Origin of the sequence: Polaromonas sp. AET17H-212 (assembly GCF_002379085.1) — a bacterium.
Taxonomy (GTDB): domain Bacteria; phylum Pseudomonadota; class Gammaproteobacteria; order Burkholderiales; family Burkholderiaceae_C; genus Polaromonas.
Genome location: NZ_NBZW01000033.1, coordinates 1 through 45,266, shown reverse-complemented (window position 1 = coordinate 45,266; position 45,266 = coordinate 1). Strand labels below are relative to the sequence as shown.

Annotated in this window: 46 protein-coding genes; 27 read left to right on the top strand and 19 right to left on the bottom strand. The window is 65.5% G+C overall.

What is annotated here, in order from left to right; all coding sequences use genetic code 11:
- Positions 1-141 precede the first annotated feature (141 nt).
- The 4 genes from phnC (at position 142) to B7G53_RS19555 (ending at position 3,402) form a co-directional block, all read left to right on the top strand.
- A complete protein-coding gene (phnC, locus tag B7G53_RS19570) occupies positions 142-1,005 on the top strand; it encodes a phosphonate ABC transporter ATP-binding protein (protein ID WP_096670833.1) in 864 nt (287 codons plus the stop codon).
- A 38-nt stretch (positions 1,006-1,043) separates the two neighbouring features.
- Positions 1,044-2,009, top strand: coding sequence for a phosphonate ABC transporter substrate-binding protein (phnD, locus tag B7G53_RS19565; protein ID WP_096670831.1), 966 nt, complete (start codon positions 1,044-1,046; stop codon positions 2,007-2,009).
- An 86-nt stretch (positions 2,010-2,095) separates the two neighbouring features.
- The gene (gene phnE / locus B7G53_RS19560) at positions 2,096-2,827 is read left to right on the top strand and encodes a phosphonate ABC transporter, permease protein PhnE (protein WP_096670843.1); all 732 of its coding nucleotides are present in this window, start codon (positions 2,096-2,098) and stop codon (positions 2,825-2,827) included.
- A gap of 8 nt (positions 2,828-2,835) precedes the next feature.
- A complete protein-coding gene (locus tag B7G53_RS19555; RefSeq protein ID WP_096670829.1) occupies positions 2,836-3,402 on the top strand; it encodes a phosphonate degradation HD-domain oxygenase in 567 nt (188 codons plus the stop codon).
- On the opposite strand, the gene phnN is transcribed toward B7G53_RS19555, so the two are convergent.
- The 3 genes from phnN to phnF are packed head-to-tail and all read right to left on the bottom strand — an operon-like array spanning position 3,345 to position 5,382.
- Positions 3,345-3,920 (bottom strand): phosphonate metabolism protein/1,5-bisphosphokinase (PRPP-forming) PhnN, encoded by a 576-nt coding sequence (gene phnN, locus B7G53_RS19550; protein WP_096670827.1) that lies wholly within the window; start codon positions 3,918-3,920, stop codon positions 3,345-3,347. The two genes, B7G53_RS19555 and phnN, sit on opposite strands and share 58 nt — an antisense overlap.
- Positions 3,917-4,612 carry a DUF1045 domain-containing protein gene (locus B7G53_RS19545; protein WP_096670825.1) on the bottom strand — a complete coding sequence of 232 codons (696 nt, stop codon included), beginning with the start codon at positions 4,610-4,612 and terminating at the stop codon, positions 3,917-3,919. The genes phnN and B7G53_RS19545 overlap by 4 nt, the downstream gene beginning before the upstream one ends.
- A complete protein-coding gene (gene phnF / locus B7G53_RS19540; RefSeq protein WP_255250095.1) occupies positions 4,609-5,382 on the bottom strand; it encodes a phosphonate metabolism transcriptional regulator PhnF in 774 nt (257 codons plus the stop codon). The genes B7G53_RS19545 and phnF overlap by 4 nt, the downstream gene beginning before the upstream one ends.
- Positions 5,383-5,478: 96 nt before the next feature.
- Between phnF and phnG the strand changes: the two genes are divergently transcribed.
- The 8 genes from phnG (at position 5,479) to B7G53_RS19500 (ending at position 11,705) form a co-directional block, all read left to right on the top strand.
- Positions 5,479-5,943, top strand: coding sequence for a phosphonate C-P lyase system protein PhnG (gene phnG, locus B7G53_RS19535; RefSeq protein WP_096670823.1), 465 nt, complete (start codon positions 5,479-5,481; stop codon positions 5,941-5,943).
- Positions 5,940-6,539, top strand: coding sequence for a phosphonate C-P lyase system protein PhnH (gene phnH / locus B7G53_RS19530; protein ID WP_096670821.1), 600 nt, complete (start codon positions 5,940-5,942; stop codon positions 6,537-6,539). Before phnG ends, phnH begins: the two co-directional genes overlap by 4 nt.
- Before the next feature lies 1 nt (position 6,540).
- Positions 6,541-7,701, top strand: a complete 1,161-nt coding sequence (locus B7G53_RS19525) for a carbon-phosphorus lyase complex subunit PhnI (protein ID WP_096670819.1) — start codon at positions 6,541-6,543, stop codon at positions 7,699-7,701.
- A complete protein-coding gene (locus B7G53_RS19520; RefSeq protein ID WP_096670817.1) occupies positions 7,701-8,603 on the top strand; it encodes an alpha-D-ribose 1-methylphosphonate 5-phosphate C-P-lyase PhnJ in 903 nt (300 codons plus the stop codon). Before B7G53_RS19525 ends, B7G53_RS19520 begins: the two co-directional genes overlap by 1 nt.
- On the top strand, positions 8,600-9,424 hold the full coding sequence (gene phnK / locus B7G53_RS19515; protein ID WP_096670815.1) for a phosphonate C-P lyase system protein PhnK: 825 nt from the start codon (positions 8,600-8,602) through the stop codon (positions 9,422-9,424). The genes B7G53_RS19520 and phnK overlap by 4 nt, the downstream gene beginning before the upstream one ends.
- 32 nt (positions 9,425-9,456) lie before the next feature.
- Positions 9,457-10,155, top strand: a complete 699-nt coding sequence (phnL, locus tag B7G53_RS19510) for a phosphonate C-P lyase system protein PhnL (RefSeq protein ID WP_096670839.1) — start codon at positions 9,457-9,459, stop codon at positions 10,153-10,155.
- Between the two features lie 14 nt (positions 10,156-10,169).
- On the top strand, positions 10,170-11,309 hold the full coding sequence (locus B7G53_RS19505; RefSeq protein WP_096670813.1) for an alpha-D-ribose 1-methylphosphonate 5-triphosphate diphosphatase: 1,140 nt from the start codon (positions 10,170-10,172) through the stop codon (positions 11,307-11,309).
- A 165-nt stretch (positions 11,310-11,474) separates the two neighbouring features.
- On the top strand, positions 11,475-11,705 hold the full coding sequence (locus B7G53_RS19500; RefSeq protein WP_096670811.1) for a hypothetical protein: 231 nt from the start codon (positions 11,475-11,477) through the stop codon (positions 11,703-11,705).
- Between the two features lie 12 nt (positions 11,706-11,717).
- Here B7G53_RS19500 and gorA read toward each other — a convergent pair whose 3' ends face one another.
- Both gorA and B7G53_RS19485 read right to left on the bottom strand, forming a co-directional pair.
- Complete coding sequence (gene gorA / locus B7G53_RS19495; protein ID WP_096670809.1) at positions 11,718-13,100, bottom strand: glutathione-disulfide reductase; 1,383 nt, start codon at positions 13,098-13,100, stop codon at positions 11,718-11,720.
- 311 nt (positions 13,101-13,411) lie between these two features.
- Positions 13,412-14,239 (bottom strand): phosphatase PAP2 family protein, encoded by an 828-nt coding sequence (locus B7G53_RS19485; RefSeq protein WP_096670807.1) that lies wholly within the window; start codon positions 14,237-14,239, stop codon positions 13,412-13,414.
- Positions 14,240-14,514: 275 nt separating this feature from the next.
- Between B7G53_RS19485 and dbpA the strand changes: the two genes are divergently transcribed.
- Entirely contained in the window at positions 14,515-15,954 is a 1,440-nt protein-coding gene (dbpA, locus tag B7G53_RS19480) for an ATP-dependent RNA helicase DbpA (protein WP_096670805.1), read from the top strand.
- 313 nt (positions 15,955-16,267) lie between these two features.
- Positions 16,268-17,146 carry a transglutaminase-like domain-containing protein gene (locus B7G53_RS19475; RefSeq protein ID WP_096670803.1) on the top strand — a complete coding sequence of 293 codons (879 nt, stop codon included), beginning with the start codon at positions 16,268-16,270 and terminating at the stop codon, positions 17,144-17,146.
- Positions 17,147-17,191: 45 nt separating this feature from the next.
- Here B7G53_RS19475 and B7G53_RS19470 read toward each other — a convergent pair whose 3' ends face one another.
- The 6 genes from B7G53_RS19470 to B7G53_RS19445 all read right to left on the bottom strand — a co-directional run bounded on the left by B7G53_RS19470 (position 17,192) and on the right by B7G53_RS19445 (position 23,057).
- Positions 17,192-18,154, bottom strand: a complete 963-nt coding sequence (locus B7G53_RS19470; RefSeq protein ID WP_096670837.1) for a branched-chain amino acid ABC transporter permease — start codon at positions 18,152-18,154, stop codon at positions 17,192-17,194.
- A gap of 42 nt (positions 18,155-18,196) precedes the next feature.
- Positions 18,197-19,081 (bottom strand): branched-chain amino acid ABC transporter permease, encoded by an 885-nt coding sequence (locus B7G53_RS19465; RefSeq protein WP_096670801.1) that lies wholly within the window; start codon positions 19,079-19,081, stop codon positions 18,197-18,199.
- Positions 19,082-19,333: 252 nt separating this feature from the next.
- Positions 19,334-20,527, bottom strand: coding sequence for an ABC transporter substrate-binding protein (locus B7G53_RS19460; RefSeq protein WP_096670799.1), 1,194 nt, complete (start codon positions 20,525-20,527; stop codon positions 19,334-19,336).
- Positions 20,528-20,588: 61 nt separating this feature from the next.
- A complete protein-coding gene (locus tag B7G53_RS19455; RefSeq protein WP_096670796.1) occupies positions 20,589-21,293 on the bottom strand; it encodes an ABC transporter ATP-binding protein in 705 nt (234 codons plus the stop codon).
- The gene (locus B7G53_RS19450; RefSeq protein ID WP_096670794.1) at positions 21,293-22,066 is read right to left on the bottom strand and encodes an ABC transporter ATP-binding protein; all 774 of its coding nucleotides are present in this window, start codon (positions 22,064-22,066) and stop codon (positions 21,293-21,295) included. Before B7G53_RS19450 ends, B7G53_RS19455 begins: the two co-directional genes overlap by 1 nt.
- 226 nt (positions 22,067-22,292) lie before the next feature.
- Entirely contained in the window at positions 22,293-23,057 is a 765-nt protein-coding gene (locus B7G53_RS19445; RefSeq protein WP_096670792.1) for an SDR family oxidoreductase, read from the bottom strand.
- Positions 23,058-23,387: 330 nt separating this feature from the next.
- Here B7G53_RS19445 and B7G53_RS19440 point away from each other — a divergent pair, with 330 nt between their 5' ends.
- A complete protein-coding gene (locus B7G53_RS19440; RefSeq protein WP_096670790.1) occupies positions 23,388-23,624 on the top strand; it encodes a DUF6139 family protein in 237 nt (78 codons plus the stop codon).
- A 40-nt stretch (positions 23,625-23,664) separates the two neighbouring features.
- On the opposite strand, the gene B7G53_RS19435 is transcribed toward B7G53_RS19440, so the two are convergent.
- Positions 23,665-24,915 carry a DEAD/DEAH box helicase gene (locus tag B7G53_RS19435; RefSeq protein ID WP_096670788.1) on the bottom strand — a complete coding sequence of 417 codons (1,251 nt, stop codon included), beginning with the start codon at positions 24,913-24,915 and terminating at the stop codon, positions 23,665-23,667.
- Between the two features lie 175 nt (positions 24,916-25,090).
- Between B7G53_RS19435 and B7G53_RS19430 the strand changes: the two genes are divergently transcribed.
- Both B7G53_RS19430 and B7G53_RS19425 read left to right on the top strand, forming a co-directional pair.
- Positions 25,091-25,423 (top strand): DUF6172 family protein, encoded by a 333-nt coding sequence (locus B7G53_RS19430; protein WP_096670786.1) that lies wholly within the window; start codon positions 25,091-25,093, stop codon positions 25,421-25,423.
- A gap of 8 nt (positions 25,424-25,431) precedes the next feature.
- On the top strand, positions 25,432-25,731 hold the full coding sequence (locus B7G53_RS19425; RefSeq protein WP_255250094.1) for a hypothetical protein: 300 nt from the start codon (positions 25,432-25,434) through the stop codon (positions 25,729-25,731).
- 3 nt (positions 25,732-25,734) lie between these two features.
- Here the strand turns inward: B7G53_RS19425 and B7G53_RS19420 are convergent, their stop codons facing one another.
- The 5 genes from B7G53_RS19420 to fdxA form a co-directional block, all read right to left on the bottom strand.
- Positions 25,735-26,340: a 3'-5' exonuclease gene (locus tag B7G53_RS19420; RefSeq protein ID WP_096670784.1), complete on the bottom strand. Its 606-nt coding sequence runs from the start codon at positions 26,338-26,340 to the stop codon at positions 25,735-25,737.
- 15 nt (positions 26,341-26,355) lie between these two features.
- Positions 26,356-27,552, bottom strand: coding sequence for an amidohydrolase family protein (locus tag B7G53_RS19415; RefSeq protein WP_096670782.1), 1,197 nt, complete (start codon positions 27,550-27,552; stop codon positions 26,356-26,358).
- A 56-nt stretch (positions 27,553-27,608) separates the two neighbouring features.
- Entirely contained in the window at positions 27,609-28,298 is a 690-nt protein-coding gene (locus tag B7G53_RS19410) for a TetR/AcrR family transcriptional regulator (RefSeq protein WP_096670780.1), read from the bottom strand.
- 119 nt (positions 28,299-28,417) lie between these two features.
- Positions 28,418-29,191, bottom strand: a complete 774-nt coding sequence (locus tag B7G53_RS19405; RefSeq protein ID WP_096670778.1) for a ferredoxin--NADP reductase — start codon at positions 29,189-29,191, stop codon at positions 28,418-28,420.
- 39 nt (positions 29,192-29,230) lie between these two features.
- The gene (gene fdxA, locus B7G53_RS19400) at positions 29,231-29,560 is read right to left on the bottom strand and encodes a ferredoxin FdxA (protein WP_096670776.1); all 330 of its coding nucleotides are present in this window, start codon (positions 29,558-29,560) and stop codon (positions 29,231-29,233) included.
- A gap of 262 nt (positions 29,561-29,822) precedes the next feature.
- On the opposite strand from fdxA, the gene B7G53_RS19395 reads away from it, so the two are divergent.
- From B7G53_RS19395 to B7G53_RS19350, 10 genes are all read left to right on the top strand, one after another.
- The gene (locus tag B7G53_RS19395) at positions 29,823-31,445 is read left to right on the top strand and encodes a 6-hydroxynicotinate reductase (protein WP_096670774.1); all 1,623 of its coding nucleotides are present in this window, start codon (positions 29,823-29,825) and stop codon (positions 31,443-31,445) included.
- Positions 31,446-31,457: 12 nt separating this feature from the next.
- Positions 31,458-32,375 (top strand): UPF0280 family protein, encoded by a 918-nt coding sequence (locus B7G53_RS19390; RefSeq protein ID WP_096670772.1) that lies wholly within the window; start codon positions 31,458-31,460, stop codon positions 32,373-32,375.
- Positions 32,376-32,397: 22 nt separating this feature from the next.
- Positions 32,398-33,039: an amino acid synthesis family protein gene (locus B7G53_RS19385; protein WP_096670770.1), complete on the top strand. Its 642-nt coding sequence runs from the start codon at positions 32,398-32,400 to the stop codon at positions 33,037-33,039.
- 41 nt (positions 33,040-33,080) lie between these two features.
- Positions 33,081-33,665: an amino acid synthesis family protein gene (locus B7G53_RS19380; RefSeq protein ID WP_096670768.1), complete on the top strand. Its 585-nt coding sequence runs from the start codon at positions 33,081-33,083 to the stop codon at positions 33,663-33,665.
- Positions 33,666-33,720: 55 nt separating this feature from the next.
- A complete protein-coding gene (locus B7G53_RS19375) occupies positions 33,721-34,920 on the top strand; it encodes an ABC transporter substrate-binding protein (protein WP_441339003.1) in 1,200 nt (399 codons plus the stop codon).
- Between the two features lie 151 nt (positions 34,921-35,071).
- Positions 35,072-36,970 (top strand): ABC transporter permease, encoded by a 1,899-nt coding sequence (locus tag B7G53_RS19370; protein WP_096670764.1) that lies wholly within the window; start codon positions 35,072-35,074, stop codon positions 36,968-36,970.
- On the top strand, positions 36,967-37,749 hold the full coding sequence (locus B7G53_RS19365; protein WP_096670762.1) for an ABC transporter ATP-binding protein: 783 nt from the start codon (positions 36,967-36,969) through the stop codon (positions 37,747-37,749). Before B7G53_RS19370 ends, B7G53_RS19365 begins: the two co-directional genes overlap by 4 nt.
- Positions 37,746-38,483 carry an ABC transporter ATP-binding protein gene (locus tag B7G53_RS19360; RefSeq protein WP_096670760.1) on the top strand — a complete coding sequence of 246 codons (738 nt, stop codon included), beginning with the start codon at positions 37,746-37,748 and terminating at the stop codon, positions 38,481-38,483. Before B7G53_RS19365 ends, B7G53_RS19360 begins: the two co-directional genes overlap by 4 nt.
- A 25-nt stretch (positions 38,484-38,508) precedes the next feature.
- Positions 38,509-39,006, top strand: a complete 498-nt coding sequence (locus B7G53_RS19355; protein WP_096670758.1) for a (2Fe-2S)-binding protein — start codon at positions 38,509-38,511, stop codon at positions 39,004-39,006.
- Positions 39,003-42,770, top strand: a complete 3,768-nt coding sequence (locus B7G53_RS19350; protein WP_096670756.1) for a molybdopterin cofactor-binding domain-containing protein — start codon at positions 39,003-39,005, stop codon at positions 42,768-42,770. The genes B7G53_RS19355 and B7G53_RS19350 overlap by 4 nt, the downstream gene beginning before the upstream one ends.
- Before the next feature lie 72 nt (positions 42,771-42,842).
- Here the strand turns inward: B7G53_RS19350 and B7G53_RS19345 are convergent, their stop codons facing one another.
- Both B7G53_RS19345 and B7G53_RS19340 read right to left on the bottom strand, forming a co-directional pair.
- A complete protein-coding gene (locus B7G53_RS19345) occupies positions 42,843-44,054 on the bottom strand; it encodes a CaiB/BaiF CoA transferase family protein (protein ID WP_096670754.1) in 1,212 nt (403 codons plus the stop codon).
- A gap of 4 nt (positions 44,055-44,058) precedes the next feature.
- The gene (locus tag B7G53_RS19340; RefSeq protein WP_096670752.1) at positions 44,059-45,249 is read right to left on the bottom strand and encodes an acyl-CoA dehydrogenase; all 1,191 of its coding nucleotides are present in this window, start codon (positions 45,247-45,249) and stop codon (positions 44,059-44,061) included.
- Between the last annotated feature and the right edge of the window lie 17 nt (positions 45,250-45,266).

The following is a 45,266-nucleotide window of genomic DNA, read 5'->3' as shown; positions in this document are numbered from 1 at the left end:
GGTGGGGCATGGGCTTATTGTGCTACGCCTGCGTCGGGGCGGGTGGGCTCGGCTCCCCCGAACGGGCCGCAGCCTGGCACTGACATCAAAACGACACATTGCGGCCCTAGATTCAACCCGGTTCAACACCCCGGAGAGACCATGGAAGCTGCCATTCGAATCAATACGCTGAGCAAAACCTTTGGCAACGGCCGCAAAGCCCTGCAGCAGGTTGACCTGAGCATTGCGCCCGGCGAAATGGTCGCGCTGATCGGGGCTTCCGGTTCCGGCAAGTCCACCTTGCTGCGGCACATGGCGGGGTTGATGGCCGGCGATACGTCGGCGCAGGGCTCCATCGTGATCCACGGCAGGACCGTGCAGCGCAACGGGAAAATCGCGTCCAATATCCGGTCGGTGCGTTCGGGCATCGGCTTTGTTTTTCAGCAGTTCAATCTGGTGGGCCGGCTGCCGGTGATTGTCAACGTGCTGGCCGGCACCCTGCACAAGGTGCCGATGTGGCGCAGCCTGATCCGCTGGTTCACGCCCGAGGAAAAGGCCAGAGGGATCGAGGCGCTGCGCCGGGTGGGCATCGCCGAATGTTGTGAGCAGCGCGCATCAACGCTGTCGGGCGGCCAGCAGCAGCGCGCCGCGATCGCGCGGGCCATGGTGCAGGGTGCCAAAGTGGTGCTGGCCGACGAGCCGATTGCCTCGCTGGACCCCGAGTCCTCGCGCAAGGTGATGGACATCCTGGCCCGCGTGAACCGCGAAGACCAATGCACCGTGGTGGTGTCGCTGCACCAGGTCAACGTGGCCATGAAGTATTGCCCCCGCACCATCGCCCTGCACCAGGGCAAGGTGGTGTACGACGGTCCTTCGGTCGGACTGACGCCCGCCGTGCTGCGCGATCTCTATGGCGCCGAGGCCGACGACATCCTGTCCCTGGGCGACGCCATTTCCAGCCTCGAAGACAAGGTCAAACCCGCCCCCCACCTCGCCTGGCCAACCCCCATGGCGCAGGCCGCCTGAGCCTCCACTGTTTCTTTCAACATTTCAAGGACATCACCATGATCAAAAAACTACTGACCGGACTGGCTGCCGCGGCGCTGGTCACCCTGGCGCCCGCGCATGCGCAGGATTTGAAGGAAATCAATTTCGGCATCATTTCGACCGAGTCGTCGCAGAACCTGAAGTCGGACTGGCAGCCGCTGCTGGAAGACATGGCGAAAAAAACCGGCTACAAGGTCAACGCCTTCTTTGCGCCGGACTATGCCGGCATCATTGAAGGCATGCGCTTTGGCAAAGTGCATGTGGCGTGGTTCGGCAACAAGTCGGCCATGGAAGCGGTGGACCGCGCCGGCGGCGAAATTTTTGCCCAGATGGTCAACGCCGACGGGACCCAGGGCTACTACTCGCACCTGATCGTTCACAAGGACAGCCCGCTCAAATCGCTGGACGACGTGCTCAAGAATGCCAGGAACCTGTCGTTCGGCAATGGGGATCCCAATTCGACCTCCGGCTTCCTGGTGCCCAGCTACTACGTTTTTGCGCAGAACAAGATCGATGCCAAAACCGCTTTCAAGGTCTCCCGGGGTGCCAACCATGAGAGCAACGCGCTGGCCGTGGCCAACAAACAGGTCGATGTGGCCACCAACAACAGCGAGAACCTGGACAAGATCAAGGATCGCCTGCCCGAGAAGTTCAAGGACATCCGTATTGTCTGGACCTCGCCGCTGATCCCGCTGGATCCCCTGGTCATGCGCAAGGACCTGCCTGATGCGTCCAAGCAGAAGCTCAAGGACTTTTTCTATGGTTACGGCAAAGGGGGCCAGCAGGAAAAGGATGTCCTGATGAAAATTTCCAAGCTCTCGGCTTTCAAGCCCTCCAGCAATGCCCAGTTGATCCCCATCCGCCAGCTGGAGCTTTTCAAGGAGCGCAACAAGTTCGAGGCCGACGCAACTTTTCCCGCTGCCGACAAGCAGGCCAGGGTCGCCGAGATTGACCGCAAGCTCGCCGAGCTGAGCCGCAACTGAGGTCGCCCGTGACCACCCCTGTCCATCTTTCAGTACAGGCGCCTCCTGCGCCGCTGCAAGTGCCGCGCGCCAGCCTGCTGGGCCTGATGGCCTGGGGCGTCTTGCTGGCCTTGCTGGCCCTGTCCTGGAAGGGCGCGGACATGCGCCCCCTGGACCTGTTGCGCGATTCCGGCAACATGGCCGAGTACGCGGCCAGCTTCTTCCCGCCCAACTTCAGCCAGTGGTCCTACTATCTGGAAGAGATGGTGGTGACGGTGCAGATCGCGCTGTGGGGCACGGCCCTGGCCGTGGTTTGTGCCGTGCCACTGGCCCTGCTGTCCTCGGCCAATATTGCGCCGGTCTGGGTTCGCCAGCCGATTCGCCGCTTGATGGACGCGGCACGCGCGATCAACGAGATGGTGTTTGCGATGCTGTTCATCGTGGCCGTGGGCCTGGGTCCGTTTGCCGGCGTGCTGGCGCTGTGGATTCACACCACCGGCATTCTGGCCAAGCTGTTTTCGGAAGCGGTGGAGTCGATCGATCCGCAGCCCGTCGAGGGCATACGCGCCACGGGTGCCAACGCGCTGGAGGAAATTATCTACGGCGTGATTCCGCAGGTGTTGCCGCTCTGGATTTCCTACACGCTGTACCGCTTCGAGTCCAACGTGCGTTCCGCTTCGGTGGTGGGCATGGTGGGTGCCGGCGGCATCGGTGTCGTGTTGTGGGAGATCATCCGCGGCTTTCAATATGCCGAGACCTGCGCCGTGATGATCATCATTGTCGTCACCGTCAGTGTGATCGACCTGATCTCGGCGCGTATCCGCAAGGCGCTTGTCTAGGAAACATCATGGCCTTGACCCTGGAAGAGATTACCGAATTGTTCGAAACGCGGGGGGCCGCGCAGTACGGCGGCGAGGCGATCAACCAGCTCCAGCATGCGTTGCAGTGTGCCCATCTGGCCGAGCGTTCGGGCGCATCCCCTGAACTGGTGGCGGCCGCGCTGCTGCACGACCTCGGCCATTTGCTCGTCCAGCGGGAACCGGCGAGGGAAGCGGGCGTTGACGACCTGCACCAGTACCTGGCGCTGCCGTTTTTGCGCGGTGTCTTCCCGGACGCGGTGCTCGAACCCATTCGCATGCATGTGGACGCCAAGCGCTATCTCTGCCAGGTGGACAGCCATTACCAGGCCAGCCTGTCACCGGCGTCGCAGCGCAGCCTGGTGCTGCAGGGCGGCCCATTTTCCGTGGAGGAAGCCGCCGCCTTCATGGCGCAGGCTTTCGCCGCCGATGCGGTGGCGCTGCGGCGCTGGGACGACCACGCCAAGGACCCTGCGGCGATACCGCCCGATTGGGCCCACTACCTTCTGATTCTGGCGCAGGCCGCAGCTGCTGTCCCGGCGGAGCCGGTCAGGTAGTCCGTCAGACGCTGGCCGGCGTCGGCCAGTTCACCATCGTTGACGATCACACAATCGGCTGGCAGGCCGGTGAAAGCGGCGTTGCGCGCCAGTCGCTCGGCAACGGCCCTGTCGCTATCGCGCCCCCGTTGCGCCAGGCGGATGGCCAGGCGTTCCGGATCGGTGCTGATCCTCACCACCCGCAGACCCGGTGAAGGCGGCAGGCTGTTGACATGTGCGCGTGAGCCGTTGACAACCACCAGGCATCCGGCCCGGACAGCGTCGGCGTACTGGCTGGCGATGCCGTAGCAGAATCCATGCGCCTGCCAGTGCCAGCACAGGCCGCCTGCCTGCAGCAATTCGGCAAAGACCGGCGCCGTGACCGGGTCGTGGTCGGAACCCGGTTGCACGGGGCGCGTCACCATGCGGCGCGCAAACACGATGTCGGACCGCCCGACCAGCGCCTGTCGCGCAGCGTCGATCACGCTGTCCTTGCCGGAACCGGAAGGTCCGCAGACAAACACCCAGAGGCCGCTCATGCCCCCAGCCTGACATCCATGACGCGCTGAAACGGCGCGCCCGGGCTGCGTTCGACAAACAGGCAGAGCCGGTCCAGGACCAGGGGGGCCTGGACGTTGAGACGCTCCACGTCTGCAGCGACCGCCTGGCAGACCTGCTGGGCGAGAGTCCCGTTGACAGGGCCGGTCAATGTCAGATGCAGGCGAAACCTGTCCATCACATAGGGGTAGCCATAGAGGTCCAGCAACTCGGTTTCGCGGGCATCCAGCGGGGCGGCGCGGCGGCGGGCCAGCTCTGCCGCCTCGGCCGGGGCGCGCAAGTCGTCGAGCCCGGCCACGCAGGCCGCCGCCAGCGCCTGCAGGCCGTCGGGCTCGGCCGCCGGAACCAGGGCCACGAAGTTGCCCAGCGCGGCGCCGCGCAGCGGCCCCAGCGCCACCGGGGCCAGGGTCTGCGCCAGCCGGCCCAGGCGTGCCACCAGATCGGATTCGTCGTGCGCGGCCGACAGCCTGAAGGGCGCTTTCACCGTGGCGTGGAAGCCGTAACGCCGCGGCTCTGCGGTGATGGCGGCAAACTCCGCCGGTGGCAAACCTTCCAGCAAGGGCTGAGGCAGCACCGTGTTGTCGTGCTCGTTGCGGCCCAGCCAGTGCGCGCCAAACGCCCACCAGGGCGAGTGCCGGTCCGGCGCAAAATAAATGGCGTAACGCGCGCTCATGCGACCGCACCCGTTTCATTTCCTGCATTGATCACCAGCTGGACCCGGTCGCCGGAAAACACGGTTTCCCCGTATTTGATCGGCCGGCCGGCCATGTCGACGTCCAGGCACTCGACACATAACACCGGCCGCGTCAGCGGCTGCTTCAGCAGCCGTGCGGTTTCAGCGGACGGCATCTGGGTGGTGACGCGGCTTTCTGCGCGCACGTAGTCCTCGACACCAAAGTGCCGCAGGATGTCCGTGGTGCAGGTGCCGCGGCCCAGCATGTCGAGCAGGCCGGCGAATCGCCCGGCAGGGTAGTAGGCCGTGGCCAGCGCGATCGGCTGCTCGTTGGCCTCGTCGAGCATTTCCACCATCAGCACCTTGTCGCCCTTGCCCAGCTGGAGTTCATGCGCCGCACGTTCGGGCGCGGGCATCTCCCGGGCGGTGAGCAGCTGTTTGCTCGGCAGCAGTCCCTGGCGCTGGAGGTTTTCGCTGAAGCGGGTACGGCGCGACAACACGTAGTCGAGCAGTTCGTGCTGGACGAAGGTGCCGCGGCCCGGTTCGATCCGCACCAGACCATCACCCTGCAGGGCGGCAACCGCCTGGCGCAGCGTGTGGCGGTTCACACCAAAACGGGAGGAGAGCTCGTTTTCGCTGGGCAGACGTCCGGTCGCCGTGAAGGCGCGGTCACGGATTTCGGTGCCCAGTGTGTCGGCAATCTGCTTCCACACGGCCACACCGCTGCGCCGGCCGGGTGCGCTGGAAAGAGGGCGTTCGCTTGTCATCATTTGGTCATGTTGTCCGGTTGAACTAGGGTCTTCTTGCGGCCCTTGTGGTTGTTTGCAGTGACAAACCCAACTCTAGTGACTGATTTAGACATCTGTATGACAAACGAGTCGATAAACCCCCACCACGAACCCCGCAGGCGCTGGCTGGCCGTGCTGGCACGCGCCACCCGGCCCGAACTTGAAAAGGCGTGGATCCTTCTGGGCGCCCTGCCACCGCTGGCGCATGTCCGGCCTGCCGAATCCGGCATGGTCATGCTGCGCGGCCGGGTCGGGGGGACCGGCGACGCCTTCAACCTCGGGGAGGCCAGTGTGACGCGGTGTGCCCTGCGCGTCGGCCCGGGTGCGCTGGGTGTGGGTTACGCCCTGGGGCGCGACCGCCGCAAGGCCGAACTGATTGCCGTGTTTGACGCCTTGCTGCAGGACCCCACGCGCCACGCGGACCTCATGCGCGAAGTGGTCGAGCCGCTGGCCAGGCAACAGGCCGCGCAGCGGGACGCGACCAGCCGCGCAGCGGCCGCGTCGAAAGTTGAATTTTTCACCTTTGTGCGGGGCCAGGCATGACGCAGAACCAGCCTCTGAGTGCCGGCTTCGCCGATCCTGTGCATGACGCACAGACCGCTTTTCGCCGTGTGCTGGACGCGCTGTCGAGGCCCGGCCGGCGCTTCGTTCTCGGCGGTCCGATCCCGGGTCTGGCCCTGGGTCCGGCCATGGCGCATCTGCTGCTTGCATTGACGGACGACGACACCCCGGTATGGTGGCAGCACGGTGAGGGTGCCGCCCCGGACTGGCTGCGTTTTCACACCGGGGCGGGCCGGGCGGCTGCCCCGCAAGAGGCGGCGTTTGCCGTGCTTGTCGATGCGGGGGCCATGCCGCCGCTGGACAACTTTGCGCCAGGCTCGGCGCAGGCGCCCGAACGTTCGGCCACCTTGCTGGTGGAAGTGCCCTCGCTGGATGACGGCCCGGCTGTCGAATGGCGCGGTCCCGGCATCCAGGACATGCAGACGGTGCGTATTGCCGGCCTGCCCGACCACTTCTGGACGCAGTGGCAAGCCAACCATGCCGCGTTTCCGCAAGGGGTGGACCTTGTTTTTACCTGCGCCGACAAGGCGCTGGGGCTGCCGCGCACGACCCGCGTGCGGCGTCTGGAGGGGATCTGACATGTATGTAGCTGTGAAAGGCGGCACCGCCGCCATCGAGAACTCCTGGCATCTGCTCGCCGCGCAGCGCCGCGGCGATCCCTCGCTGCCGGAACTGTCGGTGGCCCAGATCCGCACGCAGCTGTCGCTGGCGGTGGATCGTGTCATGTCCGAGGGCTCGCTGTACGACCCCGAACTGGCCGCCCTGGCGATCAAGCAGGCCAGTGGCGACCTGATCGAGGCGATCTTTTTGTTGCGTGCCTACCGCACCACGCTGCCGCGTTTTGGCTACAGCCTGCCGCTGGATACCGCACAGATGAAGCTGACGCGCCGCGTCTCGGCCACCTTCAAGGATGTGCCCGGCGGCCAGGTGCTGGGCGCTACCTATGACTACACCCAGCGCCTGCTCGACTTTGCCTTGCTGGCCGAAGGGGGCGGTGACGAGGCGTCGCCGGCGCCCCAGGCCGCGGCGCCGGCCCTGCCGGCCAGCATGCCGCGTGTCAACGAGCTGATGGCGCGTGAAGGCCTGATGGAGACACCGCGCCCCGTTGCAGACAGCGAGCCCGGCGACCTGACGCGTGAGCCGCTGATGTTTCCGGCCGACCGGCCGTTGCGCCTGCAGGCGCTGGCGCGCGGCGACGAAGGCTGGCTGCTGGGTCTGGGGTATTCCACCCAGCGCGGTTATGCCAATGCCCATCCGTTTGCCGGTGAAATCCGGCGCGGCGCCGTGTCCGTGGAAATTCTGGCCGACGAGCTGGGCTTCGCGGTTGACATCGGCGAGGTGGAAGTCACCGAGTGCCAGATGATCAACCAGTTTGCCGGCAACCGCGAGGTGCCGCCGCAGTTCACCCAGGGCTACGGCCTGGCGTTTGGCGGGGCCGAGCGCAAAAGCATGGCGATGGCGCTGGTTGATCGTGCATTGCGTGCCCGCGAACTGGGCGAGCTGGCCGTGGCGCCGGCGCAGGACGAGGAATTCGTGCTGTCGCATGCCGACAGCCTGGAGGCCTCCGGTTTTGTGCAGCACCTGAAGCTGCCGCATTACGTGGACTTCCAGTCCGAACTGGAACTGGTGCGCCGGCTGCGTGCCGCCCATGCGCAGGAAGGCCACGATGACCAACACGCGGACCAAGGGCATGTGGTGCCCGCCCGCCCCTCCGAACCGGCGATACAGAAAGCAGCCTGATGGACGAGCATTACAACTTCGGATTTCTGGACGAGCGGACCAAAAAGATGATCCGCCGCGCCATGCTCAAGGCGGTTGCCATCCCGGGCTACCAGGTGCCTTTCGGCTCGCGGGAAATGCCGTTCGCCTACGGTTGGGGCACGGGTGGCGTGCAGGTCACGGCCAGCATCATTGGCCGCGATGATGTGCTCAAGGTGATTGACCAGGGGGCCGACGACACCACCAATGCGGTCAACATTCGCCGCTTTTTTGCGCGGACCACCGGCGTGCCGACCACGGAGAAAACCGCCGAGGCCACCATCATCCAGACGCGGCACCGCATTCCGGAAGCCGCCTTGACCGAAGCGCAAACCATTGTGTACCAGGTGCCCATGCCGGAGCCGTTGTTCCGGCTGGAGCCGCGCCGCCTGGAAACCATCACCATGCACGCGCTGGGGGAATACGGCCTGATGAACGTCAAGCTCTACGAGGACATCGCCCAGCTCGGCGCGATCTCCAAGACCTACGATTACCCGGTGCTGGTCAACGAGCGTTACCTGACCTCGCCGTCGCCGATACCGAAGTTCGACAACCCCAAGATGCACATGAACCCGGCGCTGCAGCTGTTCGGCGCAGGCCGGGAAAAACGCATTTACGCCATCCCGCCCTACACCTCCGTGCGCAGCCTGGATTTTGAGGACCACCCGTTTGAAGTGCAGCGTTGGGAACACGCCTGCGCCCTGTGCGGCGCGGCAGACAGTTTTCTCGACGAAATGATTGTGGATGACGAAGGCAGCCGCCTGTTTGTCTGTTCGGACAGTGACTTCTGCAGTGGGCGCTGCGAGGCCGGGCAGGTGGGCACGCAGCAGGCCGTGCAGATGCCGGACGCGCTGGCGCGCCTGGCGCAGGAGGGCGCGCGATGAGCGGCGATCTTCTCCTGTCCGTCCGCGATGCCGGCAAGCAGTTCATGCAGGGCCAGCGCCTGCGCTGGGCCTGCCGCGGCGTGAGTTTTGATCTTTACCCCGGCGAGGTGCTGGCCGTTGTCGGTGAGTCCGGCTCCGGCAAGTCCACGCTGCTGCGCCTGCTGGCGTCGCGCCTGGCATGCGACGAAGGTTCGGTTCACTACGACCTGCGCGAGGAGGCCGGCAGCGGCGTCGCCGCATCACGCGGCGCGTCCGGGCTGGTGGACCTGGCCGGGCTGTCTGAAGCGCGGCTGCGCTGGCTGGCCCGCACCGACTGGGGTTTTGTCGAACAGCATGCACGCGACGGCCTGCGCATGAATGTCTCCGGCGGCGCCAACATCGGCGAACGCATGATGGCCCTGGGCGCGCGCCATTACGGCAAGCTGCGCGGCGAGGCCCTGAGCTGGATGGAACGTGTCGAACTCGATGTGGACCGCATCGACGACCTGCCCGGTACCTACTCGGGCGGCATGCAGCAGCGCCTGCAGATTGCCCGCAACCTGGTGACCCACCCGCGCCTGGTTTTCATGGACGAGCCGACCACCGGGCTGGATGTCTCGGTGCAGGCGCGGCTGCTGGATCTGCTGCGCGAGCTGGTCGACCAGCTGCAGCTGGCGGCCGTGATTGTCACGCACGACCTCGCGGTGGCGCGCCTGCTGGCGCACCGCATGCTGGTCATGAAGGACGGCTGCGTGGTCGAGCAGGGCCTGACCGACCGCGTGCTCGACGATCCGCAGCATCCCTATACCCAGCTGCTGGTGTCTTCCGTTCTCACCCCCTGATTCGCCACTTGATTGGCCACCTGAGCATCACCATGACTTCTGTCCTTGAAACCAGCGAGCTCTCCAAGACCTTCACCCTGCACGCGCGCGGCGGCCTGGCGCTGCCTGTTTTTTCCGGCATCAGCCTGAGCGTCGGCCCCGGCGAGTGCCTGGCGCTGACCGGCCATTCCGGCAGCGGAAAAAGTTCGCTGCTGCGTTGCCTGTACGGCAATTACAGCGCCAGCAGCGGGGAGGTGCGCATCCGCCACCAGGAGCAGTGGATCAGCCTGTCCGCCGCAGCGCCGCGGGAGGTGCTGGATGTGCGGCGCCGCACACTCGGTTATGTCTCGCAGTTCCTGCGCGTGATTCCACGGGTCTCGACACTGGACATCGTGGCCGAGCCGCTGCGCCGCCTCGGCGTGGCCGCCGACGAGGCGCGCGGCCAGGCCGCGCAATGGCTGGCGCGGCTGAACCTGCACGAACGCCTCTGGCATTTGCCGCCTGCGACGTTTTCCGGCGGTGAGCAGCAGCGTGTGAACATCGCGCATGGCCTGATTGCCAACCATCCCGTGCTGCTGCTCGACGAACCGACCGCCTCGCTGGATGCAGACAACCGCCGCGTCGTGGTGGAGTTGATTCATGCGGCACGTGCGCGTGGGGCCGCCGTCGTCGGCATTTTTCACGACGACGAAGTGCGCGAAGCGGTCGCCAGCCGCTGCCTGGATGTCGAACACTATCGAAAATCAAACTGAACCGGAAGATCCCCATGAAGCAGAAAATCATCAGGAACGCAAGAATTGTCACAGCCGACGAGGAGTTCACCGGCTGTCTGGTGGTCGAGGGTGGCCTGATCCGTTCCATAGCCCGCGGCGACACCTCGGTGACCGGTGCGGAAGATTGGGCCGGCGACTGGCTGCTGCCTGGCCTGGTCGAGCTGCACACCGACAACCTCGAAAAACACCTGGTGCCGCGGCCCGGCGTGTTGTGGAACGCCCACTCCGCCACGGTCATGCACGACGCGCTGTGCGCGGCCGCCGGCATCATCACCGTGCTCGATTCGGTCGTGATCGGGGACATGGACCAGGGCGGCACACGCAGCCAGACCCAGCATGTGTCGATCGAGGCCCTGCACGAGTGCCGCGCCGAAGGCCTGCTGCGGGTCGAGCACCTGCTGCACCTGCGCTGCGAGGTCTCGGCCCCCGACATCGTGGAAGTGTTCGAACACTATGCCGACGACTCCCTGCTCGAACTGGTCAGCGTGATGGACCACACGCCGGGCCAGCGCCAGTGGCGCGACCTGAGCAAGTACCGGCGTTATGCCGAGCGTTACGGCAGCTTCAATGATGCGGAATATGAAACCCTGATCCAGGAGCGCCGGGCGCACCAGGAGCTTTTTGCCATTCCCAACCGCGCGGCCGTTATTGCCGGCAGCCGTGCCCGGGCCCTGCCGGTCGCGAGCCACGATGACACGGAAGTGGCGCATGTCGAGCAGGCCAGCCAGGAAGGCATTGCCATCTCGGAATTTCCGACCACCGTGGCCGCCGCCCGGGCGGCCCGCGAGGCGGGCATGGGCATCGTCATGGGCGGCCCCAACCTGGTCAAGGGCGGCTCGCATTCGGGCAATGTGTCGGCGGCTGAACTGGCGCAGCTTGATTTGCTCGACATTTTTTCGTCGGACTACGTGCCCGCCAGCCTGCTGCAGTCGGCGTTTCTGCTGCGCGACACGGCGGGCTGGAGCCTGCCCAAGGCGGTCAACACCGTCACGCGCAACCCGGCCCGCGCCATCGGCCTGACGGACCGCGGCGAGCTGGCCCCCGGCCTGCGCGCGGACCTGATCCGGGTCCGGATGAGCGGCGACATGCCCATCGTGCGGGCGGCCTGGCACCAGGGCGTGCGCGCATTCTGAGCGTGCCGGTGCGGGGTCCGCGGGCCTGCAGCGGCGTGTCAGCCGGACACCTACAAGCGATCGGGCTGCCGGCTGACTTTCCTGAATTTTTTGCGTCTCCTAAAGTGCAGCCATCCGTTCATTGTTCAATGTCTGTGCCACCCATGTGTCCAAGGAGTTGCTGCCATGCAAGTCGACGCCCCCAGCGCCAATCCTTTCATGTTGATGATGACGCCCCAAAAGGTGTTGGAGGCGATGGAGCGGTCCGACGCCCTGCGGCGGCTGCAACACCAGGTGTTTCACCCGCTGGACAGCCGCCCCGTGTTTCAGGGGGATGCCGAACTGGCCGCCTTTGATGCGGCGATCGAGCGGGCCAATGTGGTCCTTCCCGAAGAGGAGAGCGCGCCACCGGCCTGACGGTCAGATGGCTCAGGGCGCACGCGCCGGCTCTTTCACCGGCTCGCGCATCGTGACAAACTCCTCCGCCGCCGTCGGGTGGATGCCAATGGTGCTGTCGAAAATGGCCTTGGTCGCGCCGGCCTTCATGGCCACGGCAAAACCCTGGACCACCTCGCCCGCGTCGGCCCCCACCATGTGCAGGCCGACCACGCGGTCGGAGGCGTCGTCCACCACCAGCTTCATCAGGGTGCGCTCGGTGCTGCCGCTCAGGGTGTGTTTGAGTGCCTTGAACTCGCTGCGGTAGATGCTGACCTTGCCGAATTCCTTGCGCGCATCGGCTTCCGAATAACCCACGGTGCCAATGTTCGGATGCGTGAACACCGCGGTCGGGATGAAGTCGTAGCTCATGCGGCGCGGCTTCTTGCCGGCCGCGGCGCCAAACAGATGGTCGACCACCACCATGGCCTCACCCAGCGCCACCGGCGTCAGCTGGATGCGTGCGGTCACGTCGCCCAGGGCGTAGATCGACGGTACCGAGGTCTGGTAGTGGGCATTGACCTCGATCGCCCCCTGGTGGTTGAGCGGGACGCCGGCGTTTTCCAGGCCCAGGCCGGCCACGTTGGGCAGGCGGCCGGTTGCGTACAGCACGGCGTCCACCGTGGTGCTGCTGCCGTCCTGCAGTTGCACGTGCAGCCCGTCTGCCGCCTGGCTGATGGCGGTCACATCGGCGTGCAGCCGCAAGTCCACGCCGGTCTTGACCATTTCTGCGGCCACGAAGGTCCGCACTTCCGTATCAAAGCCGCGCAACACCTGGGCGCCGCGGTACAGCTGGGTGACCTGGGACCCCAGGCCGTTGAAGATGGAGGCAAATTCGCAGGCGATGTAGCCGCCGCCCACCACCAGCAGGCGCGCGGGGAAGGGATCGATGTCGAAAATCTGGTCCGAGGTGATGACCAGCTCGCGGCCCTTCACCTCGGGCAGGCTGGGCCGGCCGCCGGTGGCGACCAGGATGTGTTTGGCGGTGTAGCGGCTGCCTTCGACCTCCACCGTGTGGGCGTCGGCCAGCGAGGCCCAGCCCTCGATGATCTGGACGCCCGAGCCCTGCAGCAGCTGGAGGTACACGCCGTTGAGGCGCGAGATTTCAAGTGCCCGGTTGGTCTTGAGCCGCTCCCAGTTGAACACCGGCGCCTCGCCGGTCCAGCCGAAGCCGCGCGATTCCTCAAAGGCTTCGGCATAGTGCGCTGCGTAGCTGTAGAGCTTTTTTGGAATGCAGCCGACGTTGACGCAGGTGCCGCCCATGGCGGCCACCTCGGCCAGCGCCACACGGGCGCCGCGCTGCGCGGCCATGCGTGCGGCGCGCACGCCGCCGCTGCCGCCGCCGATGACAAACAGGTCAAAGTCAAAATTTTTCATAGGTCGTGTTCTGTGGTCTTGCCGGAAAGAGCCCAAGCATGCCTGCAGTGCCTTGAGCCTGCAAGGGACGGGGCTTTTGATATAAAAATGATAGCTGCTTGCGCGCTATTCGCCTGGGCTGCGCCCTGATTCAATGCTCGAGCTGCCGATCCGTCGCCGGGGCTCAGCTTTGAAACTCCCGCAGTTCGTGCCTGATCCATTCGATGAAGACTTGCGTGCGCATGGGCAGCGGCCGGCCATGCGGGTAGACCACGCTGATGGGGCGGGCCGCCGGCTCGAACGCTTCCGGGACCCTGTGAATGACGAAAATATCAAGTGGCGCGGGTGCGGCCGTAGTGGCGCGTCAGCTCGATGCTGGCCACACAGACGGCCAGCCAGGCCGAGCCGGAGGCAAACCCGGCGAGCACGTCGGTGGCGAAATGGACCTGCAGAAAAACCCGGCTGCAACCGACGGAAAACGCCAGGGTGGCAGCCAGCAGCACCAGCGGCAGACTGGCGCGGCGCGCCGTGTCCGGCGGCAGGCTGTGGATCAGCACGTAGGCCAGCATGCCATAGACCACCACCGACCCCGAGCTGTGCCCGCTCGGAAAACTCCAGCCGCCCGCATGTACCAGGGCGCTGTCGTGCACGGGCCGGGTTCTTTCAAACAGCGCCTTGAGGGTGGTGTTGAGCAGGGCGTTGCCGCTGATGGCCAGCACCCAGCCCAGGGCCAGCCAGCGCCGGCCGCGCAGCAGCAGCACCGTCGCCACCCCCACGCCCCAGGCCGCCAGGGTGGCGGTGTCGCCGAGCCGGGTGATCCCCGCGAAAACCTGCAGGGCCCAGCCGGCGGTGCTGGCGTGAAGCGCGTCTGAAAACAGCTGGTCGAGCTGGCCGGCGCGCGGGCCATCCCCCAGGGCTTCGGCAATTTCCGCAAAAACAGCCGCTGCGCCGACCAGCACGGCAAACCCCGCTGCCAGCCGGATCAGCAGGAAGGCGCCGGCCGGCAGCGTGCTGGTCTTGCTTGGCACCGCGTAACGCTGCACCAGCCACCACAGCAGGGTGGCGGTGGGCAGCAGCAAGGCCAGCAGCGCAAAAAAGAGCGTCAGGCCCAGGTCGCCCAAGGCCTGGACCAGGGCGGCGGTAGAGTCGTCAAAAGGCATGGTGGGGGTGGGCGGGGACAGCAGGCAAAGAAAAAACAGGGCGTTCCGGCAAGCTTACGCTGTGCGGGGCGTCTGCGGCACGCTGTGGGGGCCTTCGGCGCTGGCAACCTCTAATTCGCTATCAATACAGTAGCTATAGGCGCACGTTTTATACGGGATGGCGCCCGTTTTTATCCATCTTTTGAGTCCCTGAGGTGTTGGTGCTGCCTGCGCCTGCCAAGGGCTCTCAAGGTACGCCAGGGGGCTGGAAAAGCCCCAGCGTCGATAATCAGGGCATGACTTCTTCCCCTTCGACTTCCGGCGCAGCCAGCACCGACTTCAGCACGCTGCCGCTGAACCCTGCGATGCAGGCCAATCTGAAAACCCTGGGCTACCTCGCCATGACGCCGATCCAGGCGGCCAGCCTGCCGCTGGCGCTGGCCGGCAAGGACTTGATCGCGCAGGCCAAAACCGGCAGCGGCAAGACCGCCGCCTTTGCGATTCCACTTCTGGCCAACCTCAATGCGCGGCGTTTTGCGGTGCAGGCCATGGTGCTGTGCCCAACGCGCGAGCTGGCCGACCAGGTCGCCACCGAAATCCGCCGCCTGGCGCGGGCGGAGGAAAACGTGAAGGTGGTGGTGCTCTGCGGCGGCGTGCCGCTGCGCAACCAGACCGCCAGCCTGGAAAACGGCGCCCACATCGTCGTCGGCACGCCGGGCCGCATCATGGACCACCTGGCACGCGGCAACCTGAACCTGGAAGCCATGAACACGCTGGTGCTCGACGAAGCCGACCGCATGCTGGACATGGGCTTTTTCGACGACATCGTGACCGTCGCCAAGCAGTGCCCGAAAGAGCGCCAGACCCTGCTGTTTTCGGCCACCTACCCGGAAGGCATCGCCAAGATCAGCCAGCAGTTCATGAAGACGCCGCAAACCATCACGGTGCAGGCGCAGCATGAAAAAACCAAGATCCAGCAGCGCTGGTACCAGGTGCCCGACAGCGACCACGACGAAGCCCGCCTGGGCGCCGTCGCGCAAGTGCTGCGCCACTTCCGGCCGGCCAGCACGCTGGCGTTTTGCAACACCAAGTCGCAGTGCCGCGCGCTCGTGGCCTATTTGAAAGACCAGGGCTTCAGCGCGCTGGCGCTGTTTGGTGAACTGGAGCAGCGCGAGCGCGACCAGGTGCTGGTGCAGTTTTCCAACCGCAGTTGCTCGGTGCTGGTGGCCACCGACGTGGCCGCGCGCGGCCTGGACATCGCACAGCTCGAAATGGTCATCAACGTCGACGTGACGCCGGACGCCGAGGTGCACATCCACCGCATCGGCCGCACCGGCCGCGCCGACGAAGAAGGCTGGGCCATCAGCCTGGCGAGCATGGACGAGATGGGTTACGTCGGGAAAATCGAGGTGCTGCAGAAGGCCGAGTCCGAATGGCACAAGCTCAGCGAACTGACGCCGGCCAGCAACGAGCCGCTGCTGCCGCCCATGGTGACCCTGCAGATCGTTGGCGGTCGCAAGGAAAAAATCCGCGCCGGTGACGTGCTGGGCGCGCTGACCGGCGAGGCCGGCAACGTGCCGCCCTTCACGCGCGAACAGGTCGGCAAGATCAACGTCAATGAGTTCTCCACCTATGTCGCGGTGGACCGCGCGATTGCCAGCCAGGCCCAGCAAAAACTCGCCACCGGCGGCGTCAAGGGCAAAAGCGTCAAGGTGCGCTTCATGGACGAAGCCTGAGCGTTTGAGCATCAAATTGCCCCTTAGCCCTTTCTGGATGGGCGCGCGAAGCTATTAAAAGAGGAGCGACTGAGGCCGGCCCTGCCGGCTTGAAGGGCTGTCTGTAGGCGGATGTGCTGCCCGCGCGTCAGTCGCGGTGGGAGCGGCTCATGGGGCGCTGCCGCGAGTTGCCGGCAGGGTCTTTGGATGTCATCACAATCCACCATGGCGGGGATGCCCGGACAGCGGTGCACGCCGCTGCACCTTTCACGCCTCTCCCTTTTCAGTTCGCAGCCTGCGCCCTCCGGCTGTGGCGCCCTTTCAGGATACATCCATGGTCAGGCTTAAATTTTCCATTGAACTGGGTTACCAGGTGGCCGATGCCGGCTGCGATTTCATCTTCAACATCCATGCGGCCCACACGCGCGAGCAGGCGGTGGTCAGCGAGACCCTGGGCATCAGCCAGGTGCTGCAGCCCGAGTTTTATACGGATGCGGTCAGCCGCAACCGCTACCTCAAGTTCAGGGCCCTGCCCGGTCCCTTGACGGTCAGTTACGGTGCGACGGTGGACATCCGCCACCATGTGGCGCAACCCGACCAGGTGGCCGAGGTCGGCGTGCTGCAGCTGCCGGGCGCGGTGCTGCCTTACCTCTACCCCAGCCGTTATTGCCAGTCCGACCGGCTGCACCGGCTGGCCGTCAAGGAGTTTGGCCAGCTGCGCCAGGGCTACAGCCGGGTCCAGGCGATCCGCGACTGGGTCCACCAGCGCGTGAGCTTCATGTCCAACAGTTCCACCGGCAACACCACGGCCATCGACACCCTGATCGACGAGGCCGGTGTCTGCCGCGATTTTGCGCACCTGATGATTGCGCTGTGCCGCGCGGTCAACATTCCCGCGCGGTTTGTCAGCGGCATCGACTACGGCGCCGACCCGGCCCTGGGCCCGACCGATTTTCACGCCTATGTCGAGGTTTATGTGGGCCACCGCTGGTACATGTTCGACCCCTCGGGCACGGCGATTCCGATGGGGTTTGTGCGCCTGGCCACCGGCCGCGATGCGGCAGACGCCGCGTTTGCAACGATGTTCGGCGGCGTCAGCTCGTCAGCGCCGGTGATCAGCATCGAGGCCCTGCCCGATGACCAGGGCCAGCTGGTGGTGCCCCAGCATGTGGCCGAGGCGCTGTCGACCGACGGCGCGGCAGACAACCCGTAACGTGGCGCGGGCTGACCGGCTTGCCCGGTTCTCGCCCGCCGCTGCTTACGCGTCGGGCGCCGCCGCAGCGCGCCGGCGCCGCTCCATGAAAGCCTGCAGCTCGCCGACCACACCCTTGCGGAAGGCCAGCACGCAGATCACAAAAATCACGCCGATGATCACAGTGACCCACGAGCCGACCTTGTCGGCCAGCAGGTTCTGCAGCGAGATCACGATGCCGGCGCCGAACACCGGGCCGAAGAAGGTGCCGACACCGCCGAGCAGCGTCATCAGGATCACTTCGCCCGACATCGACCAGTGCGCGTCGGACAGGGTGGCAAAACCCATGACCAGGGTCTTGAGCGAACCGGCCAGGCCGGCCAGCGCGGCCGACAGAACGAAGGCCAGCAGCTTGTAACGGTCCACCTGGTAGCCCAGCGAAATCGCGCGGGGTTCGTTTTCACGGATCATCTTGAGCACCTGGCCGAAAGGCGAACGCACGATGCGTGAAATGGCCAGAAAACAGCCGACAAACACCGCCACCACCAGGTAGTACATGGCGGTGTCCGACTCCAGCGAGAACAGGCCGAACAGCGCGCCGCGCGGCACGCCTTGCAGGCCGTCTTCACCACCGGTAAAGGGTGCCTGCAGGCAGACGAAATACACCATCTGGGCGATCGCCAGCGTGATCATGGCGAAGTAGATGCCCTGGCGCCGGATGGCGACCAGGCCGACCACCAGGCCGATCAGGCCCGAGGCCACCACGCCGGCCAGGATGCCGAGCTCGGGCGTCCAGCCCTGCGACTTGACGATCCAGCCGGTGGCGTAGGCGGCCGACCCGAAAAACGCCGCATGGCCGAACGACAGCAGGCCGGTGAAACCCAGCAGCAGGTTGAAGGCGCAGGCAAAAATGGCGAAGCACAGCAGCTTCATGACAAACACAGGGTAGAGGCCGAGCAGGGGCGCCACCAGCGCCAGGATCAGCAGCGCGATGTAGGTGATTTGAATGAGTTTGGCGGCTGGGGTCATCTGCTTGTTGTCATGGGGGGAATTGATGGCAGGGCGCATGGCTCAGGCCTCCTTGCCGAACAGGCCGGCGGGCCGGAACATCAGCACGACGACCATGATGACAAACACCACAATGTTGGACGCCTCGGGGTAGAACACCCGTGTCAGCCCTTCGACGATGCCCAGGCCCAGGCCGGTCAGGATGGAGCCCATGATGGAGCCCATGCCGCCGATCACGACCACGGCAAACACCACGATGATCAGGTTGGAGCCCATCAGCGGGTTGACCTGGATGATGGGTGCGGCCAGCACACCGGCCAGCGCGGCCAGCGCGGCGCCGGCGCCGTAGGTCAGCATCACCATCATGGGCACGTTGATGCCGAAGGCCTGCACCAGCGCGGCGTTTTCGGTGCCGGCGCGCAGGTAGGCGCCGAGCCGGGTGCGTTCGATCAGGTACCAGGTGCCCAGGCAGACCACCAGCGACACCAGCACCACCCAGGCGCGGTAGTTCGGCAGGACCATGAAGCCCAGGTTGGTCGCGCCCGAGAGCAGCTCAGGCACGTTGTAGGACTGGCCCGACGCGCCATACAGCTCGCGGAACACCCCCTCGAGAATCAGCGCCAGACCAAAGGTCAGCAGCAAGCCGTACAGCGGGTCGAGCTTGTACAGGTGTTTGAGGAAGAGACGCTCGATGACCACGCCGAGCGCGCCCACCAGCAGCGGCGCCAGGATCAGCGCCGCCCAATAATTGATGCCGAACTTGTCGAGCATGATCCAGGCAGCAAAGGCGCCCAGCATGTAGAGTGCGCCGTGCGCAAAATTGACCACGCCCAGCAGGCCGAAGATCACCGCCAGCCCGAGGCTGAGCATGGCGTAAAACGCGCCATTGACCAGGCCCAGCAGCAGCTGGCCCAGAAAGGCTTGATGGGGGATACCGAAAATTTCCATGGAGACCCGTCAGTTCACGCTGTGAGAGTACAAACAATAGCAAAGTAAAAAGTGGCCGGCCGCGCTGCGACCGGCCACTAGTACTGCAACCCGGAAGTAGCGAAACAAAGTGAAAGTGATGGCTTCGTGCCCAGGGCAAGGCGCAAGCCGCAGCGAAGGCTGTGCGCCTTCGCAAGGATTGCAACGCCGCCATGGGTGCGAAGGCGCGCTTTCATGTTTCGATATTTTCGGGGTGCGGTACTGAGGGTCAGCTTACTTCTTGAGCAGGGCGCACTTGGACTCGGCGACCGTGGTGAAGGCCTGGTCGCCAGGGATCCTGGACACGGTTTTATAGTAGTCCCATGGCGTGGTCGATTCCTTGGCCGACTTGACCTGGAACAGGTACATGTCGTGGATCATGCGGCCATCGGCGCGGATCTGGCCCTTGTTGTAGAAGTCGTCGATCTTCATGCCCTTGAGCGTGGCCATGACCTTGTCGCCGTCCGTCGTGCCGGCGGTCTGCACGGCCTTCAGGTAGTTCGTGGCGGCCGAGTAGTCGGCGGCCTGCAGGCTCGAAGGCATGCGCTTGTACTTGTCGAAGAAGCGCTTGGCAAACTTGCGCGACGCATCGTCCTGGTTCCAGTACCAGCTGTCGGCCAATTGCAGACCTTCGGTGTTGGCCAGGCCCAGGCTGTGCACGTCGTTGATGAACACCAGCAGGCCGGCGACCTTCATGGTCTTGTTGATGCCGAATTCCTTGGCGGCTTTCATGGCGTTGGTGAAGTCGCCGCCGGCATTGGCCAGCGCCAGCACCTGGGCCTTGGAAGATTGCGCCTGCAGCAGGAAGGACGAGAAGTCCGACGCATTGAGCGGGTGGCGCACGGCGCCGGCGACGGTGCCGCCGTTGGCCTTGACCACGGTCGATGCATCACCTTCGAGCGAGTAGCCGAACGCATAGTCAGCCGTCAGGAAGAACCAGTTCTTGGCACCGGACTTCACCAGAGCCGTGCCTGCCACCTTGGCCAGGGCCACGGTGTCGTAGGCGTAATGCACGGTGTAAGGCGAGCAGGCTTCATTGGTCAGGCGGGCCGAGCCGGGGCCGATGGCGATGAAGGGTTTCTTTCTTTCTTCGGCGATCTTGGCCATGGCCAGTGCCGTGCCCGAATTGGTGCCGCCGATCAGCATGGACAGGCCGTCCTTGTCCATCCACTCGCGCGCCTTGGAGCTGGCGACGTCGGCCTTGTTCTGGTGGTCGGCGGTCAGCACTTCGATCGGACGGTTCAGCACCTTGCCGCCGAAATCCTGCGCGGCCCACTTGACCATTTCACCGCCGGCCGGGCCGTCGATGTCGGCGTACAGGCTGGACATGTCGGTGATGAAACCGATCTTGACGGGGCCGGTGTTCTGCGCGGAGGCAGCGGCGGCGAAGCCGATGGCCAGTGCGGCGACGAGGGTTTTGAGTTTCATGGGGTCTCCTTGGGTTGTGGTCGAAAGCGGAAAAAGGGGGGCGGGTCCGGCCTGGCGGCGGTCAGACACCGAGGTATTCCTGCAGCATGCCCATGTTCTGGGTCAACTCGTTCTGGGCAAACTGTTTCACGATGGTGCCGTGCTCCATCACGTAAAAGCGGTCGGCCAGTGGCGCGGCGAAGCGGAAGTTCTGCTCGACCAGCACGATGGTGTAACCCTTGGCCTTGAGCGTCAGAATCATCTCGGCGAGCTTTTGCACAATCACGGGCGCCAGGCCCTCGGAGATTTCGTCGAGCAGCAGCAGGCGCGCGCCGGTGCGCAGGATGCGGGCCACCGCCAGCATCTGCTGCTCGCCGCCCGACAGGCGTGTGCCGGGGCTGGACGCGCGCTCTTTCAGGTTGGGGAACATGGCGTAGATTTCCTCGACGCTCATGCCGCCCGGTGCCAGCGTGGGCGGCAGCATCAGGTTTTCCTCGGCGGTCAGGCTGGCGAAGATGCCGCGTTCTTCGGGGCAGTAACCCACGCCCATGTGCGCCACCTTGTGCGGCGCCAGCTTGATGGTTTCTTCACCGTTGATGCGGATCGAGCCCTTGCGCGAACCGGTCAGGCCGACGATGGCGCGCATGGTGGTGGTGCGACCGGCGCCGTTGCGGCCCAGCAGCGTCACCACCTCGCCCTCGTGCACGGTCAGGTTCACACCGTGCAGGATGTGCGACTCGCCATACCAGGCATGCAGGTTCTCGATTTTCAGGAGTTCCTTGGACATCAGTGCGCTCCCTGCAGTTCGGTGTTGGCCGTGCCCATGTAGGCCTCGATCACCAGCGGGTTTTTCGACACTTCGGCGTACGGACCGTCGGCAATGATGGCGCCGCGCTGCAGCACCGTGATGCGGTCGGCGATCGACGCGACCACGTTCATGTTGTGCTCCACCATCAGGATGGTGCGGCCGGCGGAGACCTTCTTGATCAGCTGGGTCACGCGGTCCACGTCTTCATGGCCCATGCCCTGGGTCGGTTCGTCCAGCAGCATCAGCTCGGGCTCGAGCGCCAGCGTGGTGGCCAGCTCCAGCGCGCGTTTGCGGCCATAGGGCAGGTTGACGGTCAGCTCCTCGGCGAAGTCCTGCAGGTCCACCTCGGCCAGCAGCTGGCGGGCGCGTTCATGCAGGGGAAACAGCGTGCTTTCGGCTTTCCAGAAATGAAACGAGGTGCCAAGGTTGCGTTGCAGCGCCGCGCGCACGTTTTCCAGCACGGTCATGTGCGGAAACACCGCCGAGATCTGGAACGAACGGACAATGCCGCGCCGTGCCGTCTGCGCCGGCTTTTCGGTCGTGATGTCGTTGCCGTTGAACAGGATGGTGCCGGTGGTCGGGTGCAGAAACTTGGTCAGCAGGTTGAAGAAAGTGGTTTTGCCCGCGCCGTTGGGGCCGATCAACGCGTGGATATGGCCGCGCTGGACCTTCAGGTCCACCTGGTTGACGGCCACGAATCCCTTGAATTCCTTGGTCAACCCACGCGTTTCAAGAATGAACTCCGCTGACAAATTGCTCTCCGGCTACAGACATTGAAATGGCGGGCGCACCGGCCCGTCACAGAGACCTGCATGCTAACGATTCGTCTTGTACCGCGTGAGCGGGTTAGGACTTAGGTAGTTTTACGTGCCGCTCTGGCGCAGGGAAACGACGCAGGCAGGGCAGCCCTCTGGCGCGGCGCGACTAGGGCTGTCGCGTCAGGTTTCTGTCAGAAAAAAGCCGCGGGGCGCCGGCCGCTCAGCGCGCGTGGGTGACGCCGCCGTCGACCACCAGCGTGGAGCCGACCACGTAGTCCCCGGCGCGCGAGGCCAGGTAGATGGCGGCGCCGGCCATGTCGGCATCCTGCCCGACGCGGCCGGCCGGGATGCGTGCGGCGACCGCCTCGCCATGGTCGCGTGCGTCTTTGTTCATGTCCGAGGCAAAGGCGCCGGGGGCGATCGCGCTGACCACGATGTTGTCCTGGATCAGGCGCAGCGCCATGCGGCGGGTCAGCTGGATCAGGCCGGCCTTGCTCGCCGCATAGGAATAGGTTTCCATGGGGTTGACGGAAATGCCGTCGATGGAGGCAATGTTGATGACCTTGGCAGGGCGCTGCTCACCGGACTTGCGCAGGGCGGTGATTAGGGCCTGTGTCAGGAAGAAAGGCGTCTTGAGGTTCAGGTCCATCACCTTGTCCCAGCCGCTTTCCGGAAACTCGTCGAACGGGGCGCCCCAGGCAGCGCCGGCGTTGTTGACCAGGATGTCGAGCTGCGGCTCGTGCGCGCCGTACGCCGCGGCCAGGCCCCTGGCCCCTTCGAGCGCCGAGACATCGGCGGGCAGCGACACGCAGTGCCCCAGGCTGGCCAGCTCCCTGGCGGTCTGGTCGCAGGCCGCGGCCTTGCGCGCCGAGATGTAGACCCGCGCACCCTGCGCCAGGAAGCCGGCGGCAATCATGCGGCCGATGCCGCGCGAACCGCCGGTGATCAGCGCCGTGCGGCCCTGCAGGGAAAAAAGGTCGTTCATGGGGGCTCCTGTCTGTGGGGGGGGGCGAGGGATTGGCTTGGCTGGCAGCTTAGCGCCAGTGCGGCGTTCAGGGCGTCACCTGCGTGTCTGCGCGGCACGGCGCCGGGACGCCTGGCGCGCGTTCTTGATGATAAAAAATGGCTCCAGCCCCTGATGTATAAGCGCAGTCAGCTATCAAAAAAGGAGTGTCCGAGGCCCCGCTCCGGGGCCTGGCATCCGTGCCGGCCCGGCCCGGACAGCGGGAGTCCGGGTAACAAGCAGGGACTTTCCAGCAGTCAGGCGCTGGCCGGGGGTAAGGTGGAGGGCCCAGCCACCTGCCAAGGAGTCCTCATGCGTGTCGACATTTACCGCCGGGCCGAAGCCAATCGCCAGTTTTCCTACCTCGCTGTGCCCGAAGGACGGCTGATTCCCCAGGAGGCCACGAACACCGATTGGGAGTCCGAAGCCCGCGCCGTGGAAATGGGTGCCAGCGCCGAGAAGATCAGCCAGTACGCGATTCCCCGTCCCGAGCAGCAAATTGCCGAAAAAGGGTATGCCATCACCAGCGTCAACGGCGCCGGCCGCTGAAAGCGCCTTGGGGCCCGAGACCAGGCCCTGGCACAAGTGATCAGTCGCCGCGCGCTGCGGCGGCCCGGAGTTTGTCTTTCTTGCTGGGGCGTTTGCCCTTGATGCCGCCTGTCGAGGGCGGGCTGCCGGCGCCCTCCGCCGGGGGCTCGACCGGCAGCGGCTCAAACCCTTCAATCTGCTCGAGCGGCAGGCTCGCCTGCTGGCGTTTTTCGATCAGGCGCCAGTGGGCCAGCGTGTCCGCGCTGACAAAACTCAGGGCGACGCCGCGTTCTCCGGCGCGGCCGGTGCGGCCGATGCGGTGGACGTACTCCACCGCCGAACGCGGCAGATCGTAGTTCACCACCACCGGCAGCTGCGCAATGTCCAGGCCGCGGGCCGCCACATCGGTGGCAATCACCACCTTGAGCCGCGAGGCCTTGAAGTCGGCCAGCACCTGCGTGCGTTTTCCCTGGCTCAGTTCGCCATGGAAAGGCTCGGCGTTGATCCGCACCTTGCGCAGTTTGTCGGCGACGATTTCAGCCGCATGTTTGGTGGCCACGAACACCAGCACCCGGCGCCAGCCGTTTTGCTGGATCAGGTGGCGCAGCAGCTGGGTGCGCCGTCCGGCGTCCACGGCAATGGCCCGCTGCACGATGTCGGGTGCCTGCTCCGGTCCCGGCAGCCTCTCGATGTGGACCGGTTCGCGCAGCAGTGTCTGCGCCAGGGCCTGCACGGCGGGTGGCAGGGTGGCCGAGAAAAACAGGTTCTGGCGCTGCGGCGCGAGCAGGGCGAGGATGCGCCCGAGTTCGTCGGCAAAACCGAGTTCGAAGAGCCGGTCGGCCTCATCGAGCACCAGCGCCGTGACGCCGGACAGGACCAGCGCGTTGTGGTCGACCAGGTCCAGCAGGCGGCCGGGGGTGGCGACCACGATGTCCGCTCCGCCGCGCAGGTTCATCATCTGCGGGTTGATGGACACGCCGCCAAACACAGTCGCCACTTTCAGGACCTGCGGCAACTGCTGCGCCAGGCTGCGGACGGTCTCGCCGACCTGCGACGCGAGTTCGCGTGTGGGGACCAGGACCAGCGCGCGCACCCGGCGCGGCTTCTCGTGCGGGCCCGCCAGCAGTTGCTGCAGCAGTGGCAGCACAAAGGCGGCGGTCTTGCCGGAGCCGGTTTGCGCCGAACCCAGCACATCACGGCCCTGCAGGATGGCGGGAATCGCGGCGGTCTGGATCGGTGTGGGCGCCAGATAAGCCTTGGTGCTGACGGCGTGCAGCAGGGCGGGGGACAGGCCCAGTGAGGAAAATGGCATGAAAAGGGAGCTTTGAGGCAGCTTGGTGAGGGTGAAGGTGGATCCGGAGAGCGCCCGCCGTAGAGGACCAGTTTAAGCGCTTGCGCCACGGAGTAGGGCATCGGTCGAAGCCGCATAATCGAGGGCTTGCGAATCACGTCCGTCCGGGCTGATACCAGACCCCCGAAAGGCAACCGTGAAAAAGACATTCCAGCTCAGCATCGAAGGCAAAAACCGGGATCGTGTGCTCGACGCCGTCAAGCACGAAATCCGCAAATACGTCAAAAGGCAGCGCCGGGTGCCGCTGCCCGAAGGTGTGGACTACTGGGATTTCGACTGCCGTTTCGGCACCAGCCCGGACAATGCCGCCGTGGTGCATTTTGCGACCATCATGGGCTTGATCGACGCGGTTGCCGCCGAAGGCGGCGCTGCGTTTTACCTCGAATTGCTCGCCAGGGAGGGGCACCGCACGGCCAAACCCGCGCCGCCCCCCGGCGACGCTGTGGACGGACAGGACGCGTCGTCCTGAAGCTCCCTTTGCATTTCCTCGAGTTCGACTACAGCGAAGACGCGCAGGGCCTGGGGACTTTCGACGCGATGGCGTCGGTCCGGCCCGACCAGGTGGCGGCCGTTCGCACGGAAATCGTGCAGGTGCTGGAGTGGGCGCATTCGGCCTTCCCGGGCCTGCAGGCACCGCTGGACGAGGGCGGGGAGTGGGACTTCAACCTGCAGGAGCAGGAAGAGGAGGCGGGCGATCGGTGGTACACGCTGACCCTGTCGATAGGCGGCAGCCCGCAGTTCTGCGCCGCCTTCCGGCAGCGTTTTGTTTACGCTTGAATCTCAGGCCTGCGGCGGCGGCAGGCCCAGCGCGTGAAAGACCTGGATCGCCGCCCAGGCGTCATTGGCTGAATACACGATCTGGCTGTCCGTCAGCTGCCGGTTGGCCCAGTTCGAGGTGGTGGCTTTTCTCGACTTGATGAAACGCCGGTTGAACACCACGGCGACCGCGCCGCGGACACCGAGCTCCTTCGCGTAGCCGCGACTCCTGAACACCGCGTTGAGGTCCAGCACATTGCGCGGAGAAACGCCCAGGGTGCGCCGGATCTGCTGATGGTCGCCGGCCAGCCCGAAACCCACCTTGGCGGCCGTTTCCAGCTCGAGCAGGGCCGACACGGTGTCGCGGCATCCGGCGTCATGCAACTGGAACACCCAGGCCTTGTGCAGGGTGGAAAACTGCACGACGTGCGGGCCTTCGGACACCTGGTCCCGGAAGAAGGTGGGTTTGGATTCGGTGTCAAAGCCCAGCACGGCGCTGCTCGCCAGTGACTGGAAGGCTTCATCGGCCTGCTGGCGCGTGGAGACCACCACAATATCGGGCAAGCCGAGCTGAGTCAGGGGTTCGAGCCGGGCAAGCTCTTCCTTGGTCGGAGACGGCAGGTGGGGCATGCGGGGTGCTGGCGCTCAGGCCGGGGTGACGACGCTGGGGATGTCCGTGGCCGGCGGTGTGTTGCGGCTGCGGCCGCTGCGCACGATGCCGTCGATCATCACCATGCCCACACCGGGAATGTCGCCGCGCTGCACGCTGTCGAGCAGGTTCAGGCCGGACGAATGCTGGGCCTTGTCCATGAACACGAAGTCGGCATCGCGGCCGACCTCGATCAGGCCGCAGTTGAGCTTGCGGATGCGCGCCGTGTTGCCGGTGGCAAAACAGAAGGCCAGTTCGGCCGGAATGTTGCCCAGGCTGGACAGCAGGGCAATCAGCCGCAACATGCCCAGCGGCTGCACGCCGGAGCCGGCGGGCCCATCCGTGCCGAGGATCACGCGATGCGGGCATTTGAGCTGCAGCGCAGCTTGCGCCGCCGCGATGGCGACTTTCTCGTTGCCGTTGTGCACGATCTCGATGGCGCGCGAGGACTTTTCACAGAGCTCGCAGACATGCTGCTCCGACAGTGCCGTGTGCCCGCCGTTGATGTGGCCGATCACGTCGGCGTCGGCTTCCAGCACCACGTCCTTGTCGATCAGGCCGGAGCCGGGAATCGAGGGGCCACCGGTGTGGATGGTGCTCTGGATGCCGTACTTGCGGGCCCAGGCCACCATCTCCTTGGCTTCGTAGCCGGCCTTGACCGAGCCCAGGCCGACCTCACCGAGCAGCGTGACGCCGGCCTCGGCCAGTTCCTTGAAGTCCTGCTCGACCATGCCTTTTTCGATGATGGGCGCGCCCGCCAGCACCTTGACGCCACCGGGGCGGAAGTTGTCGAAAGCCCGCTGCGCGGTGATGGCCAGGGCTTTGAGTCCGACGATGTCCTTGGGCCGGCCGGGCAGGTGCACCTCGCCGGCTGAAATCATGGTGGTGACGCCGCCGTGCATCGTGGAATCAATCCAGCCGATCTGGTTTTGCCGCGGCGTCCAGTCCCCGAACACGGGATGGACATGGCTGTCGATCAGGCCCGGGCAGACGCAGGTCTGGTGCGCATCGATGATGGTCTGCGCGCCCTCGGTGTTGCAGTCCTTGGCCTTGCCAACGGCGACGATCAGTCCGTCGTTCACGACGATGGTGTCCGCGTCCAGAATCGGCTGGTCGATGTCGCCGGACAGCAGCAGTCCGATGTTCCTGATCACCACTTTTCCGGATTTTCCGGTCGATACAGCTTCTGCCATGTTGGTTGCCCTCTCAAAGGTCGTGGGTGGGAATGTCCGCCGGCGGCGCGGAGGTGTCAGGGGTTGGGCATCACGGTGCGCAGCACGGTGCTGGTGATGAAGGCCTGCCAGTCGGCCAGGGCTTCGGGGGTCTGCAGGTCTTCCCCGAGGAAGGCCGACAGCGTGTGGCGGTTGGAGATGTAGAAATAGCCGGTTGCCGCGATCAGCAGGTAGACGTTGCGCGCGGAGATGTCAGCGCGAAACACCTTCTTCTTCACGCCGCTTTCCAGCAACTTCTGGATGATCGCAATCGCGGGCGACGAGTACTCCCGGGCACGCATGGACTTGGAGATGTGTTTGCCGCGGTGCAGGTTTTCCGTGTTGAGCAGCGTGATGAACTCCGGGTTCTTGCTGTAATAGGTCACGACAAAACGGATGACGTCCTTCAGCGACTCTACCGGCTGCTCCAGGTCAAGGTCGAGCGCCAGCTCGGCATCGTTCATCCGGCGGTACATGTCTTCCAGCACTTCGATGAACAGGCCTTCCTTGCTGCCGAAGTAGTAGTAAATCATCCGGTCGAAGGACTTGGCCGACTGCGAGATTTTTTCCACGCTGCCGCCTTCGTAGCCATACCGCGCAAAGACCTTGGTGGCGGCACGCAGGATGTTGTCGCGCGTGGTTTGCGCGGCCTGCTCCCGCACACCCGTCCGTTTGGCAGGCGCACGTTTGGCGGCTGCCGGGCGGGGTTTGGTGGTCTTGGCGGTCATGGGCGCTCGTGAAGTTTCAATGGCTCATTGGGGAATTTTCCGCCGGACCGCCCCAAGGAAAATTGGCCCCCTCGGGGGGCAGTGCAGTACGCGAAGCGACAAACGTGGGGGCCATCACTTCATTGCTCGGCAAACGCACGCTCGATGACAAAGTCGCCGGGCCTGGAGGTGTTGCCCTCCGCAAAGCCGCGTTTTTCCAGCATGTGTTTCAGGTCCTTGAGCATGCCCGGGCTGCCGCAGATCATGACGCGGTCCTGCGCGGGGTCCAGCGGGGGCAGCTTCAGGTCTTCAAACATCTTGCCGGTTTCCATCAGGTCGGTGACGCGGCCCATGTTGCGGTAACTCTCGCGCGTCACGGTCGGGTAATACAGCAGCTGTTTGGACACCAGCTCACCGAGGAACTCGTGCTGCGGCAGATGGTCCACGACCAGGTCGTGGTAGGCCAACTCGTCGGCCTGGCGCACGCCATGCACCAGAACAATCTGCTCGAACTGTTCGTAAGTCGCCGGATCGCGGATGATGCTCATGAAGGGCGCCAGACCGGTTCCGGTGGACAGCAGGTACAGCCGTTTGCCGGGAAGCAGGTAGTCGATCACCAGGGTGCCGGTCGGCTTGCGCCCGACGATGATGGTGTCGCCCACCTTGATGTGCTGCAGCCGCGACGTCAGCGGGCCGTCGGGTACCTTGATGCTCAGAAACTCCAGGTGTTCCTCGTGGTTGGGGCTCACGATGCTGTAGGCCCGCAGCAGCGGCTTGTCGTTGACCCGCAGGCCTATCATCGTGAAATGGCCATTGCTGAAGCGCAGCGACTGGTCGCGGGTGGTGGTGAAAGTAAACAGGCGGTCGGTCCAGTGGTGGACGGACAGGACACGTTCTTCGTTAAAGGCGCTCATGGTGATGGATGTGGGGGCTGGAGGTTCGGGTTGAAGGGTTCAGCTGTCGAATTGGATGCTCGCCAGCTTACCGGTTTTGTCTTTCCATTGCTCCGCCGTCGCCAGGGGCGCGATGCGCCTGGAAATGGTGGGCCATTGTCTGGCGAGGCGCTGGTTCAGCTCGAAAAAGGGTTCGAACTGCGCGGGCGTGTCCGTATCGGCATAAATGGCGTTGACCGGACACTCGGGAATACACACGGCACAGTCAATGCACTCGTCCGGATCGATCACCAGAAAGTCGGGACCTTCCTTGAAGCAGTCGACCGGACAGACGTCCACGCAATCCGTGTATTTGCACTTGATGCAGGCATCGGTGACGACGTGGGTCATGAGGTCCTTGAGAGGGGGCGGCCGGGAGGGCCGCCGGCGGTCGATGGCTTCAATGTGCCATACAAATGTAGTGAACGCAACATTTAAATGTAGTGTCCCCGACATTTTTTCCGGAATTCCGGATTTGACGTGTAAACACTATTGCGCGGGCCATGTGGATGCGCTACATTGATTTTAAATGTAGCAAGTGCAACATCAAAGTTGAGCAAGTGCTACATCTGGAATGACGCGCAGGATGACCGGCAGGACGAAGGCAAACACGATGACCGAGCATACAAAAACGGACGGATTACCCGGCATGGATTCCCCGGGGCTTCCCCAGGTCCTGGAAAAGGCCCGGCCGCGCAGCGAGCGGATGAACAGCGAGAAGATCGAATGCAACGCCTGTCCGGTGCTGTGCCAGATTTCCGACGGACGCAGTGGCGCCTGCGACCGGTATGCCAACCAGGGCGGTACGCTGGTTCGGGTCGACCCCGTGCTGCTGCTGCGCCGCACCCTGGAGGGCGGGGAGCCGGTGCTCGTGCCGTTCACCGCCCGTCCCGTTGCCGGGGATACGCCTGATCTGGCCGCATTGCCGGAGGAGACCCCCTGGAGCGGCGACCTGCTGCTGGCCGACGAGGTCTTCATCACCGGCGTGGGTTCCTCGACGACCTATCCCGACTACAAGCCGGCACCGTTCATCGTGTCCTCCCAGGCTGCGGGGGTGGACCTCGTGACCGTGGTCACCGAAGGCATCTTCAGTTATTGCAGCCTCAAGGTGAAGATAGACACCGACCGTTTCCTTGGCGCCGAGCAGGCCAATGTGCGCTGCAAGGGCGAAGTGGTGGGCCATGTGACCACGGCGGAATACGGTTCCCAGATGTTGTCGCTGGGCGGCGTGCACCACTTGACCGGCGGCAGCAAGAAAGAAGGCCGCGTGACGGTCGAGATGATGATGGCGCTGGGCAACAAGCAAGCGGCCGAACTCACGATTGACGGCGGCTCCCAGATCCTGATCCAGGCCGGCCGCGCACCCATCGTCAACGGGGTGGAGGAAAAACGCATGCGTGTGGGCTGCGGCTCGGCCACCATCGGCATTTTTGCGAAGCAGTTTTTTGGCAAGCTCGACGAGGTGGTGGTGGTTGACGACCACATCACCGGTGTGCTGACCGAGCACCAGGCCGGCCGCTGCCTGGACATGCGCCCCTCGGGCATCAGGATGCGGGGCCGCAAATCCACGCCGGGACGCTATTTCCAGGTGGCCAACCCCGGCACCGGATGGGGCGGCACGGACATCGACGATCCGCTGGCCATCATCGAGAGCTGGGATGCCGAGGCGGCCTGGCCCGGACTGCGCCTGCTCATGACATCGACCACCGGCGAGCACGCGAGCTGGTATGTGCTCGACGACCAGCTCCAGCCGGTGGAGCAGGACATGCCCGACGACGTGCGTCGCATTGTCGAGCGCATCGGCGAAAACTGCGAGCCTTCGCTGACCACCGTGCTTTTCCTGGGCGGCGCCGGCGGCAGCCTGCGTGCCGGTGTCACGGAAAACCCGGTCCTGCTGACACGCGCCATCAAGGATGCGCTGGTCAATGTCACCTGCGGCGGCGCGCCCGCCTATATCTGGCCAGGCGGCGGGATCACCGTGATGGTCGACGTCATGCGCATGCCGGACAACAGCTTCGGCACCGTGCCCACGCCGGCCATCGTCGCACCCATTGAATTCAGCATGAAGCTCGACGACTACCGTGCGCTGGGCGGCCACATGGACCATGTGCGCACGCTGGAAGATGCACTGCGCCGGGGAGCGTGGCACAACGAAGGTGCGCCCACGGCCCGCCAGTGGCTGCCCTTGCCCGCAGTCAATCCCTGGCCGCTCGCGCGACCGCCACTGCTGGGCTGAGGCAGGCGACGCATGGCTGCCCAACGCACGCTGTTGCCCGATGGCCGCTGGCATTTCCAGCACGGTCCCATGGACATCGTCCTTGGGGCCAGCGGCAGCCCGGACGGTGTGGAGGCTGCCCATGCGGCGGCGTGGAAGCGTTTCTCCGGCATGCTGGACGAACTGGTGCAGGAGCTGGCTGCCCTGCGGCAACCGGTGAGCGGCGACTGCCCCTTGCGGGGGCCCATTGCACGGCGCATGTGGCAAGCCTGCCAGCCTTATCAAAGCAGTTTCATCACCCCGATGGCCGCGGTGGCCGGTGCCGTGGCGCAGGAGCTGGTGGCCTGTTACGCCATCAGCGGCGTGACGCGTGCCTGGGTCAACAATGGCGGCGACATTGCCCTGCACCTCACCCCCTCGCAGTCGGTGCGCATCGGCCTGTATGCCGATCTGTCGCGCCTGAGTGTGGACGAGATTCTTGAGGGGGTGCAGACCGACGGCCAGTTCGAGGTGGCCAGTGGGTTGCCCGTGCGCGGCGTGGCCACCAGCGGCTGGCGCGGCCGCAGCTTTTCACTGGGCATCGCCGACAGCGTCACGGTGCTCGCACGCACCGCGTCCGAGGCCGATGCCGCAGCCACCGTGATTGCCAACGCGGTCGATTTGCCCGATGCGCGCATCCAGCGCCGGCCGGCCTGCGAATTGAAGGATGATTGCGACCTGGGTGCCATACCCGTCACGGTGGATGTGCCGCCGCTGGAGCCGGCGCTGGTGCAGCAGGCCTTGCTGGCGGGCCTGAAGCGCGCGCAGGCCTTGCGCGCCGCGGGCCTGATCTGGTCGGCCGCGCTGGTTTGCCAGAATCAGGTGGTGACCACCGGTGCGGCGCATGCGCCTGCCGTGGAAAACCTGCCTGCAGGCGGCCGGGGTCTGCAGGTTGGTTCAGTATTTGCTTAATGAAATGGATGGACGCAAACCGATGATTGAAATACGACGCATCTTTACGCACGTGGAGCAGATCTGGCACGAGTTCGGTCCGGTCGCCCCGGTGCCGCTGATGCGCGGCGCCATTGCTGCCGTGCTGACCAATCCGTTTGCGGGCCGCTACGAGCCCGACATCCTGCCCATGATGGACGCGCTTCAGCCCGTCGGTATCGACATGGCCGAACGGCTGCGCGCGGCGATGGACGTGCCGGCGGAGCGTATCGAAGGTTACGGCAAGGGGGCGATCGTTGGTGCGGCGGGCGAGCTTGAGCACGGTGCGCTCTGGCATGTGCCCGGCGGTTATGCGATGCGGGAGCTGCTGGGCTGGAAGGGTGATGCTGCGGCGTATGCCAAAGGGCAGGGCGAGGAAAAATCCGGCCGCCCCGGCAATGCCCTGTCCATCGTGCCCTCGACCAAGAAAGTGGGCGGGCCCGGCACGGCGCTGGATGTGCCGCTGACACACATCAATGCCGCCTACGTGCGCAGTCATTTTGACGCGATCGAGGTACGCGTTCCCGGCGCCCCCCTGCCGGATGAAATCGTCTTTATTCTTGCCATGAGTACCGGTCCCCGTGTCCACGCGCGGGTGGGGGGGCTGGCCGCCCACGCCATCAGCAAGTGGGACGGCCTGCGCTGAGGCGCCATCGACACAATGACAATACGCAAGGAAGAAACAGCATGACAGCCAGCATCAGAAAAATCATCGTCCAGGTCGACGAGACCCGGATGGAAATGGGGCAAGCGGTCCATCCGCCGACACGGCGGGCGCTGGCCATGGCGGTGATCGACAATCCGTTTGCCGGCAAGTATGTGGAGAACCTCGACGAGCTGATCGCCATTGGAGAAGAGCTGGGCGGCCTGCTGGGCGCCAAATGTGTGCAGGCGCTCGGCATTTCGCCCGGTCAGGCGCAAAGCTACGGCAAGGCGGCGATTGTCGGCGAGGCCGGAGAGCTGGAGCACGCCGCGGCCATTCTGCATCCCAAGCTCGGTGCGCCCCTGCGCCTGGCGGTCGAGAAGGGCGCGGCCCTCGTGCCCTCCAGCAAGAAGCGGGGCGGCCTGGGTACCGCGATCGACGTGCCGCTGGGACACAAGGACGCCGCTTTTGTGCGCAGTCATTTCGACGCCATGGAGGCGCGTGTCGCCGACGCACCGCGTGCCAATGAAATTGTGGTCGCTGTCGTCGTCACGGACAGCGGCCGGCCACTACCGCGCGTGGGCGGCTTGCAAGTCCACGACATCCAGGGCGAGGACGGGCTCCGGTAAGCGGCGCTCCTCACCAACCATTCCGATCCACGACAAGCAGGAGTTTTTTATGAAGATGCAATACAAGATGCTGGGCACCATGACTTTTCTGGGTCTGATGACCTCGCTGGGGACCGCCCACGCGCAGGGCGTCATCAAGATTGGCGAGATCAACAGCTACAAGGCCCAGCCCGCCTTTCTCGAGCCTTACAAGAAGGGCATGGAGCTGGCGGTCGAGGAAATCAATGCCGCCGGCGGTGTCAACGGCAAGAAGGTCGAGCTGATCGTCCGCGACGACAACGCCAACCCCGGTGACGCGGTCCGTGCGGCCGAGGAGCTGGTTTCGCGCGAGAAGGTGGATGTGCTTACCGGCTCCTTTCTCTCGCACATTGGCCTGGCACTGACGGACTTCGCGAAACAGAAGAAATTTTTCTTTCTTGCCGCTGAGCCGCTGACCGACAAGATCGTCTGGCAGAACGGCAACCGCTACACCTACCGCCTGCGCGCTTCCACCTACATGCAGGTGGCCATGCTGGTGCCCGATGCGGCCGCGATGAAGAAAAAGCGCTGGGCCGTGGTTTACCCCAACTATGAATACGGCCAGTCCGCGGCCGCCAGCTTCAAGAAGCTGCTCAAAGAGGCGCAGCCCGATGTGGAGTTCGTCGCCGAACAGGCGCCGCCGCTGGGCAAGGTGGACTCCGGCAGCGTGGTGCAGGCCCTGGCCGATGCCAAGCCGGACGCCATTTTCAATGTGCTGTTCGGTGCCGACCTGTCCAAGTTCGTGCGTGAGGGCAACACCCGCGGCCTGTTCCAGGGCCGCGAAGTCGTCAGCCTGCTGACTGGCGAGCCCGAGTACCTGGATCCGCTGAAGGATGAGACGCCCAACGGCTGGCTGGTCACCGGTTACCCGTGGTACGGCATCCAGACACCCGAGCACAAGGCCTTCTTTCTGGCCTACCACGGCAAGTACAAGGACTATCCGCGCCTCGGTTCCGTCGTGGGTTACAGCGCCATCAAGTCGCTGGCCGAAGGCATGAAAAAAGCCAAGTCCACGGATACCGAAAAGATGATCGCGGCCTTCAGCGGCCTGAAGGTCAGCACGCCTTTTGGTCCCGTCGTTTACCGTCCTGAAGACCACCAGTCCACCATGGGTGCCTACGTCGGGCGCACCAAGAACGAGGGTGGCAAGGGTGTGATGGTGGACTACCGCTACATGGACGGCGCGAAGTTCCAACCCTCAGCCGCAGAACTCAAGAAGTTGCGCCCCGCCGACTGATCAGGCTGGCGCCGCGGCGAAACCAGGTTCGGTCCCGCGCCTTGCGCGCGGGTGCCGGTCGCAGGTGTCGCCGGCGATGGACTCCTGCACGGCGCCCCGTCTGTCATGGCGCCTGCAAGGGGCTGCCTCTTCCCGCAAAAAAAGGTAATTCATGAGCTTTTCAGGCTTTGTCGTCCAGTTGCTCAACGGTCTGGCCGGTGCGTCGTCGCTGTTTCTGGTGGCAGCCGGGCTGTCGCTGATCTTTGGCGTGACGCGCATCGTCAACTTTGCGCACGGCTCCTTTTTCATGGTCGGCATTTATGTGGCCTATTCGCTGGTGGCCACCCTGGGCGGCACGATCGGCTTCTGGCCGGCCCTGCTGCTGGCCGCGCTGGCCGTCGGTGTGCTCGGGGCGCTGGTCGAGGTCCTGCTGCTGCGCCGCATTTACCGCGCGCCCGAGCTGTTCCAGCTGCTGGCCACCTTTGCGCTGGGTCTGGTGATCAAGGACGGGGTGTTGTGGTTCTGGGGGCCGGAGGAGTTGCTCGGCCCGCGGGCACCCGGCCTGACAGGGTCGGTGTCCATCCTTGGCCGGCAATTTCCATCCTATGACCTGTTCCTGATCGTTGCCGGCCCGGTGGTGCTGGGCCTGCTCTGGCTGCTGCTGACCAAAACCCGCTGGGGCACGCTGGTGCGCGCCGCCACACAGGACCGGGAGATGGTCAGCGCGTTGGGTGTCAACCAGGCCTGGCTGTTCACCGCGGTGTTTGCGCTGGGGGCGCTGCTGGCAGGCCTGGGCGGCGCGCTGCAGCTGCCGCGCGAACCCGCCAACCTCGAGATGGACCTCAACATCATCGGCGCCGCCTTTGTGGTGGTGGTGGTGGGCGGCATGGGCTCGATCCCCGGCGCCTATGTGGCGGCGCTGCTGATTGCCGAGCTGAAGGCCATCTGCATCTGGCTGGGACTGGTGGAAATCTGGGGCGTCAGCATTTCGTTTTCCAAACTCACCCTGGTGGTGGAGTTTCTCGTGATGGCCATCGTGCTGGTGGCCCGTCCCTGGGGCCTGTTCGGCCGGCCGCAGGCGACCAGCCGTCATGCCGGCACGGCGGAGGAGCCCCTGCGCCCGCCCGATCGCCTCTACAAGTTCGGCGCCGCCGCCCTGCTGGCCCTGCTGGTGCTGATGCCTGCGCTGACCGCACAGTCGCCCTACGTGACGGTCCTGCTGATCGACCTGCTGGTGGCCGTGCTGTTTGCGGCCAGCCTGCACTTCATCATGGGGCCGGCCGGCATGCATTCCTTTGGCCATGCAGCCTACTTCGGCCTGGGGGCCTACGCCGCGGCCCTGCTGGTGCGCAGCCTGAACCTGCCGATGGAGGTGGCGCTGGTCGTCGCGCCTGCGTTGGCGGCGCTGGGGGCCTTTGTCTACGGCTGGTTTTGTGTCCGCCTGTCGGGTGTGTACCTGGCCATGCTGACGCTGGCGTTTGCCCAGATCACCTGGGCGATCTGCTACCAGTGGGATGCCTTCACCGGTGGCAGCAACGGCCTGACCGGCGTCTGGCCCTCCGAATGGCTGGCCGACAAGAAGATGTACTACTACCTGACGCTGGCGCTGGTGGCCGGGGCGGTGCTGATGATGCACCGCATGCTGTATTCACCCTTTGGTTACGCCATGCGTGCCGCACGCGATTCGGTGCTTCGCTCCGACGCGATCGGCATCGACGTCAAGCGCCTGCAATGGGTGGCTTTTGTCATCGCCGGCACCTTCGCGGGCCTGGCCGGTGCGCTGTATGCCTTCTCCAAAGGCAGCATTTCCCCGGAAAGCCTGCATGTGAGCAAATCCATCGACGGCCTGGTCATGGTGCTGCTGGGCGGCGTGCAGACGCTGGTGGGGCCCATTGTCGGCGCCGTCACCTTCACTTGGCTGCACGACACGGTGGCGCGCAACACCGACTACTGGCGCGCCATGCTGGGCGCCATCATCCTGATCCTGGTGCTGCTGTTTCCGCAAGGGATTGCCGGCTTTGTCCAGCAACTGCTGTCGCGCCTGCGCGGCGCGAAGGAGGGCCAGTCATGAGCTTGCTCAAAGTATCTGGCCTCGGCAAATCGTTTGGTGGCGTCAAGGCGGTGGACGGCATCAGCTTCGAGCTGGCCGCCGGCGAGTTGCTGGCGCTGATCGGGCCCAACGGCGCCGGCAAGTCGACCACCTTCAACATGGTCAACGGCCAGCTGCGGGCCGATGCCGGCTCCATCCAGCTGGGCGGCCAGGAACTGATTGGCCTGGCCCCGCGCGACATCTGGCGGCTTGGCGTGAGCCGGACCTTCCAGATTGCAGAAACCTTTTCCTCCCTGACGGTCGTGGAGAACGTCCAGATGGCGCTGCTGTCCTCGGACCGCAAGCTGTTTTCCATGTGGCGCCGCGCGGCCAGCCACAAGCGCGAAGAGGCGCTGGTGCTGCTCGACCAGGTCAACATGAAGGCCCAGGCCGACCGGCCCTGCAGCGTGCTGGCCTATGGCGACGTCAAGCGCGTGGAACTCGCCATGGCCATGGCCAACAACCCCAAGCTGCTGCTGATGGACGAACCCACGGCCGGCATGGCGCCCAGGGAGCGCAACGACCTGATGGCCCTGACCAAACAGCTGGTCGTCGACCGCGGCATGGCGGTGCTGTTCACGGAGCACAGCATGGATGTGGTGTTCGCCTATGCCGACCGCATGATTGTGCTGGCGCGCGGGCGGCTGATCGCCGAAGGCAAGCCGCTGGAAATTCGCGACCACCCCAAGGTCCAGGAGGTCTATTTCGGCAGCGGCAAAACCTTCGAGAAAAAGACACTGGAAAAGGATGCCGCCCCATGAGCGCTGTGAACCAAGTCCTGCTGCAGGCCCAGGGCCTGTGCGCCTGGTATGGCGCCGCCCAGATCCTCTACGACGTGGGCATCGAGGTGCGGCGCGGTGAAGTGGTGGCCCTGATGGGGCGCAACGGCGCCGGAAAATCGACGACGCTCAAGACGCTGATCGGCATGCTCGACAAGCGGCGCGGCCGTGTGTCCTTCCAGGGCACCGACATTTCAAAAAGCGAACCCCACCATGCGGCGCGCATGGGCCTGGGCTTTGTGCCGGAAGACAGGCGCATCTTCACCGACCTGACGGTGATGGAGAACCTGGAGGTGGGGCGGCAGCCGCCGCGCCGCTGGCCGGATGGCAGCCAGGCGCCGGTCTGGACGCCCGAGCGTCTGTTCAAGCTCTTCCCCAACCTCGGCGAGATGCCGGACCGCCAGGGAGGCCGCATGAGCGGCGGCGAACAGCAGATGCTGACCGTCGCGCGGACCCTGATGGGCAACCCCTACCTGGTTCTGCTCGACGAGCCCTCGGAAGGTGTGGCGCCGGTGATCGTCGAGCAGATGGCGCACATGATCCTGGAACTCAAGTCGCAGGGTGTCAGCATTTTGCTGTCCGAACAGAACATGCATTTTGCGGAGCTGGTGTCGGACCGGGCCTATGTGCTCGAAAAGGGCCAGATCCGTTACGAGGGTTCCATGGCCGAGCTGTCGGCCAACGAAGAGGTGCGGCGTGCCTACCTCAGTGTCTGATGGCCTCGTCTGGTGATGTAATCCGATGACATCGCAGGTTGTGACCCTTGTCGTGAATCAGGTCAGGCGCACGCTGGCTGTTTCAGCGCAGGCGAGTTTGCTCACGGTTTTGCGCAACGACCTGGCGCTCAACAGCCCCAAATACGGCTGTGGCCTGGGCGAATGCGGCGCCTGCACGGTGCTGGTGGACGGCGTGGCCGCACGCGCCTGCGTGATCCCGGCCGCCGGGGTGGCCGGCCGCGAGATCACCACGCTGGAAGGTCTCGGGTCTCTCGATGCGCTGCATCCGGTGCAGCAGGCTTTTATCGACGAGCAGGCGGCCCAGTGCGGTTACTGCCTGAGCGGCATGATCATGATGACCACCGCCTTGCTGGCGCGCAAGCCGGATCCGACGGAGGACGAGATACGCCGCGAGTTGTCCGGCAACCTGTGCCGCTGCGGTACCCATCTGGAAATCATCAAGGCGGTCAGGCGCGCAGCCCAGGCGATCGGGCCGTTTTCGGCGCAGGCCGGCAAACCATGACGCGCCGCGCCGACACGCCGCTCACCCGTGCTGACTTCCATGCCGCAGGCGGCGTGTTGCTGGTCACGCGCGAGCCACCGCCCGCACCACCGACTGCCCAGGGCCAGCCCGCGCTGGTCAGTGGCAATCCGCTCGAAGGCGTTGAAATATTGCTGGCGGTCTGGGACGACGGCAGCGTCACGGCCCTGAACGGCCATGTGGACCTGGGCACCGGCATCCGCACGGCGCTGGGCCAGATCGTCGCCGAGGAACTTGATGTTTCGCTGGACTGCGTCAACATGGTGCTGGGCGACACCACCCGTGCGCCCAACCAGGGCGCAACCATTGCCAGCGCCTCGATACAGATTCATGCCGTGCCCTTGCGGGCGGCCGCCGCCCAGGCGCGCGCTTGGCTGGTGGGTCGGGCCGCCGGCGTGCTGCAGGTGGACCGGGCGCTGCTGACGGTGCGTGACGGGGTCGTGTCGGTGATCGGCCGTGCGGACCGGTCGGTGGGGTACGCGGCCTTGCTCGCGCAGCAGCATGTGGAACTTTCACTGGCGCTGGATTCGCCGCTGAAATCCCCGGAGGACTACCGCATCGTCGGCACCAGCACCGCGCGCGTCGACATCCCGGCCAAGGCCACCGGTGCGTTGACCTTTGTGCACGACATGCGCGTGCCGGGCATGCTGCATGGCCGTGTCGTGCGCCCGCCCTATGCCGGGGCCGATCATGGCGACTTTATCGGCAACACGCTGGAATCGGTTGATGAGTCCTCGATTGCGCACATCCCGGGCATTCGGGCGGTGGTGGTCATCCGCGATTTCATTGGCATCGTCGCCGAGCGCGAGGAGCATGCCGAGCAGGCGTTGCGTGAGCTGCGCGTCCAGTGGAAGCCCTGGCCGGGGCTGAGCAAGCTCGACGATCTGGAAAACGCCATCCGAGCCAACCCGGCAACGCAGCGCAAGCTGGTTGACGAGGGTGATGTGGACGCCGCGATGGCGGGTGCGGCACAGCGTTTGCCGCGCAACTATGTCTGGCCCTACCAGATGCACGGCTCCATCGGCCCTTCCTGTGCGCTGGCGGACTGGCAGGCGATAGAGCCCCCACGCTCCCCCACTTCGTGTGGCTCACTGCCCCCCGAGGGGGCCGCGTTCCGCCTTGGGAGCGGCCCGGCGGCGGAACATCGCCTGACGGTATGGACCGGCAGCCAGAATCCGCACGTGCTGCGCGCCGACCTGTCGCGCCTCATGGGGCTGCCGGACATGGCCATCGACGTGATCCGCATGGAGGCGGCCGGCTGTTACGGACGCAATTGCGCCGACGATGTGGCGGCCGATGCGGCGCTGCTCGCGCGCGCCGTCGGTGCACCGGTGCGGGTGCAGCTGACGCGCGAGCAGGAGCATGCCTGGGAGCCCAAGGGCGCCGCCCAGCTGATGCAGGTCAATGGCGGGCTGAACGCCGACGGCTCGGTTGCCGCGTACGACTTCCAGACTTCCTACCCTTCCAACGGCGCACCGACACTGGCACTGCTGCTCACACGCACCGTCGAGCCGGTGGCGCGCGCCTACGAAATGGGCGATCGCAGTGCCCGCCCGCCTTATGACTACGAGAACCTGCGTGTGTCGGTCAACGACATGCCGCCCATGTTGCGCGCCTCCTGGCTGCGCGGCGTGTCGGCCCTGCCGAACTCCTTTGCGCATGAGTCCTATATCGACGAGCTGGCCACGGCCGCAGGCGTGGACCCGGTCGAGTTCCGCCTGCGTTACCTGAGCGAGCCGCGTGCGGCAGAACTGCTGCGCGCCACGGCCGATCGCGCCGGCTGGAAAGTGCATACACAGCCGCAGCAACAGGGCGAAGAGCAAAGCGGGGCCTCGGACATCGTGCACGGCCAGGGCGTGGCTTACGCGCGTTATGTGCACAGCAAGTGGCCAGGTTACGGCGCGGCCTGGGCCGCCTGGGTGGCCGATGTCGAAGTCAACCGCAAGACCGGTGAAGTGCAGGTCCGGCGCGTGGTGGTCGGCCATGACGCCGGCACGCTGATCAACCCCGCCGGCGTGCAGCACCAGATCCACGGCAACGTGGTGCAGACCACCAGCCGGGCACTGACCGAGCAGGTCACCTTGAATCCGAAGACGAACACCGTGGCCAGCCTAGAGTGGGGCAGTTACCCCATCCTGAGCTTCCGCGATGTGCCGGTGATCGAGGTGGTGACGATGGCACGGCCGGGCGAGCCGCCGCTGGGCGCGGGGGAGTCGGCCTCGGTGCCTGGTACGGCGGCGATTGCCAATGCGATTTTCGACGCCACCGGCGTGCGCTTTCGCCAGCCGCCGTTCACTGCCGAGGTGGTGCGTGCCGCGCTGCAACCGGCGCCCGACCAGGTGCCGGCCGTGTCGCCCACCCTCGCCGCACCGTTCCCGCTGGCCCGTCCACCGGAAAACGCGCCGTGGCCCCGAGGCCTGGGCCGCTGGTCACGTGCCGGCGCCATGCTGGCCGGCGTGGTCGGCCTCGGGGCCGCCCTGCTGGGCTGGCGGCCGGCGATTGCGCCGGTGTTGTCCGGCGGTGCTTCGATCTACACCGCGGCGACGATTGAGCGCGGCCGGCAACTGGCGGCGGCTGGCGACTGCGTGGTGTGCCACACCGCGCCCGGCGGCGTGCCGAACGCCGGCGGCCGGGCCATGGACACGCCCTTCGGCAAGGTAGTCACCACCAACCTCACGCCCGATGCGCAGACCGGCATCGGCCTGTGGTCCTTCAGCGCCTTCCAGCGCGCCATGCGTGAGGGCATCTCGCGCGACGGCCACCACCTGTACCCGGCCTTTCCCTACACGGCCTTTGCCAAGACCAGTGATGAAGATTTAACCGCGCTGTATGCGTACCTGATGGCCCAGCCGGCCGTGTCGTCGGAAACACCGGTCACACAGCTCGCGTTCCCCTTCAATGTGCGGCCGCTGATGGCCGTCTGGAATGCGATGTTCCATGACCCGGCGCCTTACCGCACGGACCCGACCCAAACCGTGGAATGGAACCGCGGCGCCTACCTGGTCAACGGCCTCGGCCATTGCGGCGCCTGCCACACGCCGCGCAATGCACTGGGCGCGGAACGCGGCGGCCCGGCCTTCCTGTCCGGCGCGGTGGTCGACGGCTGGGAAGCGCCGGCGCTGACGGCCTTGTCGCGCGCGCCCGTGCCCTGGACGTCCGGCGAGTTGTACCGCTACCTGCGCCAGGGCTACAGCCTGCAGCACGGCGCCGCCGCCGGTCCCATGGGTCCGGTGGTCAAGGAGCTCGGCGCCTTGCCCGACGACGATATCCGGGCCATGGCCAGCTACCTGACGTCCTTCAACCAACCCCTGGCCGAGCCGGAGAGTGCCGCACGTGCCAGGCAGGTGGTGCTGGCGGCGCAGCAGAGCGGCGCGGCGCTGCCCGGCCCCGGCCAGCGCCTGTTCAACGGCGCCTGTGCCTCCTGCCACCACGATGGCGACGGGCCGAAGCTGCTGGGTGTCAACGCGCCGCTGGCCCTGAACAGCAAGCTGCACAGCGCGCGGCCCGACAACCTGGTGCGTGTGATCCTGGACGGCATTCGCGTGCCCGCGGCAGCAGAAATCGGCTTCATGCCGGCTTTTCGGCACAGCCTGGACGACGCGCAGATCGCCACGCTGGCCAGCTACATGCGCAGCCGGTATGCGCCGGATCAGCCGGCCTGGAACGACCTGCCGGCCGCCGTGTCGCGCCTGCGCGCCACGTCGGGAAACCATGAGGGCATGGCTGAGGCGCTATCAAATAAATAGCTGCTTTCGCCCGATAGTCTTGGGCTTGAGGCCATTTTTATCTCAAGAACCTGAGCTCTGCGGGGCAGGGGTTCAGGCAGCCGTTGGCAGGCCCAGCCATTGCGCCAGCACCTCGGCCGTGTGCTCACCCAGCATGGGCGGCGGCCGCTGGTAAGCCACCGGTGAGCCGGACAGGCGGATCGGGTTGGCCACCAGCGGCACGCTGCCGGCCAGTGCGTGCGGCATGTCGATGTGCAGGCGGCGCGACTGCACCTGCGGGTCGGCAAAGACTTCATCGATGCGGTTGATCGGGCCGCAAGGCACACCGGCGGCTTCGAGCGCGGTTATCCAGTCGGCTGAGGTCCGCATCACCGTGGCCTGGCGCAGCAGGGGCACGAGCACGGCGCGGTTCGCCACACGCTGTGCGTTGGTGGAAAACCGTGCGTCCGTCGACCATTCCGGATGTTTGGCCACAGCACAAAACTTCGCAAACTGCTCGTCATTGCCCACAGCGAGGATGATGTCGCCGTCGGCCGTTGGAAAGTCCTGGTAAGGCACGATGTTCGGATGCGCATTGCCCATGCGGCGCGGCACCAGTCCGCCCGCCAGGTAGTTGGACGCCTGGTTCGCCAGGCAGGCAATCTGCACGTCCAGCAGCGCCAGGTCGATGTGTTGTCCCAGGCCGGATTTTTCGCGCTCGGCCAGGGCGGCCTGCACGGCAATCGTGGCGTAGAGGCCGGTCATGATGTCGGTCAGCGCCACGCCGACTTTTTGCGGGCCGGCGCCGGGCTCGCCGTCAGGGCGGCCGGTCACACTCATCAGCCCGCCCATGCCCTGGATCAGGAAGTCATACCCCGCGCGCGCCGCATACGGACCGGTCTGGCCGAAGCCGGTGATCGAGCAATAGACCAGGCGCGGATTGGCCGCGCTCAGGCTGGCGTAGTCGAGTCCGTAACGCTTGAGCCCGCCGACCTTGAAGTTTTCCAGCACCACGTCGGCCTGCTGCGCCAGCGCGCGCACCTGCGCCTGCCCTGCGGGCGTGGCGATGTCGATGGCGACGGAGCGCTTGTTGCGGTTGGCGCAGAGAAAGTAGGCTGCCTCGGTGGTGTCGCGGCCCGAGGCGTCCTTCAGGTAGGGCGGGCCCCAAGCGCGCGTGTCGTCACCGCCTTGCGGTTTTTCAACCTTCACCACGTCGGCACCCAGGTCGGCGAGCAACTGCCCGGCCCAGGGGCCGGCGAGCACACGCGACAGGTCCAGCACCCGGACGCCGGTCAGCGGCGGCGGGCGAACAGCGGGGCCTGTCATGGCTTCAGGAAAACGCGGCGATGCCGGTGATCGCGCGGCCCAGGATCAGCGCATGCACGTCGTGCGTGCCTTCGTAGGTGTTGACCACTTCAAGGTTGACCAGGTGCCGCGCCACGCCAAACTCGTCGCTGATGCCGTTGCCGCCCAGCATGTCGCGCGCCATGCGGGCAATGTCGAGTGCCTTGCCGCAGGAGTTGCGTTTCATGATCGAGGTGACCTCCACCGCGGCCGTGCCCTCATCCTTCATGCGGCCCAGGCGCAGGCAGCCCTGCAGGCCGAGCGCGATTTCGGTTTCCATGTCGGCGAGCTTTTTCTGGATCAGCTGGTTGGCAGCCAGTGGGCGGCCGAACTGCTTGCGGTCCAGCGTGTACTGGCGCGCCTTGTGAAAGCAGTCTTCGGCTGCGCCCAGCGCGCCCCAGGCGATGCCGTAACGGGCGGAGTTGAGGCAGGTGAACGGGCCCTTGAGGCCGCGCACGTCGGGGAAGGCGTTTTCCTCGGGGCAGAAGACGTCGTCCATGACGATCTCGCCGGTGATGGAGGCGCGCAGGCCAACCTTGCCGTGCACGGCCGGGGCGCTCAGGCCTTTCCAGCCTTTTTCCAGCACAAAGCCGCGAATGGCGCCTTCATCGTCCTTGGCCCAGACCACAAACACGTCGGCGATCGGGCTGTTGGTGATCCACATCTTGGCGCCCGAGAGCTTGTAGCCGCCGTCCACCTTTTTGGCGCGCGTGATCATGCTGCCGGGGTCGGAGCCGTGGTTGGGCTCGGTCAGGCCGAAGCAGCCAATCCATTCGCCGGTGGCGAGTTTCGGCAGGTATTTCTGCTTGGTGGCTTCATTGCCGAATTCATTGATAGGCACCATCACCAGCGAGGACTGCACACTCATCATGGAGCGGTAGCCGGAATCGACACGTTCGACCTCGCGCGCGGCCAGGCCGTAACACACGTAGTTCAGGCCGGCGCCGCCGTAGGCCTCGGGAATCGTGCTGCCGAGCAGGCCCAGCGAGCCCATCTCGCGAAAAATCGCGACATCGGTTTTTTCATGGCGGAAGGCTTCCAGCACGCGCGGTGCCAGCTGCTCCTGGCAGTAGGCGCTGGTGGTGTCGCGCACCATGCGTTCGTCGTCTGTGAGCTGCTGGTCGAGCAGCAGGGGGTCGGCCCAGTGGAAGCTGGCTTTTTGGGGGCTGGGGCTCATGGGGAATCTCCAAAGGG

Coding starts and splice junctions, on each gene's coding strand:
- B7G53_RS19405 (WP_096670778.1), bottom strand. CDS start 29,191: ATGAGCGCCTTTAACGAAGAACGTGTCCTGTCCGTCCACCACTGGACC.
- phnK (WP_096670815.1), top strand. CDS start 8,600: ATGAGCGGCGATCTTCTCCTGTCCGTCCGCGATGCCGGCAAGCAGTTC.
- B7G53_RS19345 (WP_096670754.1), bottom strand. CDS start 44,054: ATGACAGGCCCCGCTGTTCGCCCGCCGCCGCTGACCGGCGTCCGGGTG.
- B7G53_RS19475 (WP_096670803.1), top strand. CDS start 16,268: ATGGTCAGGCTTAAATTTTCCATTGAACTGGGTTACCAGGTGGCCGAT.
- phnC (WP_096670833.1), top strand. CDS start 142: ATGGAAGCTGCCATTCGAATCAATACGCTGAGCAAAACCTTTGGCAAC.
- B7G53_RS19340 (WP_096670752.1), bottom strand. CDS start 45,249: ATGAGCCCCAGCCCCCAAAAAGCCAGCTTCCACTGGGCCGACCCCCTG.
- B7G53_RS19375 (WP_441339003.1), top strand. CDS start 33,721: ATGCAATACAAGATGCTGGGCACCATGACTTTTCTGGGTCTGATGACC.
- B7G53_RS19370 (WP_096670764.1), top strand. CDS start 35,072: ATGAGCTTTTCAGGCTTTGTCGTCCAGTTGCTCAACGGTCTGGCCGGT.
- B7G53_RS19485 (WP_096670807.1), bottom strand. CDS start 14,239: ATGCCTTTTGACGACTCTACCGCCGCCCTGGTCCAGGCCTTGGGCGAC.
- phnN (WP_096670827.1), bottom strand. CDS start 3,920: ATGAGCGGCCTCTGGGTGTTTGTCTGCGGACCTTCCGGTTCCGGCAAG.
- phnL (WP_096670839.1), top strand. CDS start 9,457: ATGACTTCTGTCCTTGAAACCAGCGAGCTCTCCAAGACCTTCACCCTG.
- B7G53_RS19505 (WP_096670813.1), top strand. CDS start 10,170: ATGAAGCAGAAAATCATCAGGAACGCAAGAATTGTCACAGCCGACGAG.
- dbpA (WP_096670805.1), top strand. CDS start 14,515: ATGACTTCTTCCCCTTCGACTTCCGGCGCAGCCAGCACCGACTTCAGC.
- B7G53_RS19470 (WP_096670837.1), bottom strand. CDS start 18,154: ATGACCCCAGCCGCCAAACTCATTCAAATCACCTACATCGCGCTGCTG.
- B7G53_RS19520 (WP_096670817.1), top strand. CDS start 7,701: ATGGACGAGCATTACAACTTCGGATTTCTGGACGAGCGGACCAAAAAG.
- B7G53_RS19350 (WP_096670756.1), top strand. CDS start 39,003: ATGACGCGCCGCGCCGACACGCCGCTCACCCGTGCTGACTTCCATGCC.
- B7G53_RS19435 (WP_096670788.1), bottom strand. CDS start 24,915: ATGCCATTTTCCTCACTGGGCCTGTCCCCCGCCCTGCTGCACGCCGTC.
- B7G53_RS19415 (WP_096670782.1), bottom strand. CDS start 27,552: ATGGCAGAAGCTGTATCGACCGGAAAATCCGGAAAAGTGGTGATCAGG.
- phnG (WP_096670823.1), top strand. CDS start 5,479: ATGACAAACGAGTCGATAAACCCCCACCACGAACCCCGCAGGCGCTGG.
- B7G53_RS19555 (WP_096670829.1), top strand. CDS start 2,836: ATGGCCTTGACCCTGGAAGAGATTACCGAATTGTTCGAAACGCGGGGG.
- B7G53_RS19525 (WP_096670819.1), top strand. CDS start 6,541: ATGTATGTAGCTGTGAAAGGCGGCACCGCCGCCATCGAGAACTCCTGG.
- B7G53_RS19390 (WP_096670772.1), top strand. CDS start 31,458: ATGGCTGCCCAACGCACGCTGTTGCCCGATGGCCGCTGGCATTTCCAG.
- gorA (WP_096670809.1), bottom strand. CDS start 13,100: ATGAAAAATTTTGACTTTGACCTGTTTGTCATCGGCGGCGGCAGCGGC.
- phnD (WP_096670831.1), top strand. CDS start 1,044: ATGATCAAAAAACTACTGACCGGACTGGCTGCCGCGGCGCTGGTCACC.
- B7G53_RS19395 (WP_096670774.1), top strand. CDS start 29,823: ATGACCGAGCATACAAAAACGGACGGATTACCCGGCATGGATTCCCCG.
- B7G53_RS19440 (WP_096670790.1), top strand. CDS start 23,388: ATGCGTGTCGACATTTACCGCCGGGCCGAAGCCAATCGCCAGTTTTCC.
- fdxA (WP_096670776.1), bottom strand. CDS start 29,560: ATGACCCACGTCGTCACCGATGCCTGCATCAAGTGCAAATACACGGAT.
- B7G53_RS19360 (WP_096670760.1), top strand. CDS start 37,746: ATGAGCGCTGTGAACCAAGTCCTGCTGCAGGCCCAGGGCCTGTGCGCC.
- B7G53_RS19545 (WP_096670825.1), bottom strand. CDS start 4,612: ATGAGCGCGCGTTACGCCATTTATTTTGCGCCGGACCGGCACTCGCCC.
- B7G53_RS19410 (WP_096670780.1), bottom strand. CDS start 28,298: ATGACCGCCAAGACCACCAAACCCCGCCCGGCAGCCGCCAAACGTGCG.
- B7G53_RS19380 (WP_096670768.1), top strand. CDS start 33,081: ATGACAGCCAGCATCAGAAAAATCATCGTCCAGGTCGACGAGACCCGG.
- B7G53_RS19455 (WP_096670796.1), bottom strand. CDS start 21,293: ATGTCCAAGGAACTCCTGAAAATCGAGAACCTGCATGCCTGGTATGGC.
- B7G53_RS19460 (WP_096670799.1), bottom strand. CDS start 20,527: ATGAAACTCAAAACCCTCGTCGCCGCACTGGCCATCGGCTTCGCCGCC.
- phnE (WP_096670843.1), top strand. CDS start 2,096: ATGGCCTGGGGCGTCTTGCTGGCCTTGCTGGCCCTGTCCTGGAAGGGC.
- B7G53_RS19465 (WP_096670801.1), bottom strand. CDS start 19,081: ATGGAAATTTTCGGTATCCCCCATCAAGCCTTTCTGGGCCAGCTGCTG.
- B7G53_RS19420 (WP_096670784.1), bottom strand. CDS start 26,340: ATGCCCCACCTGCCGTCTCCGACCAAGGAAGAGCTTGCCCGGCTCGAA.
- phnF (WP_255250095.1), bottom strand. CDS start 5,382: ATGATGACAAGCGAACGCCCTCTTTCCAGCGCACCCGGCCGGCGCAGC.
- B7G53_RS19500 (WP_096670811.1), top strand. CDS start 11,475: ATGCAAGTCGACGCCCCCAGCGCCAATCCTTTCATGTTGATGATGACG.
- B7G53_RS19445 (WP_096670792.1), bottom strand. CDS start 23,057: ATGAACGACCTTTTTTCCCTGCAGGGCCGCACGGCGCTGATCACCGGC.
- phnH (WP_096670821.1), top strand. CDS start 5,940: ATGACGCAGAACCAGCCTCTGAGTGCCGGCTTCGCCGATCCTGTGCAT.
- B7G53_RS19355 (WP_096670758.1), top strand. CDS start 38,509: ATGACATCGCAGGTTGTGACCCTTGTCGTGAATCAGGTCAGGCGCACG.
- B7G53_RS19365 (WP_096670762.1), top strand. CDS start 36,967: ATGAGCTTGCTCAAAGTATCTGGCCTCGGCAAATCGTTTGGTGGCGTC.
- B7G53_RS19385 (WP_096670770.1), top strand. CDS start 32,398: ATGATTGAAATACGACGCATCTTTACGCACGTGGAGCAGATCTGGCAC.